Raw genomic sequence first — 57,671 nt, 5'->3', positions numbered from 1 at the left:
AGATGAAAGCTACCGGTGAGGTCATGGCTATTGGGCGTAATATCGAAGAAAGCTTGCTCAAAGCCTGTCGTTCTCTGGAAATTGGTGTTGATCATAATGAAATGCCAGAACTAAATCAAGTGGCAGATGATGATTTACTAGAAAAAGTCGTCAAAGCGCAAGATGATCGTCTTTTTTATATATCTGAAGCCATTCGCCGTGGCTATGATATTGAAGAAATTGCAAAGTTAACCAAGATTGATTTGTTCTTTCTGGATAAATTGCTTCACATTCATGAATTAGAGCAGAAGTTAATGACTCATATTGGAGATGCAAATCTGCTTAGACAGGCTAAGCAAAACGGCTTTGCAGATACTAAATTAGCTCGGCTTTGGAAAATGACAGCAGAAGAAATACGTCAATTTCGTAAAGAAGAGCGGATTCTTCCAGTCTATAAAATGGTTGACACCTGTGCAGCTGAGTTTGAATCAAGCACACCATATTTTTATTCTACTTATGCTTTTGAAAATGAATCAATCAAGTCAGAAAAAGAGTCTGTTCTAGTGTTGGGCTCTGGACCTATTCGAATTGGTCAAGGAGTAGAATTTGACTATGCTACTGTGCATTCTGTCAAGGCCATTCAAGCAGCTGGCTATGAAGCAATCATTATGAATAGTAATCCTGAAACGGTCTCAACAGATTTTTCGGTTTCTGACAAGCTTTACTTTGAACCCTTGACTTTTGAAGATGTCATGAATGTCATTGAACTGGAGCAGCCAAAGGGAGTCATCGTCCAATTTGGTGGACAAACCGCTATCAATCTAGCTGAGCCATTGTCAAAAGCTGGCGTGAAAATTTTAGGTACTCAGGTAGCTGACCTTGACCGTGCAGAAGACCGTGATTTGTTTGAACAGGCTCTTAAGGATTTGAATATTCCGCAGCCACCAGGTCAGACAGCGACGAATGAAGAAGAAGCGGTGGCAGCAGCCAGCAAGATTGGCTTCCCAGTCTTGGTGCGTCCTTCTTATGTTCTGGGCGGTCGTGCTATGGAGATTGTAGAGAACGAAGCAGACCTTCGCTCCTATATGCGGACTGCTGTCAAGGCTAGTCCCGATCATCCGGTGTTGGTAGACTCTTACATTGTTGGCAAGGAATGTGAGGTAGATGCCATTTCGGACGGTCATCAGGTCTTAATTCCAGGTATTATGGAACATATTGAACGGGCTGGAGTTCACTCAGGTGATTCTATGGCTGTTTATCCTCCGCAAACCTTATCTGCTCAAGTTCAGCGGACTATCGCCGATTATACTAAGAAATTGGCTATCGGACTTCACTGTATCGGTATGATGAACATTCAGTTTGTCATCAAAGATGAGAAGGTTTATGTCATTGAGGTCAATCCTCGTGCTAGCCGGACGGTGCCATTCTTGTCTAAAGTGACGGATATCCCTATGGCACAGGTGGCAACTCGGTTGATTCTCGGTCAAACTTTAGCGGAGCTAGGGTATGAAGATGGTCTTTATCCAGAAAGTCAAAATGTACATGTTAAAGCACCAGTCTTTTCCTTCACTAAGTTGGCCAAGGTAGATAGCCTTCTTGGTCCTGAAATGAAATCGACGGGTGAGGTTATGGGAACAGATGTAACTCTTGAAAAAGCTTTATACAAGGCTTTTGAAGCCTCTTATCTACATCTTCCAAACTTTGGCAATGTTGTCTTTACGATTGCGGACGAAAATAAGAAAGAAGCCCTCGCATTAGCGAAACGTTTTGCAGCGATTGGATACAGTATTTTAGCAACACAAGGTACAGCGAAATTCTTTGAAGAAAATGGTGTTTCGACACAATTGGTTGAAAAAATTGGTACAGCCGATAACAATGACATTCCTGCCTTTGTTCGCAAAGGCAAGGTTCAGGCGATTATCAATACAGTCGGAACGAAGCGAACGGCTGATAAGCACGGTCAGGCTATCCGTCAATCAGCCATTGAGCATGGAGTGCCGCTATTTACAGCACTTGATACAGCTGATGCCATGCTAAAGGTCTTAGAAAGTCGTAGCTTTATGACAGAAGCAATTTAGAGCAGTATTCTTTTTGTCATGATATTAAGTTCTTTTTTTAGTATGTGTCCCGAATTGGGAGAATTGAATAAAATAAGTTAAGAGAACGTAAATTCACGTTCTCTTTTGTTTTACTCAAAATACCTAAGGAGGGCTAATATGTCGCCTAAAGAGAAAGAAACACGAGAAGCCATTCTTTCATTCCTGATGAAAGAAACAGGTTTAACACGTCAAGAAACAATGATAAGTATTAAAGAACTTGAATCTTTTGGATTGATTGGTTTCAATTCAAAGGGTGATTTTAGATTGAAAGAGGCATAGGCATGGAAAGAATATCAATAAAACAGGTCAATAATAGCGAGAGATTCTTCCGAGTGCCAAAACAGTTCTTTGAGTCTCCACGCTATAAGAAAATGTCTGCTGACTCAAAATTGTTGTATGCAATTCTTAAAGATCGTTTTGAACTTTCTCTTAAAAATAATTGGGTAGATGAAGATGGAAATATTTACTTTATCTTTACCATTGAAGAGATTGGAGAGATGATGGGTTGTGGTAAAGATAAGGCAATTAAACTCAAAAAAGAGTTAGCAAAATATGAGTTGTTGGAAGAAGTTCGTCAAGGCGTGAACAAACCAAATCTAATTTATCTAGGTATTTTATCACCTGAAACATCAGCTAAACCCTTGGTACAAGCGGAAGTCGATTTTTCCGACTTCCGAAACTCTGAAAATCAGAAGTCCGGACTTCTGAAAAACCGAATTCAAGAAGTCGGAAAATCAGAACCTAATGATACTGATATTAGTGATACTAATAATAGTGATACTGGTTTTATTATAGAGGAGGATGAGGAGAGGCAGATTAAAAACTCTTATCAGGAAGAAAAAGAGGTCTTATCTCGAAAAGTTGATAAAGTAACCAAGTACGATAAGGAGTATATTTGGGAGTTGGTTCATGACCAGCTGCTGAAGGAGAATTTCTCAAAAACCACGAGCGAATTTATTCTGCTGAAATTTGATGATCGTTATCAGTATGCCCTAGAACATATGAGATTCGCCCGATCGTCTGAGAAACTTGCTGAATATGTCTTTAATGGACTACTAGCAGAATGGAATAACATTGTAAGAAAACGGGAGGGGATAAACTAATGGCACTTTTTGGAAATAATAGAGAATCACAAGGAATGGCTGCAATGCGAGAAACTCAAAAACCAGCAGAAGAGCTAGAGATGTTGATTGAGTATTATGATAAAACAACAGAAACGATTTCAGTTACACGCAACCTAGAAGAATTACAACAATTGGTTGGTAATTGCTTATCAACTGGAGCCAGTATGAATTTTCCAAGTGCACAATCCCCATTTGCCATCAATCCAAGATGGGTTAAAAAAGTGACTATTACAAAAAGGTAGTAGATTCAAGAGGGAAGTCTAGGGAACTGATTGCATATACTTTTTTAGAATCTAGACCCAAGCAAGTCATTAAACTACTTAAAGTTCTTTGACAACTGAATAGAACGACTGTCCCGATTAGTGTGGCTTGGTATAAAAAGAAGAAGCAGGGGCGGTGTAACGGGAGCTAGAAATGCATATCTAGTGCCTGCCACAGGAACGTAAAAGCATAGCAATCAATGCTATAAGCCAAAGGAGTTTGAGGTGAGCTAGACTATAAACCTTGCGTAAAAAACCACGGCGGAGGTGAGATACCCTCCCAAGATGGCTGCGTAATTCAGCCTTCCATATCACAAAGGAGAAATCAAAATGAATGGAATTAAAACACGAAAAGACACGGAAGTGACCGTGTCAGATTTAAAAACTTTAGGACGTCAGGGCGACGTGACAGCTCGACTAGATTCAGGCGAAATTATTGAATTGAAAGCAAAGTATGCGATAAGAAAACGCCTGGCAATTGTCGCAGGTCAAGAAACCGAAGCTGAAATGATTGTTTTCTACCCAGAAATTTACAAACAGATAAGAACAGTGAAACGAAGAAATATTCTTATCGCTAGAAAAGTTAAGCACAAGAGAGAAACAATCTTACAGCTCACTGGTAAAGGCTATCACAGGCCTAATAACGACTAGAAGGAGGTGTTGGTAATACACGAATTATTATTATACCAAAAAAATCGGTAAAACATGGTATAATGAAATTAAGAAAAGGGAATGGGGTGAGAAGATGACTGAACAAAAAGAATCGCTGGCAACTACTCAAGAAAAGCCCAAAGATAGGCTAGATCAGCTGGTTGATCAGTACAATGCTGCAGTTCGTAAGTATGAACAAGAAACTAGTCCTGAACAAAAGCGAAAAGATTTGAAAGAGTTCCGCAAGCAGCGGAGAAAAGCAAAGCGTCAGAACCGAGTTTATCCATGGACGGGTACATCTTTTTGGGATTTCTTGGTTGGGTTATTTAAGGTTCTTTTTTACAGCCCTATCTTTCTTGTTCTCTTTGCAATTAACTTGTTGAAAATGATTATTGGGGTTTTTATCACTTGGATAGTCGGTAAATTTGCTATTTTACTGATTATTGGTTTTGGAGGTATGCTTATAACAATTCCATTTCCTAACCTTGAACTTCCTATCGCAAATGTAATGACTTTATGTGGTAAATGGTTCTTTAACATGAATTTAGCCTCAAATACTATTTCATCTGAGGGAATGACCCTCTTCCCTGGAGGTATGATTGAAGTTTCTATCATGCTTTTGCTGGCGGTTATTGGCGCTGTTGGCGCTACAATTAACCCTGATTAACAATTATACTTACATAGACGTCCCAGCTATTAAGAGGCGTCTTTTTCATACTCAAAAGGAGAAAAAATTATGGACACTATCGTACGTATTATTACTGTTGTTGGAGCGATTATCACTGTTTTAGGTCTCACATGGGGCTTGACTGGAGCTTATGATTACTTTGGCGGTCGTCGCAGCCGTGACACTACCCGTCAAGATCAAGGATTGGAATCTATCATCTCGGGAGGTGCTATGGCAATCATTTCAGGCAGTCTGACAACAGCTATAGTGGCAGCTCTCAACGCTATTGCATTTTAAGGAGTCGCTTATGATTGATACGAATATTATCAATCAGTTGACCTCAAGTCTCAGTAAATATAACCCAACACTAAATACTCAGATAATGGCTATCAATCAGTCTTTGTTAGCTGTAGGTTATATTTTATTATCCTTCTTTTTTATGCTAGAAATGCTCTCTTTTTACCAACATTTACGCCTTTCAGGTGGAGGAATTACTGTAAGAACCTGGTTAGAGGTTGGAATTAAATACCTTTTTGCTTTTGTTTTAATCACCTATTCTAGCCAAATCTTTGATGCGATTCTATGGTTGACAAACGCAACTATTCATCTGGTCGCAACGAACAAGAATATTACCTATGAATTTGTAGAACCAACTAAAGGAAATATCATTGTTAAGACTGTTATTAGAGTAGTTGGATGGGGTACTGAATTTATTACAAAAGTTACAGTCAATATCCTTATTATGTTACGCTTTGTTGAAATGTATCTACTCAAAGCTATTGCACCTGTTATCGTGGCTTTCTTTATGTCAGATGCTTTTCGAGGCATTGCAAAAAATGTCATTATGACCTTTGCGTCGGTGGCGCTACAAGGATTGGTATTGATTGTGCTTTGTGCCATCTATCCCCTAGTGGTTCAGGATGATTTATTCAAAGTAAGTAGCAGCGGAGCTCTAGCAAATTTTGTGGCTTCCTTCGCTTCTATTGCCAAAGGAATTGTCTTTATTTTTCTTCTAATTGGAAGCAGCCGCAAAGCCAGGAGCTTATTAAACGTGATGGGTTAAGTTATTAGTCAGGACAGGAGTTCTGACTTTTTTCTTTCCCTGCATTATGGATAAAGGAGACCGTATGAATAAATTAGGCAGTGAATTTTTGAAAGAAGTCAAAGATTATGAACGGAGTATCATTGGCGGATTTACTTTTCGCCATATAGTCATGCTGACAGGTGTTGTTTTAGCGACTATTCTAGCAGCAGGAATCATTTTATTAGGCTTACCTGATATTTTGCATTATATTATCCTCCCTATTATTTTGATTCCCTTTATGATTTTTGGACTGAAACAAGAGGAACGATTGAAAGATATGTTGACTTTTAGGCTAACTATTCAAGAAAGAGCCTATCAAACTGAATTTGAAAGTGAGGAACCTTATGGTAAATTTACCATTTCTCAAGAAAAAGGGGTCAATGAGTTTGACCCCATCCCAACAGGAGAGGGGGAAGCGTCTCAAACGAACAATGAAGCCCTCAACACAAAATACAATTGATTATGAGCTACTCTTTGAGGATGGGCTTATGTATATTGATGGGAGTGAATATTCCCAGACTTTTCGGCTTGGTGATGTGAATTACATCACTGCAGGTGAGGAAGAAAAGGTTGATATTGTTGATTTTTACGCTGGAGCTTTAAATAGTCTCAACTCAGATAATGGCTATCAACTTCTTATCATCAACCGTCAAGTCGATAGTAACCTATTAACCAATATCACCTATGATGCCGAAGGAGATGGTTATGACGATTACCGAGAAGAATATAATGATTTGATTGAGCACCGCTTTGCTTATGACCAAAATAATTTTACAGTAGAAAAATTTATTACCGTCACAACGTCAGCCTTTGACCGTAAAATGGCTAAACGTCAACTGAAAGATGTGGAGACTAACTTACGCAATCAATTTCAAGGGGTTGAGGTTACACTAACTGCACAGACGGGCAGCGAACGACTCAATATCTTTTCTGACCTACTTCGTGGGAATCCTTATCTCAACTTGGATTACCAAGATTTGGTCATTTCAGGATTGAAGACAAAGTCTTTTGTAGCCCCTAATCGGATTCGATTTTTTGAAAACTATATGATGATTGATGATAAGTTTGCCAAAATTATGTTTATCCGTCAATATCCCTCATTCCTTAATGATGGAATCGTTAAATCTTTAACAGATACAGGAATTGAACTGGCCATCTCTATCAATGCTAAGCCTTATGATATTGGTGAAGCAGTGAAAGACATTAACACAGCAGAAAGCAATGTCAAGCTGGATATGATTAAATCAATGCGCCGAGGTTTCTCAGAAGGGATTCCTGAAGATTTTGCTATCGGTGGGGTTGCCAGTGAAACCAATGAGGCAGCTAAGCGTTGGCGTAAAGAAGTACAGGATAATGATCAGAAAATCTTTTCAGGTGTTATTTGTGTCTTTTTTAAGGCGGACAGTTTAGAACAACTGAATGAATATAGTAACCGTGTCAAAACAGCTGGCCGCAAACATGTGGTAGATTTTGAAGATATTTACTATCACCAAGAAGAGGCCTTAAACACGGTCTTACCTATCGGACGCTGTTTTTTAGACGTGAAAAAGTCCCTTATGCGTGATATGACCACTTCAAATATCGCAACCCAAGTACCTTTTACCAATGTAGATTTACAATCTACATCAAAAAGGGCGATATATTATGGTCAAAATCAACTATCCAATAATATTATAACAGTTGACCGTAAGCGAGACCTTAATACAGGCTCAGGCGTTGTGTTGGGATCTTCTGGTTCTGGTAAGTCTGTTACGGTTAAAGCAGGTGAGATTATTCCAACTATTTTAAAATATCCTGAAGACCGTGTGATTATTGTTGACCCAGAAGATGAATACTCTGATATTGGTCGTGAATTTGGCGCCCAACTCATTGATATTTATGTAGGGTCAAACACTCACCTGAACCTCATGGACTTACCAGATGAAGATAGTTTATCCTCAGATGATACAGACCCAATCGGGCAAAAATCTAACTTGATTATGGGATTGTTTGAAAACATCTTGACAGAAGTTACAGACGAGGAGTTCTCCATTATTGACCGTGTTACTCATCTTTGTTATGAGAAAATTACAGATAGAACGCCAACGCTTAAAGATTGGCATGTTATCCTGAAGCAACAGCCTGAGCAAGAAGCACAAAATCTTGCGCTTAAATCAGAATCCTATGCAACGGGATCTCAGGATATCTTCTCGTATGAGACAAACGTTGATATGGAGAGTCGCTTTGTTATTTTTAACCTGAAAAAACTCTCTGGAAAACTCAAACCATTTGCCCTCATGGTTATCCAAGACTATATCTGGAACCAGGTAGTCAATAACCAAGGAAAACTTACGACACATATTTATTTTGATGAAATGCAACTGCAGTTTACTACAGATAATCAGGCGCAGTTCTTTACAGAATTGTACTCACGTGTCCGTAAGTATGGAGCAATCCCAACAGGGATCACTCAAAATGTAGAAACTCTTATGTCACGTGAAGAAGGGCGTAAGCTGCTTTCAAATAGTGAATTTGTTATTCTGCTGAAGCAGAAGCCAACAGATTTGAAAGTTCTGGCTGAAACCATTCACTTAACACCTGCTCTTTTACGCTATGTAGCTAAACCAAAGGCTAAGGGGACAGGTTTAATTGTGGCTGGGTCAACAGTTGTACCATTTGAAAATCCTATTCCAAGAGGAACAAAACTTTTCAATTTGATTGCTACAGACGCTTAGAAAAGTGAGGTGGCAGATTGACGGAACATAAAAAAACACGTGGCTTTCGAGAACGTCGTCAGTCTGTCAAGGAAGCCACCCAAGAGGCATTAGATACTTATAATGTTAAAGAAGCTAAGTTTGCTATGAAGGACGCCTATAAAGAGGCTAAAGAGACTCAAAAAGCGGAAAAGAAATTCTATAAGTTGGTTAAAAAGCGCAAGCAACATTACGGTTTGAAAGTCTCTCCCAAAGATAAGGAAGCTTGGAAGCGTGCTAAGCAGGATAAACGGATTGCTAAAAAGGTTTATGTCAAAACAGCGGAAAAATCAGGTGGAACAGTAGGACAAAAGTTTCGACGTGGGACTTATCGGGCGTCTAAACAACTTGTTCGCTCAAACCTTGAGAACGCTGCTTCTCAAGATGAAACCCTAGGAGCAGTGGCAGAGGGCAGACGAAAAATTCGTAACTTTCATTACCAAAAAGATAGTGCCTCAAGGTCAGTTAAAGCAGGTGGAAATTTAGGAAAGTGGACGATACAGAAAAGCTATGGTCTTACTAATCGAGGCTATAATTTTGTCCGAGGTCGAGGTTTTACAAGGACACCGTTTCAGGAAAGCTGGCAAGGTAAATTGGCTAAACGTTATCGTAACTTTACAGTCAGATTTAAAGCCTCTAAGACTGGTAAAGTGACACGTGGAGCGGGTCGAGGGATTGACTTACTAACTAAGCCTCTTCGTACGGTTTTACATAATCCCTTATCTGCTAAGAGTTATATTATCATGTTCTTAGCAGCGGTCATCGTTGCCCTTGTCGGTGTTTTAGGTGGAAGCTCTACGGTTTCTCAAGATGAGTTTAAACTCAACCAAGCTTGGCTTTATTTCTCTCACCTGGATAGAGAAAACTCAAATTCTAGAGTTGATTATTGGTCAGACATTGATTCAGTCATGACTTATATGAATTATCGTTATGGTGATTATGATTTGAAAGGAAAATGGGATGATGGTATTAACTCTAATCAAGCTGGAGCAGACCATAACAAAACTTATGAGAATGCCTTAACCAGTCTTTGGAATGGTCTGAATCAGGATACAGACCATCTTAAAACAATGAAAGACTTGTATAGTAAGAAGTCAAAAATTGCTTGGGCTATCTTACCAAAAGATGACCGTGAAGATTATGAAGAACTATTGGAAAGTGCTCAAACAGATGGCTATTATACTTACCTGCAGGAATTAGACAATCCATTTTATACGGATAAAGATGAGGCACATTATAATAGCCCTTTACGTATTGTCAAACGTTTTGGCTATATCAGTAAAAGCAAGATTTATCAAGGTTCTGTTCTTCAGGCTAATACAGGGCAGCAGCTTTTGGCGGTCATGTCTGGGACGGTTAAGGTTTCAGGTACTGATGTCACGATTGAAACTAAGGAATCTAAATTCACTTACAAAGATGTATCAGGTATCCGTTTCAAGACAGGAGATACCGTTGAACAAGGTACGTTTATTGGAACTGTTAAGAGCAACACTGGTCAGGAAGTTTATTACCAGAAACAAGAAGAAAAGGCGACGAAAAAGCAAAAAGCTAAATGGACGTATGTAAACGTCGGTTTTTACTTCCAACTGGTGAACTATACACAAACTACTTCTGTCATGACAGACCTTGATATTTCTGGAGATTTAGCTCAACGCTCTAGAGCTGTACGGGATTTCATTAAAAAGAAAATTCCGAATGCAACGGATAATGGGATTGCGGCAATGTTAGGAAATTTTGCGACAGAAAGTAACATCAAGGCTAAACGAGCAGAAAGCGATTATTTAAGTCCCCCGATTGGGGCGACAGAAAGTTCCTGGGATGATGAAAATTGGCTCAATATGGGCTTTGCTCAAGGGGCAAGTATCGGCTCTTTAGTCGTTCACCGTGGCTTAGGATTGGGTATGTGGACGGATACTTCAGATGGAGCCATTCGGAATACACTTCTTAGAAACTATGCAAAATCAAAAGGAAAGAAGTGGTATGACCTGGAACTGCAGATTGATTTCATGCTAGAAGGAGATAATCCTTATTATATTCACATTTTAAAATCTATTTTAACGAGTAATGAGAATGTCGCGACCCTGACGCAGCGCTTTCTGGTACATTGGGAAGGGAATGCAGGCGATAAGCTCAAAGAACGTCAAAATAATGCAAAACAAATGCTGACGTATTTCAAGCAAACAATCAAAGGAAGTGGAACAAAGGCCTCTTCTTGGAATTTCCCAAGCGGTTGGGAAAGTAAATTGGCTTTTGGGAAGCCTTCAACAACTTCAATGACAACACAGCCAGGCAATAACTACCCAGTTGGTCAATGTACTTGGTATGTGGCGAACCGACTCGTGGAAACAGGAACGGTTGGCAATGCCCTTTCAAGTAATAACGGCAATGGTCAAGATTGGGTGAGGAATTTAGTTGCTAAAGGCTGGAGATTCAGTATAACTCCTACCCCTGGAGCTGTTTGTTCGACAGCTGGTGGATTTGACTTTACCACAGTGGCTTATGGGCACGTCGCTTTTGTTGAGGCTGTCAATGATGACGGAACCTTCTTAATTTCAGAATGTAATTATTTAGGAGTCCAAGACAAAGTTCATTATCGTGTTCTATCAAATCAGGCGTACTATACTTTTGCAACACCAAAATAAATGGAAAGGAGCAGCGGTAGACGAAAATCTACCGCTTTTCAATCATGTTAGATATTCAAAAAGTAAAATTTTTCAAAATTTTAGCTACTGTTCTGGGAATTGTGTTGATTTTCTTGATTGGTTTTGGTTTTGGAGCAAGAGGACAATCTCAAAGTTCTCCAAAGACTATAACCAAGAGATCAACTACAACTAAGAATAGTAAGACACAAGACGGTTCATTAACACAAAATTATGTAGAGGATTTTCTTATGGTTTACTATACTAAGAAAGATCTGGGAGAAAATCGCAATCGTTACAAAGAATACATGACAGATGCAATGTATAATCAGGCAGTTTCTCTAGAGAACGAACCAACTACACAAACATATAAGGGTTATGTGGTGGACTTTGAGTATCGAAGCTCTAAGATTTACTTGGATACAAAAGAGAATGTAGCGCTGGTTAGCGTGACTTATACCAATACGCTTTTAGCCAAGAAAAGCGACTACTCACAGTCTCAAAACACTACCAATACAGCTACTTTACGATTGAGTTTTTCTAAAATGAAGAACAAATTTTTAGTAAACCGTATGGAAAGTATTATTTTAGTGGATGCTAATAACAGTAATGACTATGCAAGCGTCAATACTCAAAAGACTTCTGATGATGCAACACCTCCATCAGAAAGTAATTCAGAAACAAAATAAAGGAGATTATAAAATGGCACAAAAAAACCTTAAAGACCGTTTGGCTGAAAAAGAAGAAGCATTGCAGAAAGCGGAAGAAAAGAAAAACTTCTATGCCAAGCGAGTAGCTAAACTCAAAGACGAAGTGAAAAACCTCAAGACGGAACGTACTCTGGCACTTCTTGCGGAACGTGATCTGGATTTGGATGACTTGGAACTGTTTGCAGATGAAATTAAATCACTTAAAAAGGCGTCTGAAACGTCTTCAGAACCTTCTTCCTCATACTAGGAGGTGAAGATAGATGACTTTTAAAATCATAGATGTCAACACCTTACATAGCCAATTGGTAACCAATCGTGACGAGTTGCTCAATCAATTGGAAATCAGAGAAAAACGCTGTAAAGCATTAGGTGAAACGGAAAGCTATTTGATTGAACATCTAGACCGTGATGATTCAGTGATGGAAAATCTTGAGTTTAGCCTACCATACGATGGAATAATTGATGACTTGCTGAAGGACTTTGGTTTCAAGCGTCCTAGCAAAACAAATCCTCTGAGTACATTAACTAAGACTTCAGGAAAATCACTGAAAAATGCCTCAGAATCGCCCTCTCAGCACCACCTATCTTCCTCACCTGGTTCAACAAGACAAAAACGGTCACTGCTTGTCCTGTTGAGTTTGCTTGTTGCGATTGTTAGCTTAATCTTTGCCAGTCTGTCCTTTAGTCAGATAACTAGCTTAAAGACGATGAATCAATCTCTAACTAAGCAGGTGAAAATGCTTCAAGCTTTTGAGAAGGAAAAAACTGCTATTGATGTATTTGACCGTTATTTCATACCTAGTTACTATGCGAATACTAGAAAAGCTGTTAGCGATTTTGTTACAGAAGATTTGAAAGAAACTATTAACGTTTCAGAGGGTACCCTCCAATCGGTGATTCTGGAAGGTATCACTAAAAAAGGTAATAGCTATACCGTTACCTATGTGTTAGTTGTTAAAGATAACAAGGAGAATCGAGCAAATGTCCGCTTGACCTATTCCCTTAAAAAATCTGTTAAAGCTCCTTATGGTTATCTTATAACGACACAACCGAAAACTCAAAAATATCCGAATAACTAATAGAAAAGGAAAAATTATCATGAAGAAAACATCATTTATTGCACTTGTTACACTATCTAGCTTGGTTCTTAGTCAGGCAGTTGCCTTTGCGGATGAAAGTACAGTTCCCGTTGATTCAACAGCCAGTGTTGTTGTCACACCTACACAACCTTCATCAACTCCTTCAGAGACTAACCCTACACCTACCATCCCACCCGTTGACAATACAGCAACACCCTCTATACCTGATACGTCGGCTAGTACAGACCCAACAACTCCAAGTACTACAGAACCAAGTAAAGATGATGCGGTATTACCAAAGGATTCTTCTTCAACTGTAGAACCTAGCACAGATAAGCAAGACCCAGCACCATCTCCATCTGAAGATACCACACCAAAACCATCTGACCAGCCAAGCCAACCAAGCCAAACCGATACGACAGATAAGCAGGAACCAACAACTACAGATAATAAGACAGTGACTGTTCCAACGGTTGATGGCGGAAAAACAACCTTAACCCCAAGTGTAGATGTACCGACTAATAACCCTAACGTATCTGCCCAAACAGCTGTCAATGCAGGGGCTAGTCAAGTTGGTACAACTTCACAAGTGACAGGTCAAATTGTTCAGAACGTGACTCCAGCTGCTCCAGTTTACACTAATACTGGTTATCAAATTGTCTCAACCGTGAATAGCCAGGTAGTTGTAGCTTATGCGGACGGTTCCAGAGCTACAGTCAGTCCAGAAGAAGTTGGAGGGACAGTTAATGCAGATAAAACAATCTCTGTTCAGACTGCTTCAGGGGAAATGAAGACCCTTCCATCAACAGGGGATGAGTTAGGGTTATTGACCAGTTTCAGCGGATTTGTTCTTCTGATTGGCGCTTGGCTGCTTCGCAAAAAGAACGGTGCAGATGAGGCTTAAAAGGAGGAGTAGAAATGCCAGATTTAAAGGGGCTTACCGAAAAGGAATTTAATCAGCTAAAGCCAAAAGCAATTTCTCTAACAGTAACAGAACATTTACAAGAAGAGCTGCTTTTTAAATGAATGAGACTAATTTATGGAAAGGAGACTAAATGGAACAGGACAGAGTAGTTTTTCAACTGTCTAATGCTTCTAAAGTGACAGGAGAAACTATTTTAAAAGCCCTTTGGTCTATAATTCAATATGCTCATGAAAAACATGAGTACAACAAAAATAATCAGAATTTTATTGGTGAGACGAACTATAATCAATTCATGGCGACTAACACTAATAAAGATATGCTGATACTGGAAAATAAAGATATTCACATAGGAAAACTGAAAGAATATCTTAATGAAAAGGGCATTGGATTTACTACCAAAGCAGGGGCAGAAAAAGGGACGACAACCTTATTATTTGACGTTAAAAATAAGATTTTGGTTGAAGGAACAGTAGACAAAGTAATCAAAGAATTGACTTCAAATCCACAAAAGGCTGCTGAAAAGTTAGGGAAAAAATTTCCTACTCGGACAGTTGCAGAAAAAATAGCGTACTTTAAAGAACACGTCAAATATGGAGGTATTGGAACACCACTTAAAGGAAAAGGTAAAAAGAAAGGAAGTGTGAAATGAGATGCCACGGAAAAGAAAGCATTTATTACCTTATATCATTTTAGGCTTGTTCTTCTTTTATGGTTTTCATTGGCTGGTCAAACTTTATCAGTCAGCTCCAGGAGTAACCGACCCCCTCAATCCGTTTTCTAAATATGCATGGGTTATCAATAATCTGGAGACCAAAAATTGGCTAGACCTTCAGTTTAATCAATTCTCACTTATTGGTGGGGCGCTTGGTTTTGTACTTCCTTTTTTCATCTACCTACGAGTGGGTGATAATGGGGTGTATCGCCACGGAGAAGAAAGAGGATCAGCTCGGTTTGCGACGGTAAAAGAGATTGCTACATTCAGAGATAAAGTCTTTGAGAACAATATGATTCTTACAAAGAATGGGTTTATTGGCCTATTTAATAAACTTTTACCATATGATAAACAACTGAACAAAAATACGCTGGTTGTGGGGCTTCCTGGAGACGGGAAAACACAAAATTATGTGAAACCTAATCTTATGCAGATGAACGGTAGTTATATTGTTACAGATCCCAAAGGCTTGCTGGTTCATGAAGTCGGAAGTCTGTTAGCTAAAAATGGTTATAAAATTAAAGTTTTTGACCTAGTTCACTTGGCTAATTCCAATACCTTTAACATCTTTAACTACATGAAATCGGAGTTAGATATTGATCGTGTGACTGAAGCCATTGTTGACGGGACAAAGAAAACAGATAATCAAGGAGAAAACTTTTGGTTGACTGCTGAACTCTTATTGACTCGTGCTTTGATTGGTTATCTGTATTTTGATAGTCAACTAGATGATTATACCCCTAATCTGTCTATGGTAGCGGATATGATGAGAAATATTAGACGAACAGACGAAGAGCAGCCTAGCCCTGTTGAACAAATGTTTGAAGAATTAGAGGAGCGTTTACCAGGCAACTATGCGTACAAGCAATGGGCGTTATTTAACTCTAACTTTGAAGCAGAGACACGTATGGGGGTTACTACTCAGGTGGCGACTCGTTATTCTATTTTTGACCATGCGGACGTGGCTAAAATGATTGCAGAAGACACTATGGATATTGACCGCTGGAATATTGAAAAGACGGCGGTCTTTATTGCCATTCCTGAAACTAATAAGTCCTTTAACTTCTTGGCTTCCCTTTTATTTGCGACAATCTTTGAAGAATTGACCCACGGTGCGGACGCTATTCTTCAAGGGGAACGTCCAGGTTTATCTGCAACTGACCTTTTGCACGTGCAAGTCATTATTGATGAGTTTGCGAATATCGGGAAAATTCCTAACTTTAACGAAGTTTTGGCGTCAGTTCGTAGCCGTGAAATTTCAATCAAAATTATTATTCAAGCAATCAATCAGCTTAAATCGCTTTATAATAAGGATTGGGAAACTATTTTTAATAACTGTGCTTGTCACCTGTTCTTGGGAACAAATGATAAGGATACCATGAATTACTATTCAACGCGTGCAGGAAAACAGACGATCAATCAGAAACAATATTCTGAATCACGAGGAAGAAATCGCTCCAGTTCCTTTAGCGAACAAACTCAACAACGTGAACTTATGACCCCTGATGAGGTAGCTCGCATTGGTGTGGATGAAGCCTTACTGTTTCTATCCAAGCAAAACGTTTTGAAAGATAAGAAGTTCTACGTTAAAGATCATAAAAACGCTCAACTCTTATCGAATAGTCCTCAAGACGACAACTGGTACACCTATGAGCGCCGTATGGATGGGACAGATGATTGGTATGAAAATGTGGATCAGACAGAATTTGTTGACCTTCAGATTGAGGAGAATGCGGCTTAATGTGGTATAATAGACTTATCTAAAAGAAAGTGAGGTATTGCTTCATGGCAAATGAACTGAATCAATTTTTTGAAATGGTGAGAGACCTTGAAACGGCTGACTTGTATCAGTTGTTTATCCAGGAGACAGACCCAGAAAAACAAGCCTTCTATAAGGCTATGTATGACTACAGTATGCAAGCTCATCAACGTGAAGTGATTGCCCGCCCTGATTTTGTGAGATAGGTATGAGACCACGCTATATTATTGTAGCTGGCGTCAACGGCGCTGGCAAAAGTACACTTTACAGCTCGCAGCCCTGGCTTTTTGAAGGAACAAGGCGAATCAATGCGGACGAATGGCTCAAAGCAAACGGAGGTGACTGGCGTAGCCCTGCAGATAATGTGAAAGCAATGAGGGCAGTTCTTAAAGATTTGAAACAGGCTCTTGAAAAAGGTGAATCTATTCATCAAGAAACCACTCTAGCAGGGACAGGCAAGCCTTTCTTAAACTTGATAGATAAGGCACATGCCAAAGGATACGAAGTCACTGTTTTATATGTTACTTTAGATAGTCCAGAAACAGCTATTGATCGGGTGGCAGATAGAGTTAAAAAGGGAGGTCACGGCGTTGATGAAGACCTCATTCGTAAGCGTTATGACCGCTCAAAAGAGAATCTCAAGGTGATTGCTGAGGCTGCGGACAATGTCTTGATGTTTGATAACTCTAAAGCCTTCACCCAAACTTATGAACGTCGAGGGAATCACATTCTCTATGATATTCGTAAAACACAAACGCAACCAACTAAAAATCAAAACCAACATAAAGATAATACACAATCAAAGCACTTGTAAGATTTACAAGCGCTTTTCTTATTGAGGAGAAAAAGTATGATGACAGAAATAACCTTATTAACTCCAGATCTTTATGGAATCGGCTGTTTTGAGGGGATAGAAGCCCTCTATCCAATTCATGTCTTAGCAGATGCTATTAAGAAATTGGTACTTACTAAAACCATTACAGAAGAAACCTCATCTGCAGAGATTAGAACTCAGTTAGCAGTGGAAGTGATGAAAGAGCTGACTTATCCTGATTTTAAATCTCTAAGAGGGTATCTATTTGCCTATCGACGTCATAAGCCATCTATTCGAGCAGAATCTTTAGCGCTGACTCCTGAACTTTTCCATCTGTTGCAGGAAAAACCAGAGGCTTACTTTAACTAGGGGGATAACCTTATGGCAGTAAATATTGATGAATTGAAACAACTTTCCATGATTGATGTAGCTGAATCTTTGGGAATGGAACTTAAACGCCAGTCTGGTCACACCTATTATTGGACTGAACACGATTCTTTGAAAATCCTTGCTAATACAAACCGTTTCCATTGGTTCAGTCGTGATGTTGGTGGAGATGTTATTCAACTGGTTCAATCTGTTAAGGATGTATCTTTTAAAGAAGCCGTTCGTTTCCTTCAGGAAGGAACATTTTCTCAAGTAGAAAATGAAATGATAGAACCAGTCAAACAAGAACCATTTAGTTATGTTCTTCAACCCTATGAACACCCTGATTTTGAACTCGGTAGAAACTATCTCAAAGAAGAAAGAGGATTAACAGATGACACAATTAACACTTTCTTAGCAGGTGGAAACTTAGCAGAAGCCACTCGGAAGAAAGGGGACTATTTTGAGCCTATAATCGTTTTTAAATACCGTGGACTAGATGGGAAAATTCAAGGAGCTAGCCTGCAGGGAATTGTAGAAAATAAAGTTCAATATCCAAAGCGTGGCCGTCTGAAACAAATTATGAACCATTCAGACGGGTTAGCTGGTTTTTCTTTCGATGTAGGAACTCCAAAACGACTGGTATTTTTTGAAGCACCTATCGATTTGATGAGTTATTATGAATTGAAAAAAGACACCTTACAAGATGTCCGATTAGTTTCTATGGATGGCTTGAAAAAGGGGGTAATCAGTCGCTATACAGCAGATTTATTGACGGATGGTAAGTTTTCCCAAGCAAACTCTTATACGTCTATTTTGAAGGCATTAGATAGCTTAAATAAGACAACAAAACTTATTACAGATGACTTAATCACAATAGCGGTTGATAATGATAAAGAAGCGCTGAAGTTTATTGAAAAACTGAAAGAAGATAACATTCCTTTTCAAATCGATCTTGCCCCAAAAAGTGATGGAGTAAAGAAAATGGACTGGAACGAGTATTTACAGAAAGAAAAAGCAGGAGAAAAAAAGATGCCAGGAGAAAAAACCTCTGAAGTAATTCAGAAGAAACAGGAGAAACTTCAGGAAGAAAGGAATCTTGAACGTACTAGAGATTCTGATGGAGATGGTCTAACTGATGAACTTGAAAAGTCAATTGGTACAAATCCCTATAACTCAGATACGGATGGAGATGGTTTGACAGACTCTCAAGAAGTTGCGATGGGGACGAACCCACTTGAACCTAACCCTCTTTCTAAGGAATTGACCACTGACCAGCTAACACAGTTGCCAACTCTTTCTGAGTTGATTCAGGCAAAAGATACTAAAGGACTTTCTAAAATTATGAAAGAGGGAATTAAAGATTACTTTAATTCCGATCAATACAAAAATTATCTGGAAGCAATTAGTAAACTTCCCTCATATTCAGCTAATAATGTGATGTTGTTATTAAGCCAAAATTCAGAAGTTTCTATGGTTGCTTCTTTTAAAAAGTGGCAGTCCGACTTTGAGCGCAGTGTAAAAAAAGGTCAAAAAGCTCTTTGGATTTTTGCCCCTTATGAATTTAAACTAAGGGATAATAACGGTCAATACAAGGTCAATGAAAATGGGGAGATTGAGAAAGGAATTGGTTTTAAATTAGTACCTGTCTTTGATGTCAGTCAAACCCAAGGAAAGGAGATTCCGCAAGCTGTTTACGAACTCACAGACGAAGGTAAAATCTTTGATTATGAAACACTTTATCGTGCGCTTAAAAGTGTTTCTGATGATAACAAAGTGGCTATGCACTTCCAAGAGATTGATTCAGGAGCCAGAGGTTTTTATAACCGTGAAACCAATGAAATTGCTATCAAGCGAGGTATGACAAAAGCACAGACGATTAAAACCATAATTCATGAAATGGCACATTCTGAATTGCACAATAATAAGATAGTGGCGGAAGCAGGTGAGAAACTCACACGAAGCACGAAATAGCTTCAAGCTGAGTCTGTCGCTTTTGTCGTTTCAAATCATTACGGTATTGATACCAGTGAATACTCTTTCGCTTACTTAGCTAATTGGGCTAAAGACAAAGAGAGTTTAACCGACCTTGAGGCACAGCTTTCAATCGTCCAAAAAGAAGCCAGTCAACTGATTAAAAAAGTGGATTTAAAACTTGAAAAAATCAAAACATTAAATTTGACAAAAGACAAAACGAAAGAGAGTGTTTTTCATGAAAAGCTCAATCGTTTCAAAGAAAAACAATCTATTCAAGAAAAAAACAAAGAGCCAAAAAAAGCAAAGGGAATCTCGATTTAGTGTCCAGTCGGGGTTCTCGTAAACTAGCATTAGGACAGATAGAATACGGAGGAAATGATGATGACGGAAACAACACAGGGAATTTTGCTGACTTACCTTTTTGATAGTTTTGAGGTAAGCAACTGTAAAGAAAATAACCAGCTTAAAAATGCCAGCCGTAAAAAAATGATGGCAGTCATTAACCGAGATATGGTAGATATAGAAGAACTCGAACTGGATATTTTTGAAGATTATCAAAGAGCCTATGATGAACTTTCTCACCTGACAGATGAAGCTTATGAACAGGAAAGAGAAGAGATTCTCGGTTGGGAACCAACAGAGGAAGTCATCTTCTAACCAAAGAGCGAAGCGGCAAAAAGGGGCTTGGGGATTTCCCCAAAACTTGACACAAAACAACAGCTGTTTCTTGCAGGAAGTGGCTGTTTAGTTTTTGTCAACTATCGCAAGTGGGTACCCACTTGCTACGCTTGCCAGATGAAAAGTAAATGAGATCTGTAGGTACACAACTCAAATTTTAATCAAGAAGGAATACGTTAATGGTTGAACATGTAAATAGACACAGACCGATTCAGAAAAAAGTCTGGTTAAATGCAGATGAAGAAAAATATATCAAACGGAAAATGACAAACGCAGGCGTTAAAAATTTCTCTACCTATGCTCGAAAAATGATGTTGCTTGGAGCAGTTGTCAAAGTTGATTTGTCAGAATTAGTTGGAATCAAACAAGAAATCAATCGAATTGGGGTGAATATCAACCAGATTACTAAGTATGTTAATATTACTGAAACAATTTCTTTAGAAGAGCTAGAAGCTATTAAACTTGAACTGAAAGGGATCACTCAATTATTATCCTCAAAACTAAAAGAAATTAAAGGGCTGGAAAAAGAAAATAAGGATAAAGATAAGGAGAAAATAGAAACATGGTTGTGATTAAAGTCGCACAAATTAAAAAGCTTGACCGACTAAAAAGAGCCCTTGATTATATCACTCAAGAGACCAAAACACTTAGGATGATTGATAAGTCTACTTCAGTTGGAGAGTTTGATATTCGCTTAGAAGAAGAAAGTGTTAGTTTGCAATTGGTATCAGGTCACAACATCATAACACCGACAAATGCTTTTGATGAGTTTGTAATGACTAAATACTTGGCAGAGTTACAATCTGAAAATAAGGAATTGTCCGACTTACACAATGAAAAAAGAGTATTGGCCCATCATCTCATTCAGTCGTTTTCGCCAGAGGACAATTTAACACCAGAGCAAGTTCATGAAATCGGACGTAAGACAGCTTTAGAATTTACAGGTGGTGATTATCAATTTGTGGTGGCTACTCACATGGATAGAGGACATCTACACAACCACATTATTTTTAACACGACTAATGAGGTGACTCTAAAGAAATTTCGCTGGCAAAAAAGGACACGAAACAACTTGAAAGAAATTTCAGATAAAATATCAGACTTGTACGGTGCTAAGATTATCCAGTCCAACATGAAAAATTCACACAAGAAATATACAGCTTGGCAACAAGCCAACACTTTCAAAGTGGAGATTAAGAATCGTTTGGAATTTTTGCTGAAGCATTCTACCAGTCTGGAGGATTTTAAAGCTAAAGCAAAAGCACTTGATCTTAATGTTGATTATTCTGGAAAGTTTGTTAAATATCGTCTAACCGTTCCGCTTGATGGAAAACTCCAAGAGCGGAACACACGTGATGATATTTTGTCTAAACGTCGCAAATATAGTTTAGAGAATATTCTTAAACGTTTAGATCAGAATCAAGTAACCTTTGATTTATTAGAAATTAAAAATCGTTATCAGAAAGAAGAACAGGAGCGGTCATCTGACTTTGAAATAAAATTGGAAGTGGAAGATTGGCAGGTAAAACAAGAAACGTCACGTGGAATTTACCTTGAAATGGAATTTGGAGTGAATCAAACGGGTACTATCTTAATACCCGCTCGTCAGGTAGATAAGTTGGAAAATGGTTCCTATGAAATTTACTTGAAGCAAAAAGATTTTTTCTATTTTATCAATCCTGACCAATCACAAGATAACCGTTTTATGAGAGGTTCAACAGTTATTAAACAGCTATCTAAGGATAGCGGCGAGATGATTATGCGCAAAAATCCAAATATTTCTCGTATGGAAATGCTTGTTAAAGAGTTTAACTTTTTAGCAGCCAACAATGTGACAAATGGCGATCAGTTTCAGGCACTTCAAGCCAGATTTGACCAACAGCTCAAAGAGACGCAAGAAGAATTGAATAATTTAGATCAACGAATTGGTAATGTGAACAGAATTATTTCAGCTCTAATAGTTTATCAGGAAAGAAAGCCAGAAGGTGTTACCGCTGAGAAAATTCTGGAACAATTCAAGATTGATAAGACCACTAATCCGAAGATCTTGAATAAAGAGTTACAAGAAATTCAGGTGGAAAGAGAAGCACTACGTGAACATCTTGACCTAGTGATTAAGAACTATACAGACTATAAGGAAATCAAGGAGAGAGTGGAACAGCGTGAAAGAAATGAAGAGAAAAACCAACACAAGACAATATAAAAAAATAGGTCAGTAGGGTATACTCTATTGTCCTGCTTGTGTCTTATTGATTTTAGTGGATTTGTAAGGCGGACAATAGAGTTCGGCAAAATAAGGAGGTAGAAAATGGCTAAAATTGGCTATGCTAGAATCAGCGCTTCAGGCCAAAACCTGGCTAGGCAGCTGGAGCAACTGAAGCATGTGGATAAACTGTTTCAGGAGGCTATCAGTGGAGCAAGCAAAGACCGTCCACAATTACAAGTTATGCTGGAGTATATCCGAGAAGGGGATATAGTGGTCGTGACTGAGCTGGAACGGCTAGGAAGGAATAATAAGGAGCTGACTGAGGTCATGAATGAAATTCAGATCAAAGGGGCAACTTTGGAAGTTCTCAACCTCCCAACCCTTCGAGGGATTGAAGATGATAACTTGAGACGGCTATTGAATAACTTGATTTTAGAACTCTACAAATACCAGGCACAAGCTGAAAGAGAACGGATAAAGGAGCGTCAAGCACAGGGAATTGTCATTGCCAAAAATCAAGGTAAATATCGAGGGCGTAAATCTCTCTTTGCTAAAGATGATAGCCGTTTACAACACGCCTTTGAACTGTACTTATCAGGAATGTCGGATAAAGATGTGTCAGGTCTTACAGGGATTAACGAACGCACCTTTAGGCGCTATCGTGAGAAGTGGAATGTCAAGCGATAATTAGAAAACCAGACAGTCATTAAAAAAAGTTTATAATGAAAATGAATCTATTATACATGGAAAGGAAATAGACCATGGCACAGATCAATATCAAATTGACAGACGAGCAGAAGGAAGAAATTAGCAGAATTGCAAAAGAGAAAGGAGTGAGCATAACACAATTAGTTATCAATTCTATACTCAATAAAGAACAATTCTATACAGATAATGAAGATATAGAACGTAAAGAAAATAGTATAGAAAATACAGAAAATAATCTAGATAATAGTAAAGAAAATCTTCTATACAAAGAGTTATGTGAAGTATTGCAAGGGCAGCTAGCCCAAAAGGATATACAAATAGATCAATTACATAAAATCATCTATAACAAAGATACCTTACTTATAGAACAAGACACAAGAAAGAAACATTGGTGGGAATTTTGGAAAACTAATGATAAAGATTGATTCTATACTCTTTATATAAATTTTCTATACTGTATATAAACTGTTTATAGCTTTTCTGAAAGGGAAGGCTTTTTTCTTTGCCTTGATTTGCGGTATAATATATTTTTATTCTAGTAGAAGAGGTGAGTAGATGGATTTAGCAGTCTTAGACGAAAGAGATTTTTTTACTGCTTTACAAGAGAACAATCGCCAAACGTTCCTCAAAATGATTGAAAAATATGAGAGCTATATCGCCCCGATCATGAGAACTCAGGGCTTCAAGAGAATCAATCAGAAAGAACGGACTGTTATCTTTTCTTTTGGGGAGATGACTTTTTCACGGAGTAGGTGGAAGAAAGGGGATGTTGTCAGGATACCTGTTGATGAAAAGTTAGGACTTAAACCACGTGCCAGGTTCTCACAAGAACTCCTTTATCAGCTAACCACACTCTCTAACTTTATGCCATATCGTAAAGTGGTATCGGTGATGGAATTGCTGAAGAATATTTATATCACAAAAAATAGCGTTCAACGAGCGCTAGAGACAGCAGGGGGTCTCCTGAAAGAGCGGGACGAGTACCGAGTATTAGCAGTTCCTGAAGAGAAAAAGAGAATCAAACCAGAGATTCTATACGTAGAAGGAGATGGTGTTTGGGTGAAACAATCTCATCCTGAAACGGAGACCAAGTCCGTTGAATTAAGTCATTTTGTCGTTCATACTGGTAGCAAGAGAGGAAAAAGGAATGTTTTAAAAAATAAGATGGAAGTGGTTTCGACACAATACTATAAGGCGAAAGACAAACTCATTGACTTAATCTATAATCACTTTGAGATTACACCTAAAACACTCATTATCACCAATTCAGATGGCGGTCATGGTTATTCACCACATATTTTTCAAGACCTAGCAAGTGCTTTTAAACCCAAAGCTCATTTTCATTTTTGGGATGCTTTTCATGTGCATCAGGCTTTGAAAATCAACTTAACTCCTTTATCAGCAGAATTGACAGAAGAGGCTTTTAAGGCTATTAAGAAACGAGATAAAAGTAGGCTAAAGACTGTTTTAGATACTGCAGAATCTTTGATTGATTCGGATAACAAATTTGAGACCTTTGGTCGTTTCAAGAGGCAGCTGCTTAGAAATTTTCAGTACACGGTTACACCTGAACAGATGGGATTGAGTTCCAGGGGTATTGGGATTATGGAAAGTCAACACCGTAAAATTGCCTATCGAATGAAGAATAGAGGGATGTATTGGAGTAAAAAGGGAGCAGATACAATGAGTCGTACGATTCTTTTGAACCATACTGGCGAGCTAAGAGATCTCTTCTTTGGCAATTGGCGGACGGAGTACGAGAAAATACAAGAGATAGATGACACACAAAGAGAGCGTCTTACCACTTTTAGAAAAGCCCATCATGCTTTGCCGGATGTTCGTCCTTCTCGAAGAATTAAGAGTTATTTGTATAAGAAGTAGATTATAAAAACACTAAATCCCTTAAGATTTAGCGCTTTTGTGTACAATTTTAACATGAAATGCTTGCATTATTTGTAGGATATGGTATAATACAGCTATAGAAAAACACGAAGAAAAGGCGCTGAGTGCGACAACACTCAAACGCCCACCGATTAAACAAGTAGGGCTTGTTAATCAGTTTAGAAATATTGTAACATCAAAAGAGCAATAAATCAAGACTGAAACAGGAAAAAAAGTCCAAACGTTTCGGTCTTGATTGTCGTTCTCTTGATGATTTTTCATTTTCTCCCAAAAACAGACACATTCCTTTTTTTAAAATCTCTTGACAAATCTTTCAATCTATTTTATACTTAATACAATTAAATACAACTTTAATCATGTCCCGTGAGGCATAAAAGTAATCGTTAAAATGGATTAGTGCGCTAATCTACTATTTTACTGTAAACTTTTGGCTCAGGACTTCCTGAGCTTTTTGATTTTTAGGCTGTATTCAATTAATAAATGTAGTCTGTGAGCTACGATTAAGGAGAATGTGAATGTCTTTAGACAAAAATAATAAGCGAGCATTAGTTGCTGCAATTGTTGCATCAGGAACAGACGACTTAAATGTCATGTTCTTAGCTTTTTCGATGTCGTCTATCATTTCAGAATTGGGCGTTACAGGAGCCCAAGGGGGCTGGATTGCGACGATTACCAATTTAGGAATGTTGGTTGGAGGTTTGCTTTTTGGCATACTGGCTGATCGCTATCACAAGTTCAAAGTCTTTAAATGGACGATTGTTATTTTTTCATTGGCGACAGGACTGATTTACTTTACACAAAATATTTATTATCTCTATCTCATGCGTTTTATTGCTGGGATAGGCGTTGGCGGCGAGTATGGAGTTGCCATTGCGATTATGGCAGGGATTGTCCCTGTTGGAAAAATGGGACGCATTTCCTCTCTGAACGGAATTGCAGGTCAGATTGGTTCTATCACTTCAGCGCTGTTAGCAGGTTGGCTGGCACCGGCACTTGGCTGGAAAGGCCTTTTCCTCTTTGGACTTGCGCCTATTGCCTTGGTTTTGTGGATGATATTAGCGATTGACGATGACCATATTCGAGATAATGGCAATGTGAAATCAACAGCAAAAGAACGCCAGTCCGTTAAAATGAGTGAATTGTTTAAAACACCAGCTTTAACAGCTCAGACGGTAGCACTGATGGTTATGACGACGGTACAAATTGCTGGGTATTTTGGAATGATGAACTGGCTTCCAACGATTATCCAAACAAGCCTGCATATTTCTGTAAAAGATTCCTCACTTTGGATGGTCTCAACGATTTTGGGAATGTGTCTGGGAATGCTCACCTTCGGTCAAATCCTTGATAAATGGGGACCAAGATTTGTTTATTCAATCTTTCTTTTAGCTTCTTCCATGTGTGTTTATCTCTTCCAATTTGCTAATTCAATGCCAGCCATGATTGTCGGTGGTGCGATTGTCGGCTTCTTTGTAAATGGTATGTTTGCTGGTTATGGCGCGATGATTACGAGATTGTATCCAGCTCACATTCGCTCCACGGCTAATAATGTCATCTTAAATGTCGGACGAGCAATTGGAGGCTTTTCATCTGTAATTATTGGGAAAATTTTAGATGTTTCAAGTGTCTCAATGGTCATGATTTTCCTAGCAAGCCTTTATTTGATTAGCTTTGCTGCCTTGTGGACGATTAAGAATTTAAAAGCAGAACGTTACTCACAATTAGGAGAAGAATTAGTCGTAAAAGAAGCGTAATATACCAAGTTTTAATGAAAGTCTGTTCATTTGAATGACAGGCTTTTTGCATTTCATGATATAATGAAATCAGGCAAGTATAGGAGGGAATGGGATGAATTTTAAACAGCTGTCTTATTTTCAGGATATTGTTCGTACAGGAGTTTTACAGAAGCAGCAGAAGAAAATTTTATTTCGCAATCGGCCATGTCCCAACAGATGAAGTCGCTGGAAGAGGAGCTTGGTGTGACCCTTTTTGAACGAAAAAATCGCGGATTTCATTTAACGAGAGCTGGGAAATTTTTTTATCAAAAAAGTCAACGGTTGCTAGAAGATTATAACGGTTTGGTAGCTGATACACAAGTTTTGACAGGGATACAACCAGTTTCTATGCGGATAGGTCTATTGTGGGGGATGACAGAGAGCGTACTGCCCCAGATTTTAGCTGAATTCAAAGAGCGTTTTCCAAGTGTTCAGTTGGAAATCACGGTAGGAAGTCACGAAGAAATTGGTACAGCACTGCGCCAGCAAAAGTTGGATATGACCATTAGCGACCAGCGAAAAGCATTTTCTGGCAATTATGCGAATATTTGCTTAACTTCTTTCCCGCTTTATATCAGAATTGGGCAAACTCACCCCTTATCACAATCAAATTATGTTCAGATGAAAGACTTGCAGGCTTATTCAGCTTTGTTATTAGCCGTGAAAGGCCAGGAAAAGATAGAATCTGATTATTATCGAGACAATCTTGGCTTTCAGTCGGAATTTAATTTTGCTTATTCTCCAGAAGAAGTAGCATTGCAACTCATGGTTTCTACTGCTTATTTTCCATTTGAAAAAATGACTACTAAAGCAACTTCAAACCTTTATCACGAATTTCCTCTTTTGCAGAATCAGCAACCGATAGAGCGAGACTATTTTCTTTTTTATCATTTGGAGCATGCTCATCCTTACACAGAAGATTTTTTAGAAATTGCTAAACGTTATTTCAGATAAGTTTTTCTTATCTGATTTTTCTTATAATTCAAATTGATTTGTCAAAAGCAAAGCGATACAATACTAAATATAAAGAAGAAAGTGAGGAAATGTCATGGATATTGATAATAAAGTCTCTTTTCCGGATTTGCTAGGCTTATCTGAAACGGATCTAGAATTTGTTGCACTCTTTAAACAATTCGCTTTTCAGGAAGTGCCGAAAGACCTCCCCTTCTCATTAGATGAAAGAAGATATTACCTAGCCACTTTAGCTGTTTTAGTTGGCAGTCAAGGGCTTGAAGCTTATAAAGAGATTCTTCCCGTTGCTTTGGATAATGGGGTGAAAGCCGTGGAAGTCAAAGAATTGCTGTATCAAGCAGTTGCTTATCTAGGTCTTAGTCGTGTTTATGCCTTTTTCGTACCGACGAATACGATTTTTACCAATCAAGGAATTTCTCTTCCTTTGGCTAGTCAAAAAAATACGAAAAATCAAACTCGCTTAGAAGCTGGAGAAGAAGCTCAGAATGCAATTTTTGGCGACCAGATGAAGGGTTTTGCGACAAAGGGAGAGCCGGATGTACGCCATATTAACAAATGGTTGGTAGATAATTGTTTTGGTGATTATTATACTCGCTCTAGTCTTGATTATGCTGAGCGTGAATTGCTGACATTTTGCTATCTTTATTCTCAAGGGGGCTGTGAACCGCAGCTAAAAGGGCACATTGCAGCCAATCTTCGCTTAGGAAATGATAAAACGTTGTTAATTGCAGTCATCTCTGCTTGTATCCCTTATATCGGTTATCCGCGTACTCTAAATGCACTTAGTTGTATCAACGAAGTTGTAAATGCACAACAGTAAATTTATCACAAAGGAAGTAGAAAAATGAAATATCAAACAAAAGAAGCCTTTGATAAGGCAAATCATTTCGGACTTGGTGCATCAAATGATGCTTATGCTCAATACTTTATCGGTCAATCGTATTTAAATTCCCTCGGTGCAACAAAAGATGGTGTAATCGCCCTTCATAATGTCATTTTTGAGCCTGGCTGTCGAAATAATTGGCATATTCACCACGCTAGCAAGGGCGGTGGACAAATTCTGATTTGTACGGCTGGTGAAGGTTGGTATCAAGAAGAAGGTAAAGAAGCAGTCAGCTTATCTGAAGGCTCTGTAGTGATTATCCCTGCGAATGTAAAGCACTGGCACGGTGCGAAAAAAGATTCTTGGTTCAGCCATATAGCGTTTGGTGTTCCTGGGGAAGACTTGTCAAACGAATGGTGTGAAGCCGTTTCAGACGAGGAATATAATCAATTAAAAGATTAGAAGAAACAATCATCTCAAGAGCAAGTATTGCGGATTTGATTGTTTGTATCATAAAAGAACCGTCTTTATACAACTATGCTAGTCTAGGTATTTCAAAGTCAGGAACAGACGGCGACAGACCTATGTATTAAAGAAAACAGCACAAACCTATCGTAAGAAAGTTTATGCTGTTTTTAATTGCGTAATTTTATTCTATTTTAAATGATAGGATAACAGTTTCTCGCTACACATAAAAATGAAAATGCTAGAAAAAACTCCCAACGCGATACAATAAAGGTATTCAAGCCTATTGTAAAGCGATGGGAGAAAATATAGCATAAAAATTTCGTTGTTTATCACACATAAGATGATTATGGTTTACTTATCAAATTGAACTTCTTCTAACAAGTATTCAATGAATTTATCACCCATTTTAGACAAACTAGCTTTTTCGTGTTTGATATAAACCAGCTCAATAGGGTCATCAATATCTAGCGGAATGGAAACAATATTGTCACCGTTGAGATTGCTGTTGAGAATACCAGTTGCGATAGTGTAACCGTCAAGACCGATTAAAAGATTGAAAAGGGTTGCTCGGTCACTGACAACGATGGATTTTTTATGGTGTTCTTGGGATAGGATTTCTTCTGAAAAGTAAAAGGAATTGTGGGTTCCTTGATCGTAACTGAGGTAAGGAAAATCTTCTAGATCAGCTAATTGCACCAGTTTTTTCTTTGCTAGAGGATTGCTCTTACTGACAAAGATATGGGGCTGTGCGGTAAAGAGATGAGTGGCAATCAAGTGATTGTCATCTAGCATTTTGGAGAGGACATCGCGGTTGTAGCTGTTGAGAAATAGAACACCAATTTCACTACGGAAATTTTTGACGTCATCAATGATTTCCCAAGTTCGGGTTTCCCGCAGGAAGAGCTCGTACTTTTCCATGTCACTCTTTTTGAGCAGAGATACGAAAGCATTGACCACAAAGGCGTAGTGTTGTGAGGAAACGCTGAAAAGTTCTCGGTTAGCAACGGGATTTTTATAACGTTCTTCCAGCAGCTGGGTTTGCTCTACTACCTGACGAGCATAGGAAAGAAATTCCATGCCGTCCTTAGTCAAGGTAATGCCCTTGGGATTGCGGATGAAAATCTCAATAGCCATTTCATTTTCCAAATCACGCACAGCATTAGACAGACTTGGCTGGGTGATGAATAATTGTTTGGCAGCTTCGTTCATACTGCCCGTTTCGACGATTTTGATAATATAATGTAATTGCTGAATTCTCATAAGCCTATTTTATCACATTAGCATTGACAAAACACTTGTTAAGTTGTAAAATATGTTAAATTTAACCTTTAAGAAAGTCCAGCGAGGCTTCCAAGGTTTCAGGTGAAGGAAGAGTGGGAACAAGTCTGCTCTCTATTTTCGTGAGACCTTGCGTGTGTATGCGAGGTCTTTTTTGGTAAAGAAATGAGGTAGAAATGGTAAGTAGTTCGTGTAAGAAAAGATTTGGAAAAATCATGTTGGAGAAGATGAACATTGTGCATCAAGAGGAAATTGCTCCGCGAATTTTTGCTATGGATTTACAAGGGGAAATGGTTAGCCAGATGAAGGCTGGGCAGTTTCTACATATTCGAGTCCCAGATGATACAAAGCTTCTACGGCGACCTATTTCAATTTCAGAGATTGATAAAGAGAGAAAAATTTGTCGGATTATTTACAGGATAGAAGGGGCAGGCACAGAAATTTTTTCTAAATTGCAGAAGGGTTTTCAGTTGGATGTCATGGGTCCTCAAGGAAATGGGTTTGATTTATCTGGTTTGGACATTGAAGATACAGCCTTAATCATAGGAGGCGGTATTGGTGTTCCGCCCTTGCTGCAAGTAGCAAAAGAATTACATATCAAAGGGGTCAAGGTCACTTCAGTTCTTGGATTTGCAACAAAAGCCACCGTTATTTTGGAAGAAGAGATGAAAAAATACGGTCGTGTCATCGTAACAACAGATGACGGTTCTTATGGTCGCAAAGGCTACGTTTCTTCTGTTGTGAATGAATTGCCAGAAAGTTTTACAGCGGTTTATGCTTGCGGAGCTCCCGGCATGCTCAAATATGTTGATGAAACATTTCGTAGTCATCCGCGAGCTTACATTTCTATGGAGTCACGAATGGCTTGTGGAATGGGGGCTTGCTATGCTTGCGTACTTCATGTGATTGGTGAGGATCAATCAGTCAATAAGCGTGTCTGTGAAGACGGTCCCGTTTTTGAGACTGGTACAGTTTTGGTGTAGGAGGTGAACATGTCGAAAAATCGTTTAGCAGTTTCTCTTCCGGGATTGGAACTGAAAAATCCAATTATTCCAGCTTCGGGTTGTTTTGGTTTTGGTCAGGAATATGCCAAATATTATGATCTGGATGTGCTTGGCTCAATCATGATTAAAGCAAGCACGCAGAATCCTCGTTTTGGCAATCCGACACCGCGTGTGGCGGAAACACCAGCTGGTATGCTCAATGCTATTGGTTTGCAAAATCCTGGTGTAGATGTGGTGTTAGCAGAAAAGCTTCCTTGGCTGAATCAACATTATCCTAATCTGCCAATTATTGCTAATGTTGCTGGATTTTCCAATGAAGAATATGCTTTTGTCGCAGGAAAAATTTCTCAAGCACCAAACGTTAAAGCAATTGAACTCAATATTTCCTGTCCTAATGTGGATCATGGCAATGGAGGATTATTGATTGGGCAGGTGCCAGATTTGGCTTACAATGCCACGAAAGCAGCAGTTGAAGCTTCTAGTGTGCCGGTATATGTCAAATTAACGCCAAGTGTAGCAGACATTACCGAAATTTCTAAAGCTGTAGAAGCTGCAGGAGCAACAGGATTTACCATGATTAACACCTTAGTTGGTATGCGATTTGATTTGAAAAGTAGAAAATCAATTCTCGCAAATGGAACGGGCGGTATGTCAGGTCCTGCTGTTTTTCCCGTTGCCTTGAAGTTAATTCGTCAGGTAGCCCAATCCAGCAGTTTGCCAATCATTGGTATGGGTGGAGTAGATTCAGCAGAAGCAGCCATTGAAATGTTTATTGCGGGAGCATCAGCTATTGGTGTTGGTACGGCAAATTTCACAGACCCTCATGCTTGTCCTAATATCATTGAGAACCTACCTAAAGTTATGGATAAGTATGGCATTGAAAGTTTGGAAAGTCTGCGAGCAGAAGTCAAGGAAAATTTGCTTGCTTAATTGATATTTTACTTGACAAGAGATAAAGTAAATTATAAAATAATTGAAATAAAACCTTTAAAGAAGTCCAGAGAGGCTCCAAGGTACATACGGTTTAAAATGGCAATAAAATGCTGATTTTCGTGTAACCTTGCTCTCAGGCAAGGTTTTTCTTTATGATTATTACCAGTAAAAATAAGGAGATTATCCCCCATGCGTGAAGAACGTCCTATTATTGCCCTTGATTTTCCGTCATTTGATGATGTCAAGGAGTTTTTGGAGCATTTTCCAGAAGACGAAAAGCTCTATGTCAAAATCGGTATGGAATTTTTCTATGCCATTGGTCCGGAAATTGTGCATTATCTGAAAGGTTTGGGACACAGCATTTTCCTAGATTTGAAATTGCACGACATTCCAAATACAGTTCGTTCAGCTATGTCAGTTTTGAGAACCTTTGGGATTGATATGGTGACGGTTCATGCGGCAGGTGGCGTGGAAATGATGCGAGAAGCCAAGAAGGTTTTAGGTGATCAGGCAAAGCTCGTAGCAGTGACCCAGCTGACTTCTACCAGTGAGGAAGATATGCGGGATTGCCAAAATATCCAAACAACTGTTTCAGAATCTGTTGTCAACTATGCCTGCAAAGCTAAGGAAGCTGGACTGGACGGAGTTGTTTGTTCGGCTCAGGAGGTTAAGCTGATTAAAGCCGCAACATCAGAAGATTTTCTGTGCGTCACTCCAGGTATTCGCCCAGCTGGTTCTGAAATCGGGGATCAAAAACGGGTTATGACGCCGCAAGAAGCTCATCAAATTGGTAGTGATTACATTGTGGTTGGGCGTCCCATCACACGAGCAACTGATCCAGTAGCTGCTTACCGAGCTATAAAGGCGGAATGGGTGAATGGTTAGAAAAATTTATCGAGCAATCATTGATAGACCCATCGGTTATCAAGATAGTTTTGGAAATCGTTATCCTATCAACTATGGTTATATTCCGGATTTATTTGCTGGAGACGGCGAAGAACAAGATGTTTATATCATTTCGGAAAAAATACGAGAACCTTTGGAATCTTTTGAAGGAGAATTGATTGCTGTTATTCACCGACAAGATGATGTGGAGGATAAGTGGGTGCTGACCTCTACAAATGAGAATATTACCATAGAAGATATTAAAGAAAAGACATATTTTTTGGAACAATTTTTTGCTTCCACTATTGAATTATTGTAAAGGAGAAATCATGACTTTAGCAAAAGATATTGCCCGTGACTTACTGAAAATTGAGGCTGTTTACTTGAAACCGGAAGAGCCTTTCACTTGGGCGAGCGGTATTAAGTCTCCAATCTACACAGACAATCGTGTGACCTTAGCCTATCCGGAAACGCGAACCTTGATTGAAAATGGTTTTGTAGAGAAAATCAAGGCTGAATTTCCAGAAGTAGAAGTCATTGCTGGAACAGCGACAGCAGGTATTCCTCACGGTGCTATTATTGCAGACAAGATGAATCTGCCCTTTGCCTATATTCGTAGCAAACCAAAAGACCACGGTGCTGGAAATCAGATTGAAGGTCGGGTAAAATCAGGTCAAAAAATGGTCGTGGTTGAGGATTTAATTTCAACTGGTGGTTCCGTTTTGGATGCCGTTGCAGCAGCGAAGCGAGAAGGTGCAGACGTCATTGGAGTAGTGGCTATTTTCACTTACGAATTGCCTCGAGCAGAAAAGAATTTTTCAGATGCAGGTGTGAAACTAGTGACCTTATCTAACTATACTGAATTGATTAATCTGGCGGAACAAGAAGGCTATGTTTCAGCAGAAGGATTGGCCCTACTTGAGAAATTTAAGCATGATCAAGAAAATTGGCAGGGATAAGAAAGATGAATCTAATAGAACTAAGTAGGAAGTATCCTCAGGCAGAAGTTTGGGCACATCCAGATAAATTTAATGAAGAAAACGGACGTAGCAAGTAATTAGACGTTAAGCAGCAATCTGACGATTGTTGTTTTTTTAAATAGCGAAACACTGTAGATTTTGTTATAATATCCCTATGCTAAAAATGTACTCTTTTTTCTTTGGAATCTTGCAAAAAATCATGTTACTGATTGGCTTGCATTGGTTTTTTACTGCGATTAGTCATCTAGGGACAATTTCTAGTCTGGCTTTGATTGGAGTGGCGATACTAGCGTTTCTGGCTTATCGTTATCTAGAAAATGTTAAAAAATGCTACCACTACCTGATGAAGCACAAAGTTGCTATTATGATAGCGGTGATTGTATTTCAGCTAGCCATGCTTTTATCTGCTCAGTTGTTGATTCGGCGAGATGCAGCAGTTGTTTTTAACGGCGCTTTTAAGTACTTAAAAGAATCTTCTATTTCCAGTTATTTGACACGCAATCCGAATAATCTGTTTCTCTTTTTGTATGAGCGCTTTTTTTATAATATCTTTGGAAGTTCAGCTTTATGGATTTTGCAAGGGTTAAATATATTTTATGCCGATATAACGGCTCTCATTTTGTATAAGGGAATGAAAAAATATGTGAGCAAGCCCGCTGCTGATGTGACATTTAGTTTGTATGTCTTACTAGTTGGTTTTTCACCTTATTTTTATTCGATGTACACGGATATATGGCCTCTTCCGCTCATCGCTTTACAAATATTCTTACTTTTTGATTTATTTGGGCTTCAATGGCAGGATAAAAGGGTACTCTTCATAAAGACAATCGGATTGGGCTTGATAAGCGGACTTGCATTTCTGATTCGACCAACTGTGTTGATTGTCATTATGGCAGGTTTTATGTTGCTGTTTTTCAAAAAGGAATGGAAGAAATTTATCCTAATCTTTGTCACCTTTCTTTTATCATTTAGTATGGTTTCCCTTGGTGGAAGCTATCTCAAAGCGCATCAAACAGAAGTGACATTGATGCAAGGGAAAGGATTGTCAAAAAGTCCTCTGCTCTTTATCGACTTAGGGTTGACTTTTATTGGACACGATCAAGAAGACGTGAAAGAGGGCTTGCTTCAATATATTGATGTTGATGAGCGAGATCGGTACAATAATGGAATGTTCAAGCAAGAAAATGTCAAAAAAGAAATCAAGCGGCGTTTAAAAGAATATTCGTTTTTAGGATTTCTCAGTCATCTTTACTATAAGCATTCATTAGCTGTTTCAGAGGGAACTCTAGGCTGGTTGTATCGAGATGTGGAATATGAGAAAACGCCCTATATTTCCCCTCTTTATCCTTATACAAAACAGAATCCTGTGGCGCAGTTTATCAGAACCTATTTTCTGAGTGTGGATAAGAGTGAGTATCGGTATTATGAGATTGTGAAGCAAGTTGTTTGGATTGTGGTGAGTCTGGGACTTGTTTTTGCCTTGTGGAAATATCGTGCAAATGATAAATTGAATTGTATCAGTCTTGCAGTTTTTGGAGGTTTGTTGTTTTTGCTCATTTTTGAAGGTGGAAAGACGCGGTATTTGATTCAATTTTTACCCCAAATCATCATATTGTCTGCATTAGGTTTGACTGAATATTTACCAGATTGGTTAAAAAGTAAGAAAGGAGAAAAGATAGAATGAGAAAATCGTTTTACACTTGGTTGATGACGGAGCGTAATCCCAAAAGCAAAGCGCCCAAGGCAATACTCGCCGATTTAGTTTTTCATGAACCGACTTTTCCTAAGCATACGGATGATTTTGATGAAGTTAGCCGCTATTTAGAAGAGCATGCTGACTTTTCCTTTAATCTTAGCGATTTTGATGCGATTTGGGAAGAATATCAGGATCATTAGTTCAGAGAAGTGATAGAATTTTCCGAGTTACTTTGCTATAATATAGTAAATAATGTGAAGAAAGAGGTTCTTTGTTTGCAAGAACATTCAGTAGAAATTACCTTACAGCATCCGGATGATGCTTTTCATCTTTTTGGTTCCAATGAACGTCACTTGCGTTTAATGGAACAGGAGTTACAGGTAACCATTCATGCAAGGACGGAGGTTGTCCAGATTATCGGTAGCGAAGCAGCTTGTGAGGAGACTCGCCAGGTGCTTCAAGCTCTGCTAGTTTTGGTGAATCGCGGGATGACGATTGGGACGCCAGATGTAGTGACGGCTATTACCATGGTTAAAAATGGTGAGATTGATAAGTTTGTGGCTCTGTATGAGGAAGAAATTATCAAAGATTCTTATGGCAAGCCCATTCGTGTCAAGACCCTAGGGCAGAAAGTGTATGTCGATAGCATTAAGAATCATGATGTTGTCTTTGGGATTGGACCAGCAGGGACAGGGAAGACCTTTCTTGCGGTGACCTTGGCGGTGACAGCTCTCAAACGCGGTCAGGTCAAGCGGATTATTTTGACTCGCCCGGCGGTTGAAGCAGGGGAAAGTCTTGGTTTCTTGCCAGGAGATCTAAAAGAAAAAGTAGATCCTTATCTGAGACCCGTTTACGATGCACTCTTCCAAATTCTTGGGAAAGAACAGACTACGCGCCTTATGGAGCGAGAAATCATTGAGATAGCCCCTTTAGCTTATATGCGTGGACGAACATTGGATGATGCCTTTGTCATCTTAGATGAAGCGCAAAATACGACCATTATGCAGATGAAGATGTTTTTGACCCGACTTGGTTTTAATTCCAAGATGATTGTCAATGGGGATATTAGTCAGATTGACTTGCCGAAGAACAGTAAATCAGGTCTCATTGATGCGACAGAGAAATTGAAAAATATCAAGCAAATTGATTTCGTTTACTTATCAGCCAAGGACGTTGTGCGTCATCCTGTGGTGGCAGAGATTATCCAAGCTTATGAACATTCTACTGAAATGGCGCATCATCATTTTTCTAAAGAAGAGAATTCAAGTTTAGCTAGCCACGAAATCGTCGGCGAGCCAGTCAAGGAATCAGAAGATAATGAAGGGATATCTCTTGACTAATCTGAACAAGTTGCACACGACTAATTTTGGGGAAGTACGCTTGCAAAAGAATCTGCTACGTGACTGATGGCTATCAATGCATCTTCCTATGTCATAATCACAGGACACAGAAAGTAAGAATTAAAAAATGATTGACCAACTATCTAAGTATTACAGCTGTAGAATACTAACTGAAAAGGATATTCCAAGTATTTTATCTTTATATGAAAGCAATCCTCTATATTTTCAGTATTGTCCACCAAAGCCAAATTTGGCAAGTGTAAAAGAGGACATGCTTCGTCTACCTGAAGGTAAAGCTAAGGCTGATAAGTTTTATGTTGGCTTTTGGGATAGCTCTAACCTTGTAGCTGTTATGGATTTTGTCTATGCCTATCCTGATGAGGAGACAGTTTTTATTGGTCTATTTATGGTTAATCAGACCTATCAAGGGAAAGGTATTGGCAGCCAGATTGTGACAGAAGCGCTAACCTATTTTGCTAAAAACTTTCGAAAAGCACGTTTGGCTTATATCAAGGGGAATCCACAATCTCAGCATTTTTGGAAAAAGCAGGGCTTCAAACCAATTGGAAGTGAGGTCAAGCAAGAACTCTATACGGGTGTTATCGTCGAACAGAGCTTAAGAGGTTAGAAATGGCATCAAGTAAAAACTATTTGGAATTTGTTTTGGAGCAATTATCGGGATTAGATGATGTGGCTTACCGTTCTATGATGGGAGAGTATATTCTTTACTTCCGTGGTAAGATTATTGGTGGTATTTATGATAATCGCTTTTTAGTTAAACCTGTGCAAGCAGTCTTAGATAAGATTGACCAACCTTCGTTTGAGTTTCCATACGAAGGTGCCAAAGAAATGATTTTAGTGGAAGACCTTGATAATAAGGTGTTTCTAGAAGATCTGATTTTAGCTATGTATGATCAACTGCCGCTACCTAAACCTAAAAAGAAAAAGCAAATGTGAACAAAGCAACAAAGAAGCCTGCTAAGGGCTTTTTTGTTATGGCTAAAAAAGGAAACCAATTTACCAGATATAGCTCCGAATTTAAATGATAGGTGGTGGAAGATTACCCCAGTGGATAAAACGTGGAAATGCATTTTTTATCTTATCAAAGTTTCAAAAGCTAAAAACATTTCGCTTGATGACTTTGAAGAGGTTGTTGCTAGTCTCTAGCTTAGCGTTGGGGTATGGGAGTTCAAGAACGATGTTAGTATTGTTTTGACCTTTCAGAAAGTTCATAATCTCCAGTGGACTTACTCGTTGTATGAATTTTATAGCACTTTTATTGTTTTGTTTCGTGAAATAGTCTTAATTACTTTATTCTTATCATAATAAAAATAAATCAAAGGGTGACAATCTGTCAAGAAAACTTCCTTAAAAGATATGTTTTTTTTAACTGATTTGAAGTATAATAGTAATTGTAGTATAGTATTGAAATTTATACTATTAGCTTATAAAAAATTAGAAAAAGGAGAAATTTATTATGAAGACAAAGAAGTGGATAATTTTCTTTTTATCTTTATTCACGGTCTTTACTGTTATAGGTTTCTGGAACGTCCAGCGGGTTTCTGCTGCTGACGTTACCAATAAAGCCCATTTCGAGGACTTGAAGATTACTATCGCATCTACAGGAAGTGAGACTGAAGGAATTCATGGTTCAAACGATACTTTGATGAAATTGAAATATTCAGGTAAATTCTCATTTCCCAATGTGGCAGCTAATGAAATCAAGAATGGTGATTACTTTATCGTAAAGGCTCCAGATAACTTGAGTTTGACAGATAGTAGTCTGGATCTCATCGATAAAAATTCAAATACAAAGATGGGGACTGTGAAGGTAGAAAGTGCCAACCATCGTCTTGTCTTTACTTTCAATGAAGCAGTTCAGGGGAAACAACATATCCGTGGGGACTTTGTTGCAGAAGCAACTGAAACGCTCCAAAAAGAAGGGAAAACGGTTACCTATGTTTTACCAGGTGGTAAAAAACAGACCATCACGTATAAAGTGAATAAATATGAAAAGACTGACGTGATTGGAGAAACTATTGCAAAGTACGGTTATAACGATGACAAGAAGGCGAGAGCACATTTTCAAATGAAAATTAATCGCGCTAAGCAAGATATGACCGGACATGTGGTGAAGATTACAGATGATGTCTCAAAGGGAGCCTTCGCTAGCTACATAGAAAGTACTTTCTCTCTGCATGAAGCGGAATTTGAGACGACGAATACGAATTCGTCTGCTCTTAAAAAAATGGGTAAGAGTTATGATATCACAACCGATCCGAATGTATACAAGGCTGACTCAGATAACAAAGCTTTACTAACCTTTGTCAATGGGAAACGTGGGTTTGAATTGCTCATGCCGAAAAATATGGGAACAAAGAGCTTTTTCTTAACGTATGATACGTCCTCACCAGCAGATACTTCAACGATAAGTAACTCAGCGCAGTACTTGATTGATAACCAACCACAACTTATTTGGAAACAATACGGAGGTAGTATTGGAACCAGAACAGAAGCAACGTTTAATGTAAAGACGGTTAAATCTGTAGGTGCAACTGTTACTGCTGATATTGCTGGAAAGATCAAAATCACAAAATTCGACGAAGCTGATGCAAATGTTAAGTTGAAAGATGTTGTTTTTGAAATTCGTGATAAAGCTACTAATCAATTAGTCGATACAGTTAGGACTGATGCGAATGGGATTGCCGTTTCAAATCATCTTAGTGATGGTGAGTATATTGTTAAAGAAAAAACTCCGAAACCAGGCTATCAGGTAAATAGTCAAGAGTTTGAAGTTGAGATGAAACAAGGAAAAGGTGTTCCGATCAACATCTCTAATAAACGTGTGACAGTTGATTTTAAAGCAACCAAGACTTGGGTAGGCGGAAAATCCGTAGATCATAAGAAAGTTAAGCTCGGCTTGTATGTCCACAAGAAAGGACAAACTGTTGCAGATTCAAAACCTGTCTCAGGGAACTATACTCCTGAGGTAACTGAGTCCAATGGTGTTTATACTTACGAGTGGAAAAATCAACTACCTAAGTACGATGTAGATGGAACCACAGAGTTAGTCTACTCTGTTCGTGAGCTTCAAGATACTACTGAACTCCCTTTGAAAGAAGGAGAGAAAGTCGCATCTAACGATCATAACTACGTCGTCTCTTACAATGCAGACAAGACACAAGTAACCAACACTTATGAGGTTCCAAAAACAAAAGTAACTGCTAATAAGGTCTGGACTGGTGGTAAGGCTGATGCCCGTCCAAAATTCTATTTCAAACTGTATCGTACATTAGAAGGTGAAACTGAGGAAGCTGTGGCTGATGCTGAGAAGAAAGAAGTTCCAAAGACAGATGGAACTGTTGAATGGACCAATCTTCCTGCGACAGATGCAAATGCTAAGAAGTACACTTATAGTGTTAAAGAAGTAGATGCTCAGGAAAAACCAGTCACTACCGTAGGCGGCTACACAGCCAATCAAACAGATGCTACGACTGTCACAAATACATATAAATTATTACCAACTAAAACTGATATCTTCGTTGATAAAGAATTGACTGGTAATCGTCCGACTCCTCTTCAAGCAGATGAATTTGAATTCATCTTGAAAGATGAGAAAGGAACCGAAGTTCAACGCGCTAAAAATGATGTCAATGGTCATGTTGTCTTCAAGGATATTCCTTTCGACAAGGAAGGACAGTACAAATTCACTATTGTTGAAGCTCATGCTGGTCAAACGATTAACGGTGTGACTCACGATTCAAGAAGTGTTCACGTCACCGTTTCTGTGTATGATCCTGGACAAGGTAAACTTGTTGCAACACCTCTTTATAACCAGATTTCTGCTTTAATGGCTCCTTTTGCGAATTTCGCAAGTTCTGACTCATTGCTTCCTCCTGGAGCCATTTCTGTCATTGATAATGGTGGAATTCAGAAATTCGTAAATACTTATAAAGCAACTAAAGTGAAAGTTCCTGTTGCTGCAACGAAAACGTTGATCAATAAGAACACAAATGAACCGATTCAGCTTCAAGGTGACGAGTTTGAATTCACTTTGACTGACTCAAACGGTGTGGTTCAAGATACTAAGAAGAATGACAAGGACGGAAAAGTTAAGTTTAAAGAGTTGACCTTCAATGAAGCAGGCACTTATACTTATAAGATTGCTGAGAAAGCGGGTAATGCTACAGGTATCAAGTACGATACTAAAACCATCACAGCCACAGTGACTGTAGCGGACAATGGTAAAGGTGTCCTTAAAGCAACTGTTGCTTACGACGATGAAAAAGCATTCGAGAATACCTACACTCCAGCAGGTACTACATCAGTTACTCTTGGAGCGAAGAAAGTTCTAAAAGATAAAGCGCTAGAAGCAGGTAAGTATAGTTTTGTTCTAAAAGAAGGTGACACAGTCCTTCAAACAGTCACTAATGAAGCAAATGGCGATATCTCATTTACCCCATTGACTTACGACGAAAATCAAGTTGGTACACATAAGTACACCGTTTCAGAAGTTTCTGGAAATGAAGCGGGAGTAACTTATGATTCAACGGTTTACGAAGTAGAAGTCAAGGTTGAAAAAGTCAGTGCTACTGAATTAAAAGCAACCGTTTCTAAACAAGCCAGTGACCTTGTCTTCACGAACAAATACACGCCAGCTAAAACACAAATTCCAGTGAAAAAAGTCTGGAATGATGCCGACAACCAAGATGGCAAACGCCCAGCTTCTATCACAGTAAAACTCCTCGCAGATGGCACGGATACTGGAAAAACACTTGAATTGTCAGAAGCAAATGGCTGGGCAGGTAGCTTCACAGATTTAGATGCAGATAAAGGCGGAACTCCGATTGATTATAAAGTAGTTGAAGTTAGCTCAGTAGCTGGTTATACAAGTGAAATCAGTGGAGATGCAGCAACTGGCTTTACAATCACGAACAAATATACTCCAGAAACGATTGACATTAAAGCCACAAAGAACTGGGATGATGCCAATAACCAAGATGGCAAACGTCCGAAATCGATTACGGTCAACCTCTTGGCCGACGGTGAAAAAGTGGCTTCCAAAGAAGTGAAAGCGGCAGCTGACGGCACTTGGTCTACAGTCTTTACAAAACTTCCTAAATTCAAAGCAGGCAAGGTGATTAAATATAGCCTGACCGAAGAAGTCGTTTCTGAATACACCAGCGAAATCAATGATTTCAATATTACCAACAAATACACACCAAAAATGATTGATTATCAAGTGACGAAGACTTGGAATGACAATAATAACCAAGATGGCAAACGTCCAGACCATATCACGGTTCACTTGATGAAGACAGTTGGCGGTGTGACTACCGAAGTTGAGAAATATGATATCAAAGTCGCAGAAGCAGATCCAGCGAATGGCAATGTTTGGAAACATACCTTTACTAATCTTCCAAAATACGAAACAGGTCAAGAAATTGTCTATTCTGTTAAGGAAGATGCCGTAGCAGGATATGAAACATCTATCAAGGGTCAAGAAATCACAAACACCCATGACCCAGAAACAATCGTCATTTCTGGTAAGAAAGTCTGGGAAGATGCTAACAACCAAGACGGCAAGCGAACAAAAACAGTCAAGGTTCAAATTCTGAAAGGCGGCACAATCGTTGATGAAGTTGAAACTTCAGAAGAAAAAGGTTGGGCATTTGAATCCAAACCATTACCGAAGTATGAAAACGGTAAAGAAATTGTCTATAAGGTTCAAGAAGTTGCCGTAGAATCTTACAAATCAGAAGTTGAACCATCTGGAAACAATCAATACACAATTACCAATAAGCATACTCCAGAAAAGGTAAACTTGACAGGTCAAAAGACTTGGAATGACAGTAATAACCAAGACAGAAAACGTCCTACTGAAATCAAAGTTCGTTTATTGGCAGATGGAAAAGACACAGGTAAAGTAGCAACAGCGAGCGAAGCAACTGATTGGAAATACAGCTTTAAGGATTTGGATGGTTACAAAGCTGGAAAAGAAATTGTTTATTCTGTTGAGGAAGTAGATGTACCAAAAGGCTATACCTCTAAAGCAAATGGCATGAATCTTGTCAACAGCTACACTCCAGCTACTACTTCAGTCAGCGGTCAAAAGATTTGGGACGATGATAATGACCAAGATGGTCTTCGTCCAAAAGAGATTCAAGTAAGATTGCTTGCAAATGGCAAAGATACGGGCAAAGTAGCGACAGCAAGCGAAGCAACTGGATGGAAATACAGCTTTGAAGGTTTGGATCGTTACAAAGCTGGAAAAGAAATTGTTTATTCTGTTGAGGAAGTAGATGTACCAAAAGGCTATACCTCTAAAGCAAATGGCATGAATCTTGTCAACAGCTACACTCCAGCTACTACTTCAGTCAGCGGTCAAAAGATTTGGGACGATGATAATGACCAAGATGGTCTTCGTCCAAAAGAGATTCAAGTAAGATTGCTTGCAAATGGCAAAGATACGGGCAAAGTAGCGACAGCAAGCGAAGCAACTGGATGGAAATACAGCTTTAAGGATTTGGATCGTTACAAAGCTGGAAAAGAAATTGTTTATTCTGTTGAGGAAGTAGATGTACCAAAAGGCTATACCTCTAAAGCAAATGGCATGAATCTTGTCAACAGCTACACTCCAGCTACTACTTCAGTCAACGGTCAAAAGACTTGGGAAGATGACAATGACAAAGACGGTCTTCGTCCAAAAGAGATTCAAGTAAGATTGCTTGCAAATGGCAAAGATACAGGCAAAGTAGCAACAGCAAGCGAAGCAACTGGATGGAAATATAGTTTTGAACAACTTGCCAAATATGAAGCAGGTAAGGAAATCACTTATACGGTGGAAGAAGTTGCGGTACCGAAAGGTTACACACCGAAGGTAGATGGTATGAATATCACGAATCGTCATACACCAGAGAAGCCACAAATTCCACAAACCCCACCAAGTACACCAGAGAAATCGAAGAAGAAAATTCTCCCTTCAACAGGTAGTCAAAATTCATTCTTTGCATTACTTGCAGGTCTGTTCACCTTAAGTGGAGCTGCTTACTTGTTAAAGAAGAAGGCGTAATTCTATCATCAGATAGAACAATGAAAGTCCATTAGAGAAATCTAGTGGGCTTTTTCAGGCTCATTGTCAACTGTAGTGGGTGACTAGATCTAAGATCGAGAGAGGGACAAAGTTCTCTCTTTTTGCTTGTTTTCACTCTGAAGCGACAGGGAGGCTACCAAGAGGGTCAGAAGGGAGCCAATAAAAGAAAGAATAGCGATTAGCAGTCCAAAGCTTCTTCGTTCATGATACTCTAAAGAGGTAAGAACAAGGAAGGAGAAGGAAATGGAGTTCAAGGAGTTGTATAGGAAGGTAAGGGGGATTGTTATAATAATGCTTTGTGTGAAAATTTCCTCTCACACTTCAAAAGTAAGTCCTTATGGTTACATCCACCGTTAGACAGAGAGGAACTGCTCAACCAAATCAAAAGTTAGACTGGTATAATAATGATAGACCATAAGAAAGATTAAAAGGTATGACTCCTAGGGAATATCAGGAGTCATACCTTTTAACAGTTACTTTTTTATCTGTCCATTTTAGATGGGGATTGACACCAAGAGTTTTTTATTATACAGACTCAATTTTTATATAAAAAGAGTCTAAGACACTATTTTTCTCAGACTCAAATTGTTCTTATAATAAAAGCAATGGTAGGTGATTATACAAAGCATTACTTTGAGGTGGTGGGTAGGACTTGGCGAAGCCATCCTTTTCGAAATTTATACTAATAAATTATTGATATCTGTGTAGTCACGATTAAGCCCTTCTGCAACGGGTTGGCTAGTGAGATAACCTTTATAAGTAGTAACTCCTTGTTGTAGACCCAAATCATCTGCAATAGCTTGTTCAAACCCTTTGTCCGCCAAAGCTTCAATGTAAGGAAGTGTTACATTTGTTAAAGCAAGAGTTGATGTGCGAGCAACAGCACCAGGTATGTTGGCAACTGCATAATGAAGCACGCCATGTTTTTCATAGACAGGTTCATCGTGAGTGGTTACACGATCAGCAGTTGCAACAACTCCACCTTGGTCAACGGCTACATCCACAATAACAGATCCAGGTCGCATTTTACTGACCATTTCATCAGTAACGAGCTTGGGAGCTTTGGCACCAGGGATTAATACTGCTCCAATCACTACATCGGCCTCTTTGACACTTTCAGCAATATTGAAAGAATTAGACATAAGGGTCTGGATTTGGTGGCCAAAAAGGTCTTCGAGTTCGGACAGGCGTTTAGCGCTGATATCAAGAATAGTGACCTGCGCTCCCAGTCCTAAAGCGATGCGAGCTGCGTGTGTTCCAACAACGCCCCCTCCAATGATAGTGACTTTTCCTTTAGGAACACCTGGCACACCGCCCAGTAGTACACCAGAACCACCTTCTTGTTTGGTTAGAAAGTGAGCTCCAATCTGTACAGCCATACGTCCTGCCACTTCACTCATGGGCACAAGCAAGGGGAGATGCCCCTCTTGGTCACGAACGGTTTCGTAAGCAATCCCTGTTGTCTTGCCCCCAATCATCGCATCGGCTAATTCAGGCGCAGCAGCCATGTGCAGATAGGTGAAAAGCAAGAGGTCATCACGTAAGAGGCCGTATTCAGCAGCTAAGGGTTCTTTGACTTTGACAACTAGATCAGCTGTCCAAGCTTCGGCTGCAGTTGTAACAATTGTCGCTCCCTGTGCTTTGTAGTCAGCGTCTGTAAATCCAGAACCAAGACCAGCTTTGGTTTCAACCAAAACCTGATGACCTTTTTGGACGAGACTGTGAACGCCAGCTGGTGTTAAAGCAACACGATTCTCATTGTTTTTAATTTCTTTTGGAATACCGATTAACATAGATTTACTCCTTTTTTGAGATGTTTTTATTGTATATGAAAACGTTTTAAAAATCAAGAAAAAATTAGAAAACATTGATTTCAGTGAGTATTTATGTTATGCTATGAGGCAACATAGGAGGTTCGTGCAAAATGGAAAGTATTTATCTAAAGCTAGCTGAAAACCGAACTTTGGAAACAGAGCGCCTGCTCCTACGACCTGTGACCTTAGATGGCGCTGAGGCTATGTTTGAATATTCTTCTGATGAAGAAAATACTCGCTGTACTTTTTTACCTAATAAAGATTTGGAAGAAACTAAAAATATTATTGCTCGTTTGTTTATGGGTCGACCACTTGGAAATTGGGGGATTGAGCTGAAGGAAAGTGGTAAACTAATTGGCAGCATTGACCTACACAAGCTGGATCCGATCCTCAAAAAGGCAGCTATCGGCTATGTGATTCATAAGAATTACTGGAATCAGGGCTTGGCAACGGAAGCATTGAAAGAAATAATTCGACTGGCTTTTGAACGTTTGGATATGAATATGTTAGTAGCTCTCCATGATGTTGAAAATCCAGCTTCAGGGCGAGTTATGGAAAAGGCTAGTATGAAGTTTTCCCATATTGCCCCATACGCAGCACTCGATGAGCACGAGGAAGGCCGAATTTCTCAGAGAGCTTATTATTGTTTGACAAAGGAAGATTATTTTAAAAAATATTGATGTGAACGTGATATTTATAGGAAATTTTAATGGTGATTAGGTTCTTTTTGGGACGTTCTAACAAAAAGTTCTTTCTCTTATGATGAAAACATTTTTCAAATCTATTGACAAGAATCTGTCTGCATGATATAGTAGATGGGTACTGCTGATTTAGCTCAGTTGGCAGAGCGCATCCATGGTAAGGATGAGGTCGCCGGTTCGATCCCGGCAATTAGCATGATGAACAGGAAAAAGCCCAATTTTAATGGGCTTTTTTGCATTGGTGACGATATTAAGACATCAAATTCACCAGCTATTATAGGTGATGGTATTCTCTTAGGTCAAAGCGTTGGTACAGACCTAGTCGGCTTGGACTTTTATCAAATAATGCTGGTATCTGACCCGATTACAGGCGCCTCCGGCTAACTTCATCATGGTCAATACTTAAGGAAAACGTTTTGTAGATGAGTACGGTAGTCGGGATAAATGAGTTCGGGCAGCAATTGACAATGGTGGTTTTTTCTATCTGATTGTAGACGATAATATGAAAGAAACAGCTAGTCAAGAAAAGATTGATGCACTGGTAGCACATGGAATGATTTACCGATCAGATAGTTTGAAAGAGTTGGCTTAACAGCAACAAATGGATCCACAGGTCTTTACCAAGACGATCACAGCTTATAATATTTATGTTGATGCAGGCTATGATCCTGAATTTGAAAAGGGAGCTTTCGACCTTAAGGTTGAAAAGGCGCCGTTTTATGCTACTCCTCGGAAACCAGCCGTGCACCATACTATGGGTGGTCTTAAGATTGATACGGAAATGCATGTTATCAATAAACAAGGACAAGTTATCCGAGGTCTCTATGTAGCTGGAGAAGTAGCTGGCGGACTGCATGCCGGAAACCGTTTAGGTGGCAATTCTCTTACTGATATTTTAACTTTTGGACGTATCGCAGCCGAAATTGCTATTACAAAGAATTGCTAATCTTGATTTTAAGGCAGAAAATTCATTCAGTTTTGGGAGGATTTTTTGTAAATATTCTTGACAAGCATTTCTTTTAATGTTAAAGTATTAACTAATTAAAAGTAGAAAGGAGAATGTATCATGAATAATGTAAAACAAAACAGTACTCAGGTATATCATACGACAGAACTCCTTTCTAGCACAGCACTGTAATTTATTTTTGATGAAAAAATAAATAAAACAAGTAAGCTCAGGACAGGTCTATTCTGTCTTGGGCTTTTTTGTGCGTTTCGGAAAGGATTAGGATGATTAAAAGTTTATTTGGATATATAAAAGAGCATAAATGGTTATATTTATCCATTGCTCTGGTTTTGCTATTGTATGATTTTACCATGCTGATTCCAACACAGGTGATTCAGCGTTTAGTAGATCATCTGTCGCATCATAGTTTGACACAGCAGAATTTAATTAGAGACGTTGGTTTGTTAGCTCTGGTGACAATTTGTAACTATCTTTCGGCTTACTATTGGCATTTAAAAATATTTCAGTCGTCTATTGACTATAAGTTTCTCATGCAAAGAAAAGCTTTTGAGAAATTGGCAGCTATGAGAACGCCTTTCTACGAAAAGTTTCGTTCTGGCGATATTTTAACGCGCTTTTCCACAGATGTTGAGGGGATGATGGAGATGGCTGGCTATGGGATTGTCATTCTCTTATATGCTGGAGGCATGATTGCCTTTGTCATTCCGACCATGTTTTTTATCTCATGGGAAATTAGCTTACTGGCTATGCTTCCGCTTATGATATTGATGATATGGATTTATTTTCTTGGAAAAAAACAAGATAAACTAGTCGAAAATAATCGTGAAGCAGTGGCATCTTTGAATGATGAGGTGCTGGAAACAATAGAGGGAGTCCGAGTTGCGCGTGCTTATAGCAAGAAGACAACTCAGAAAGAACAGTTCCAATTGCGCACAAAAGCTTTATCTAAGGTTGGTGATCAAATTGCCAGCATTCAATATCTTTACGCGCCTCTCTCCTCTGTCTTTATCGCTTTATCAACGATTATTGTACTTCTTATTGGGGCTATTTTTATAAAAATGGGACAGTTAACAATTGGGCAAGTGATCGCTCTTCAATTGTATATGATTAGCCTTATTGAACCTTTTTGGATGTTGTCGGACTTTATCTTGGTCTATCAAACAGGGAAAACGTCTTTTAAAAAGGTCACAGAATTGATTGAAACGACAGATGATATGAAAATGAGTGGCAAAGAGGAGTTAAAACATCTTATCTCTATTCGTTTTCAGAATTATCATTTCACTTATCCACAAACAAAAAGACCTAGCTTGCGTAACATAGCTTGGCAAATTGAAGCAGGAAAGACGTATGGTATTGTTGGAAAAACAGGATCTGGTAAAACAACCTTAGTTCGTCAGCTTCTTCAGCAATATCCTGTTGGACGAGGTACATTTCAGATAAATGGAAAATCCGTCAGTCACTATTCACGTCCATCGATTGAAGCAATGATTGGCTATGTCCCTCAGGAGCATATTTTGTTCTCAAAATCTGTCAAAGACAATATTGCCTTTGGTAAGAGAAATGCGACATTAAGCGATATTGAGAAAGCTATTAAAACAGCAGCATTTTCAGAAGATTTAAAACGAATGCCAGACGGACTGGAAACTCTTATTGGTGAGAGAGGAGTGTCAATATCTGGCGGTCAAAAACAAAGAATTTCTTTAGCACGCGCCTTTATTAGACAACCAGAAGTCCTCATTTTGGATGATTCTTTGTCAGCAGTTGACGCTCAAACAGAGCGTCGAATTATCAAAAATCTTCAGGATATGCGAGCTAATCAGACAACGATCATTGTGACACACCGTTTGTCAGCTATCCAACAGGCAGACTGGGTTCTTGTCTTAGAAGATGGACAAATTGTTGAAGAAGGGACACCGAACCAGTTGCTAAATAAAGGAGGCTGGTATGCCGAACAATATCAGCGGCAGCAACATCAGAAAGGAGGGAGCAAATGAGTATCATTAGTCGTTTATTAAAAGAACTAAGAGTTGTTCGAACTGCATTCTTTTTTGCGGTTGGAATTGCTGTTTTAGCAACGGTGACTAGCCAACTGTCTCCTCTCTGTTTGAGAAATATGATAGACGGACCGCTTACACAGATTGGAAGCGGAAAAGATCGTCAGGTTCAGCTTTTGCAATTAGCTGGATTATACATAATGGTTGTAGTTTTGGGGAGCATACTGACTTACTTAGGTGATCGCCTTTTAGCGCATTGTGGAAACAAAGTAGCCGAACATCTGAGAAATGAAGCTTATCAAGTCATGCAAAATTTGCCGATTTCTTACTTTGATGATAAGCCGGCAGGGAAGATTGCGACCAGAATTGTAAATGACACGGAAACCTTACGAAGACAATTTTATGCTAGTTTAGTTAGTGTTTTGATTCAAGTTCTTCGGATTGTTTTTACCTACGCTTTATTGTTTTACCTTAGTCCGCTTGCTGCCTCGGTACTTTTGCTATTGCTTCCTGCTTTTTATGGGATACAAGTATTTTATAAAAAACTAACGGACAAGCCGATGAAAGACTTTTATGATTCACGGAGTGACATCAATAATCAAGTGAATGAATTGATGCATGGAGCTAGTCTGATACAGCTATATCATCAGGAAAAAATAGTTCTTTCAGAATTTGATGCAACTGCCCGAAAAATGAGCCAAGCAGATAAACAAATTGTATGGGTAAGTGCTCTTTCGTCTTGGCCATTAACGGAATTTTTAAAAAATACAGTGCTTGCTGTCATTTTGACAATAGTTGGTCAGCAATTTTTAGGCGGTCATAGCGTTATTACCGCAGGTGTACTGTTTGTCTATCTCAATTATATTATTGATTTATTTGAGATGATGGGTTTTCTGGTTCGGCTTTTTCCGAATGTACAACGATCATTGGAAACAGGAAAACGAGTTTTAGAATTGCTAGATCAACCTCAGGAAGCGGATGAGAAAACGCAGTTAACAGTCAATAAAGGTGAGGTTGTGTTTGAACATGTGAGCTTTGCGTATGAGAAAGGCAAGACTATTCTGCATGATATTAGCTTTAAGGCAAAGCAAGGGGAGACGATTGCTTTGGTGGGACATACCGGCTCTGGAAAATCTTCTATCATGAACCTACTTTATCGTTTCTACGATCCTCAAAAAGGGAAAATATATATTGATCAACAAGACATCCAACAATATTCTCGGGAAAGTCTTCGTAGTCACATGGGAATTGTCTTGCAAGATCCTTATCTATTCACGGGAACGCTAGCAAGCAATGTAGCGATGACTCATTCAGGCATCAATCGTGAAAAAGTCCTGGAAGCTTTAGAAAAGGTCGGTGCAGGGGACTTGCTGGCTCGTTGTAAAAAAGGAATTGATGAACCTGTAAGGGATAAAGGGGCAGCATTTTCGAGCGGTGAACGGCAATTGATTTCATTTGCTCGAACTCTCTACGCTAATCCCAAAATTTTAATATTGGACGAAGCAACTTCTCATATTGATACAGAAACCGAAGAACTGATTCAAAAAGCAATGGCTGTGGTAAAGGAGGGGAGGACAACTTTTATCATTGCTCACCGTTTGTCCACCATTCAAGATGCAGACCAAATTTTGGTTATTTCTGAAGGAAAGATTGTGGAGCGAGGGCAACATGATACATTAGTAAAACAAAATGGCATTTATGCTCAAATGAGCCGTCTCCAGCAACAAGTATAAGTTTTGAAAGAAAAAATGTGAAGTAAAGAGCAGAACGAAATAGTAAATGATTAATAAATCAGGCACCCCTATCTGAAATATGGTATAATGAAGTGATACTAATAAAGTGGGTGTAATATGTATATAGAAATGGTCGATGAGACAGGACAAGTTTCGGAAGAAATCATCAAGCAAACACATGATATACTGGAATTTGCTGCTAAAAAGATTGGCAAGGAAGAAAAAGAAATGGCGGTGACATTTGTTACCAACGAGCGCAGCCATGAGCTGAATTTGGAATATCGAAATACAGATCGTCCGACAGATGTTATCAGCTTGGAGTACAAGCCTGAGCTGGACATTGCCATTGACGAGGAGGATTTACTAGAAAATCCTGAGTTGGCGGAAATGTTAGAGGACTTTGATGCTTATATAGGAGAACTTTTTATTTCCATAGATAAGGCGCGCGAGCAAGCAGAAGAGTATGGTCACAGTTTTGAGCGAGAGATGGGGTTTCTTGCAGTGCATGGTTTTTTGCATATTAATGGATACGATCACTATACGCCAGAAGAAGAGGCGGAAATGTTTGGCTTACAGGAAGAAATTTTGACTGCTTATGGACTTACAAGACAATAATACAAACAAACGCAAATGGAAAAATCGAGATGTGATTTCGAGTTTAGAATTTGCTCTGACAGGGATTTTTACAGCAATAAAAGAAGAGCGCAATATGCGCAACCATGCTGTTTCAGGAGTTGCGGTTGTGCTTGCAGGCGTCCTATTTCAGGTATCTGCGATAGAGTGGCTCTTTCTCTTTTTGAGTATTTTTCTAGTCATTTCTTTTGAGATTATGAATTCAGCTATTGAAAATGTGGTGGATTTAGCTAGTGATTATCACTTTTCCATGCGAGCTAAAAATGCCAAGGATATGGCAGCTGGAGCTGTTTTGGTTGTTTCCGGTTTTGCGGTTATAACAGGAGTGATTATTTTCGTTCCGAAAATTTGGAATTTACTTTTTTAACATGAAAATCGGAGAATCCTTTCCGATTTTCTTATATTAGACTAATAAGGAATAAACGAGGTGAAAAATGACCTTTAAATCAGGATTTGTTGCTATTTTAGGACGTCCAAATGTTGGAAAGTCTACTTTCTTAAATCACGTTATGGGGCAAAAGATTGCTATTATGAGTGATAAGGCTCAGACGACTCGTAACAAGATTATGGGAATTTACACGACAGACCAGGAGCAGATTGTCTTTATTGATACGCCAGGGATTCATAAGCCAAAGACTGCCTTGGGCGACTTTATGGTAGAAGCCGCTTACAGCACGTTGCGTGAAGTGGATACAGTTCTTTTCATGGTTCCTGCCGATGAAAAACGCGGTAAGGGTGATGATATGATTATGGAGCGTTTAAAATCAGCTAAGGTTCCTGTCATCTTGGTGGTCAATAAGATTGACAAGGTGCATCCTAATCAGCTGCTGAGTCAGATTGATGATTACCGCAAGCAGATGGACTTTAAGGAAGTTGTGCCGATTTCTGCTCTTCAAGGCAATAATGTTTCGCATCTGGTTGATATTTTAAGTGAAAATTTAGAGGAAGGCTACCAGTACTTCCCAGCTGACCAGATTACTGACCACCCTGAGCGTTTTTTAGTTTCTGAGATGATTCGGGAAAAGGTTTTATTGCTGACACGTGAAGAAATTCCGCATTCGGTGGCGGTGATCATTGACAGTATGAAGCGTGATGAGGAGACTGACAAGATTCATATCCGCGCTACCATTATGGTGGAAAGAGACAGTCAAAAGGGCATTATTATTGGCAAAGGCGGCTCTATGCTTAAGAAAATTGGCTCCATGGCTAGGCGGGATATTGAACTCATGCTAGGTGATAAGGTCTTTCTTGAAACTTGGGTTAAAGTCAAGAAAAACTGGCGGGATAAAAAGCTAGACTTGGCAGATTTTGGGTATAATGAGAAAGAATATTAGAGGCTGAGGAAGATAAGGTCATTATTTGTTGTAGAAAAAGGACAGCAAAATGATAAGAGTATTGTCTTTTTGCATGCGTCTGGTTCTAGCAGTCAGATGTGGGCACATCATATCGCTCAGTTAAAAAATGATTTTCACTGTATAACTGTTGATTTGCCTGAACATGGTTCTAGCCGCGACATTGGGTGGACAAATTTTAATGATGTTACAGAAATGATTGCTGATATCATCAAAAACAGGGCTCACGGCAAGCCGCACCTTGTTGGACTATCGTTGGGAGGCAGTCTCGTTCTTAAATTGTTGGAAAAACATGCTGATTTATTTGATAGAGCGATTGTTGATGGTGCTAGTCACCACCCTATAAAAGGCTACCGCAAAGTCATTGCCGTTGTCTACATCATGTCGCTGTTTAATAACACGAAAATAGTTGCTAATTTGATGACCAAGATGATGGCAGGATGATGGGGTCACTGAAGAGAGCTATCGTCGTTTTATAATGGATTTGCAAAGGGATTCTGCTAAATCATTTCGCCGAGCAATGTCACAGGCAAATCTGCTGAGGATTACTGCAAATTTCGACAATCCTGTTTTCTTTGTTTCGGGCGGTAAAGAATTTGAGACTATTCATGAATCTCATAAAGAATTTGCAAGAAAAAACAGACTGAGTGATTGTGCCTATTATCCAAATAAAGGGCATGCTTGGTTGTTTAGTGATATTGACACGCATATACAATTACTCCGTTACTTTTTTCAAGACGGATCATTTCCAGATAAATTGAAAGGTTTCTAAATATGGACTACATTTCTTATATTCGATCAAAGGTTGGGCATGACAAGGTTATTCTGACCTTTTCTGGCGGTATTTTAGCAGATGACGAGGGACGCGTGCTGTTACAACTACGCGGTGATAAGAAAACATGGGCTATTCCAGGCGGAGCAATGGAACTTGGTGAGTCCACTCTTGATACTGCTAAGCGTGAGTTTTTTGAAGAAACAGGCATTGAGGTAGAAGCTACTCGTTTTCTAAATGTTTACAGTAATTTCGAGGAAGTTTATCCGAATGGTGATGCGGTGCAGACGGTTGTTTTTATCTATGAGCTGACGGCTGTTTCACCAGTGAATATTGCAGATTTTCACAATGAAGAAACTCTACGCCTGCGTTTCTTTTCTAAGGAAGAAATTGAGAAATTAGAATCTGTGAGTAGTAAGCATCGCCTGATGTTAGCTGAGTATTTTGATGACAACTTTGCGATGGGACATTGAGTTGAGATTGACATAATCAGTGCTTGATTTATTTTTTAAGGAGGTAGAGCAATGGAATTTGTAAATCTTTTAGTAGAAAACGTGGAACGAGTCGAGGAGCGTTTTTTATCGGTGCTGGATAATTTATCTGTGGAAGAAGTAAATGCTTTTCCGGTTGCAAATACAGTTCCGTCCATTAAGTCTGTGACTTGGTTGACTTGGCATACGGCGCGGGAGCTGGATTTTCAGATTGCTGATTTAGCTAAGACCGAGCCAGTCTGGTTCTCTAAAGGTTGGAAGAAAAAGTTTGCCTTGGATTTGCTAGATGATACGGAAGATTGGCACCATACTCCTCAAGAAGCGCATAAAGTTGTGGTGACAGATATTGAGTTGCTCAAAGGCTATCTGTCTGATGCGGTTGCGGCAACAATTGCTTATTTATCAGAGGTGAATGAAGACAGTTTGGACGATGTTGTTGATGAGAATTGGACTCCAGCAGTTAAGCGTGGGAATCGTTTAGTATCTATCATCGACGATGCTGCTATGCATTCAGGTCAGGCAATCTATGCTCGCCGCCTGCTAGGAAGAGAAGATTGAAAAAGGTAATGGTAGGGGAAGTTCGAGCGGTCGAAAAATCTCATCTAGCTGATTGGGCTTACTTTGCTCATTTAGTTTGGAAAACAGAGAAAAAGAAATTACTAGCAGCATTTTCTGAAGGAAAATTTCCTAATGAATTTTTGTACTACTTAGAGGGAGAAGCCGTTGCTTGGATCAGCTTATCTATGCGTTCGGAGTATGTGGAAGGAGCAGAGCAACTTCCTATCGCATATATTGAAGGCATAGCGGTAGCACCTGCTTTTCAAAGAAATGGCATCGCTCATCAACTTCTAGAGTTTGCACAGTCGTGGGCGACAGAAAAAGGAGTGTACCAGCTAGCTTCAGATTGTGATATGGACAATGCAGTCAGTCAAGCTTTTCACAAGAGTGCGGGATTTGAAGAAATAAGTCGAACTGTTCATTATATGTTACATTTGGATAAGAAAGGATAAAGATTTTATGCCCGAATTACCAGAAGTAGAAACGGTACGCCGTGGTTTAGAGCGGCTGGTTAAAGGAAAAGAGATTGAAAAGGTAGATGTCCGTTATGCCAAGATGATTGGAACGGGGGCAGATCCTTTTGTCTTAGAATTACCGGGGCAAAGCATTGATGCTGTTGGGCGTCGGGGCAAGTATCTGATTTTTTATTTGACGAATTGGGTGCTGATTTCGCATTTGCGCATGGAAGGAAAGTATCTTTTCTATCCTGAAGAGGTCCAGTTGACGAAGCATTCTCATGTAATTTTTCATTTTACAGATGGCAGCAGCCTCGTTTATCAGGATGTTCGGAAATTTGGCACGATGGAGTTGTTGAGAAAAGAACAAATAACATCCTATTTTACTGAGCGAAAGCTAGGACCAGAACCGACTGAATCAGATTTTCATTTACTGCCATTTGAAACCGCTCTGAAAAAATCTAAGAAATTGATTAAACCTTACCTGCTGGATCAAACCTTAGTCGCGGGTCTTGGTAATATCTATGTGGATGAAGTATTATGGCGGGCGCAGATTCATCCAGCAAGAGCAGCTCAAAGTTTGACCGCTGAAGAAGCAGAGGAATTACGCAAGCAGATTATTGCAGTCTTGCAGTTTGCTATCAAAAAAGGCGGTTCAACCATTCGCACCTACCGAAATGCGTTGGGAGAAGACGGAACCATGCAGGATTTCCTGCAAGTCTATGGAAAAACAGGTCAACCTTGTACTAGATGCGGTCACGAAATTGAAAAAATCAAACTGGCTGGTCGTGGAACTCACCTTTGTCCACATTGTCAAAAAATGAGGTAGGACATGGCAAAAATAATCGGAATTACAGGCGGTATTGCTTCTGGCAAATCGACAGTCACAAATTGTCTCAGGCAAAAGGGCTATCAGGTCATTGATGCGGATCAGGTGGTTCATGAATTGCAGGCGAAAGGCGGTAAACTCTATCAAGCATTGGTCAGCTGGCTAGGGTCTGCTATCTTGAACGAAGCAGGTGAGCTTGATCGTCCAAAACTATCTCAGCTCATTTTTTCTAGCCAAGAAAATTTAGCGAAATCTTCCCAGCTACAAAATGATATCATTCGGCAAGAGTTAGCCAATCGACGCGACCAACTGGCTAAGACTGAGGAGACTTTCTTTATGGATATTCCGCTCTTATTTGAGCAGGATTATGCAGACTGGTTTGATGAGGTTTGGCTGGTTTACGTGAATCCAGAGACACAAATCAAGCGGTTGAAGGCACGAAATGGCTATTCACAAGAAGAAGCGCAGCAACGCCTTGCCAGTCAGATGAAGCTGGAGGATAAAGTTCCTTATGCAGATTTTGTAATCAAAAATGATGGCAATTTAAAAGGGCTGATAGAACAGATTGATAAGAATCTTAGGAGATTAAGAAATGATGAAAGCAATGGTTTATAGAGGAGGCGATTTGGGGAATGCTTTTGAAGTACAAGAGAGAAAACGCCCAATTCCTAAGGAACACCAGATTCTAGTGAAAGTAAACTATTCTTCTCTCAATAATGTTGATTATGAGCGCTTTAAAAGGGAGAAACTGTCTCTGTTTGCTCGAGCAACCCTTCTTTTTGGAGGTAAAGGAAAAATTTTGGGAGGTGAAGTTTCAGGGCAGGTCGAAGCAGTTGGAGAACAAGTTCAAAACTTTAAAAAAGGAGATGAGGTCTTTGGTCAAACATTAGGTTTCATGGCTTTCGGAGCTTGGGCTGAATATGCTTTACTGGAAGAAAAGCAGACTGTACTTAAACCAAGCTACCTCTCATATGAAGAAGCAGCTGTTTTAGCTAGTGCCTCTAAGACAGCCATAGGCGCTTTATGTACAGGGCAATTGCAGTCTGGTCAGAGT

At 39.1% G+C, this 57,671-nt stretch carries 56 protein-coding genes, 1 tRNA gene and 2 pseudogenes (2 of these 59 only partly in view); 57 read left to right on the top strand and 2 right to left on the bottom strand.

Going from position 1 to position 57,671, the window contains the following annotated elements:
- From carB to RG565_RS02620, 31 genes are all read left to right on the top strand, one after another.
- Window positions 1-2,057, top strand: the 3' portion of a protein-coding gene (carB, locus tag RG565_RS02770) for a carbamoyl-phosphate synthase large subunit (RefSeq protein ID WP_247936670.1). 1,123 nt of this gene lie to the left of the window's left edge; only the last 2,057 of its 3,180 coding nucleotides appear in the window; the start codon falls outside the window, past its left edge; its stop codon occupies window positions 2,055-2,057.
- A gap of 138 nt (window positions 2,058-2,195) precedes the next feature.
- Window positions 2,196-2,357: a hypothetical protein gene (locus tag RG565_RS02765; RefSeq protein ID WP_049534230.1), complete on the top strand. Its 162-nt coding sequence runs from the start codon at window positions 2,196-2,198 to the stop codon at window positions 2,355-2,357.
- Window positions 2,358-2,359: 2 nt separating this feature from the next.
- Window positions 2,360-3,181: a replication initiator protein A gene (locus tag RG565_RS02760; RefSeq protein ID WP_247936669.1), complete on the top strand. Its 822-nt coding sequence runs from the start codon at window positions 2,360-2,362 to the stop codon at window positions 3,179-3,181.
- A complete protein-coding gene (locus tag RG565_RS02755; protein WP_049534234.1) occupies window positions 3,181-3,444 on the top strand; it encodes a thiopurine S-methyltransferase in 264 nt (87 codons plus the stop codon). Before RG565_RS02760 ends, RG565_RS02755 begins: the two co-directional genes overlap by 1 nt.
- A gap of 348 nt (window positions 3,445-3,792) precedes the next feature.
- Entirely contained in the window at window positions 3,793-4,113 is a 321-nt protein-coding gene (locus tag RG565_RS02750; protein WP_049534237.1) for a hypothetical protein, read from the top strand.
- A gap of 94 nt (window positions 4,114-4,207) precedes the next feature.
- Window positions 4,208-4,780 (top strand): hypothetical protein, encoded by a 573-nt coding sequence (locus tag RG565_RS02745; protein WP_247936668.1) that lies wholly within the window; start codon window positions 4,208-4,210, stop codon window positions 4,778-4,780.
- 69 nt (window positions 4,781-4,849) lie between these two features.
- Complete coding sequence (locus tag RG565_RS02740; protein ID WP_049512516.1) at window positions 4,850-5,077, top strand: hypothetical protein; 228 nt, start codon at window positions 4,850-4,852, stop codon at window positions 5,075-5,077.
- A 10-nt stretch (window positions 5,078-5,087) separates the two neighbouring features.
- Window positions 5,088-5,843 (top strand): hypothetical protein, encoded by a 756-nt coding sequence (locus tag RG565_RS02735; RefSeq protein WP_049534242.1) that lies wholly within the window; start codon window positions 5,088-5,090, stop codon window positions 5,841-5,843.
- A 64-nt stretch (window positions 5,844-5,907) separates the two neighbouring features.
- Complete coding sequence (locus RG565_RS02730) at window positions 5,908-6,324, top strand: PrgI family mobile element protein (RefSeq protein WP_080977800.1); 417 nt, start codon at window positions 5,908-5,910, stop codon at window positions 6,322-6,324.
- Window positions 6,245-8,578: a VirB4-like conjugal transfer ATPase, CD1110 family gene (locus RG565_RS02725; RefSeq protein WP_374989843.1), complete on the top strand. Its 2,334-nt coding sequence runs from the start codon at window positions 6,245-6,247 to the stop codon at window positions 8,576-8,578. Before RG565_RS02730 ends, RG565_RS02725 begins: the two co-directional genes overlap by 80 nt.
- 17 nt (window positions 8,579-8,595) lie before the next feature.
- Window positions 8,596-11,238, top strand: a complete 2,643-nt coding sequence (locus tag RG565_RS02720; protein ID WP_308937443.1) for a phage tail tip lysozyme — start codon at window positions 8,596-8,598, stop codon at window positions 11,236-11,238.
- A gap of 248 nt (window positions 11,239-11,486) precedes the next feature.
- Complete coding sequence (locus RG565_RS02715; protein WP_308937442.1) at window positions 11,487-11,924, top strand: hypothetical protein; 438 nt, start codon at window positions 11,487-11,489, stop codon at window positions 11,922-11,924.
- Window positions 11,925-11,937: 13 nt separating this feature from the next.
- Window positions 11,938-12,192: a hypothetical protein gene (locus RG565_RS02710; RefSeq protein WP_049534255.1), complete on the top strand. Its 255-nt coding sequence runs from the start codon at window positions 11,938-11,940 to the stop codon at window positions 12,190-12,192.
- A gap of 13 nt (window positions 12,193-12,205) precedes the next feature.
- Window positions 12,206-13,024, top strand: coding sequence for a hypothetical protein (locus RG565_RS02705; RefSeq protein WP_084741130.1), 819 nt, complete (start codon window positions 12,206-12,208; stop codon window positions 13,022-13,024).
- 19 nt (window positions 13,025-13,043) lie between these two features.
- Window positions 13,044-13,928: an LPXTG cell wall anchor domain-containing protein gene (locus tag RG565_RS02700; protein WP_247936664.1), complete on the top strand. Its 885-nt coding sequence runs from the start codon at window positions 13,044-13,046 to the stop codon at window positions 13,926-13,928.
- A gap of 151 nt (window positions 13,929-14,079) precedes the next feature.
- The gene (locus RG565_RS02695; protein WP_084741124.1) at window positions 14,080-14,598 is read left to right on the top strand and encodes a hypothetical protein; all 519 of its coding nucleotides are present in this window, start codon (window positions 14,080-14,082) and stop codon (window positions 14,596-14,598) included.
- Window position 14,599: 1 nt separating this feature from the next.
- Complete coding sequence (locus RG565_RS02690; protein ID WP_084741121.1) at window positions 14,600-16,402, top strand: VirD4-like conjugal transfer protein, CD1115 family; 1,803 nt, start codon at window positions 14,600-14,602, stop codon at window positions 16,400-16,402.
- 44 nt (window positions 16,403-16,446) lie between these two features.
- Entirely contained in the window at window positions 16,447-16,626 is a 180-nt protein-coding gene (locus tag RG565_RS02685; RefSeq protein ID WP_084741118.1) for a hypothetical protein, read from the top strand.
- A 2-nt stretch (window positions 16,627-16,628) separates the two neighbouring features.
- Entirely contained in the window at window positions 16,629-17,234 is a 606-nt protein-coding gene (locus RG565_RS02680) for a zeta toxin family protein (RefSeq protein WP_247936663.1), read from the top strand.
- A gap of 36 nt (window positions 17,235-17,270) precedes the next feature.
- Window positions 17,271-17,603, top strand: a complete 333-nt coding sequence (locus RG565_RS02675; protein ID WP_247936662.1) for a hypothetical protein — start codon at window positions 17,271-17,273, stop codon at window positions 17,601-17,603.
- Between the two features lie 12 nt (window positions 17,604-17,615).
- Window positions 17,616-19,574: a DUF6782 family putative metallopeptidase gene (locus tag RG565_RS02670; RefSeq protein WP_247936661.1), complete on the top strand. Its 1,959-nt coding sequence runs from the start codon at window positions 17,616-17,618 to the stop codon at window positions 19,572-19,574.
- 378 nt (window positions 19,575-19,952) lie between these two features.
- Window positions 19,953-20,234 (top strand): hypothetical protein, encoded by a 282-nt coding sequence (locus RG565_RS02665; RefSeq protein WP_148131513.1) that lies wholly within the window; start codon window positions 19,953-19,955, stop codon window positions 20,232-20,234.
- Between the two features lie 200 nt (window positions 20,235-20,434).
- The gene (gene mobC, locus RG565_RS02660) at window positions 20,435-20,827 is read left to right on the top strand and encodes a plasmid mobilization relaxosome protein MobC (RefSeq protein ID WP_247936660.1); all 393 of its coding nucleotides are present in this window, start codon (window positions 20,435-20,437) and stop codon (window positions 20,825-20,827) included.
- Window positions 20,818-22,458, top strand: a complete 1,641-nt coding sequence (locus tag RG565_RS02655; protein ID WP_247936659.1) for a relaxase/mobilization nuclease domain-containing protein — start codon at window positions 20,818-20,820, stop codon at window positions 22,456-22,458. The genes mobC and RG565_RS02655 overlap by 10 nt, the downstream gene beginning before the upstream one ends.
- A gap of 105 nt (window positions 22,459-22,563) precedes the next feature.
- Window positions 22,564-23,148, top strand: coding sequence for a recombinase family protein (locus RG565_RS02650; RefSeq protein ID WP_150889205.1), 585 nt, complete (start codon window positions 22,564-22,566; stop codon window positions 23,146-23,148).
- A 74-nt stretch (window positions 23,149-23,222) separates the two neighbouring features.
- Entirely contained in the window at window positions 23,223-23,594 is a 372-nt protein-coding gene (locus tag RG565_RS02645) for a hypothetical protein (RefSeq protein WP_150889207.1), read from the top strand.
- Between the two features lie 130 nt (window positions 23,595-23,724).
- Window positions 23,725-25,050, top strand: coding sequence for an ISLre2 family transposase (locus RG565_RS02640; RefSeq protein WP_247936658.1), 1,326 nt, complete (start codon window positions 23,725-23,727; stop codon window positions 25,048-25,050).
- Between the two features lie 536 nt (window positions 25,051-25,586).
- Window positions 25,587-26,825, top strand: coding sequence for an MFS transporter (locus RG565_RS02635; RefSeq protein WP_247936657.1), 1,239 nt, complete (start codon window positions 25,587-25,589; stop codon window positions 26,823-26,825).
- A 186-nt stretch (window positions 26,826-27,011) separates the two neighbouring features.
- Window positions 27,012-27,800, top strand: coding sequence for a LysR family transcriptional regulator (locus RG565_RS02630; RefSeq protein WP_247936656.1), 789 nt, complete (start codon window positions 27,012-27,014; stop codon window positions 27,798-27,800).
- A gap of 94 nt (window positions 27,801-27,894) precedes the next feature.
- Window positions 27,895-28,638: a carboxymuconolactone decarboxylase family protein gene (locus tag RG565_RS02625; protein WP_247936655.1), complete on the top strand. Its 744-nt coding sequence runs from the start codon at window positions 27,895-27,897 to the stop codon at window positions 28,636-28,638.
- Window positions 28,639-28,662: 24 nt separating this feature from the next.
- Window positions 28,663-29,103, top strand: a complete 441-nt coding sequence (locus RG565_RS02620) for a cupin domain-containing protein (RefSeq protein ID WP_247936654.1) — start codon at window positions 28,663-28,665, stop codon at window positions 29,101-29,103.
- A 357-nt stretch (window positions 29,104-29,460) separates the two neighbouring features.
- On the opposite strand, the gene RG565_RS02615 is transcribed toward RG565_RS02620, so the two are convergent.
- A complete protein-coding gene (locus tag RG565_RS02615) occupies window positions 29,461-30,369 on the bottom strand; it encodes a LysR family transcriptional regulator (RefSeq protein WP_247936653.1) in 909 nt (302 codons plus the stop codon).
- A gap of 194 nt (window positions 30,370-30,563) precedes the next feature.
- On the opposite strand from RG565_RS02615, the gene RG565_RS02610 reads away from it, so the two are divergent.
- The 11 genes from RG565_RS02610 to RG565_RS02560 all read left to right on the top strand — a co-directional run bounded on the left by RG565_RS02610 (window position 30,564) and on the right by RG565_RS02560 (window position 44,297).
- Window positions 30,564-31,370, top strand: coding sequence for a dihydroorotate dehydrogenase electron transfer subunit (locus tag RG565_RS02610; RefSeq protein WP_195323098.1), 807 nt, complete (start codon window positions 30,564-30,566; stop codon window positions 31,368-31,370).
- Window positions 31,371-31,379: 9 nt separating this feature from the next.
- On the top strand, window positions 31,380-32,321 hold the full coding sequence (locus RG565_RS02605; RefSeq protein ID WP_247936652.1) for a dihydroorotate dehydrogenase: 942 nt from the start codon (window positions 31,380-31,382) through the stop codon (window positions 32,319-32,321).
- 192 nt (window positions 32,322-32,513) lie between these two features.
- Window positions 32,514-33,209, top strand: coding sequence for an orotidine-5'-phosphate decarboxylase (gene pyrF, locus RG565_RS02600; RefSeq protein WP_003035645.1), 696 nt, complete (start codon window positions 32,514-32,516; stop codon window positions 33,207-33,209).
- Complete coding sequence (locus RG565_RS02595) at window positions 33,202-33,528, top strand: inorganic diphosphatase (protein WP_247936651.1); 327 nt, start codon at window positions 33,202-33,204, stop codon at window positions 33,526-33,528. Before pyrF ends, RG565_RS02595 begins: the two co-directional genes overlap by 8 nt.
- A gap of 10 nt (window positions 33,529-33,538) precedes the next feature.
- Window positions 33,539-34,168 carry an orotate phosphoribosyltransferase gene (pyrE, locus tag RG565_RS02590; protein WP_003035668.1) on the top strand — a complete coding sequence of 210 codons (630 nt, stop codon included), beginning with the start codon at window positions 33,539-33,541 and terminating at the stop codon, window positions 34,166-34,168.
- 175 nt (window positions 34,169-34,343) lie between these two features.
- Window positions 34,344-35,873 (top strand): glycosyltransferase family 39 protein, encoded by a 1,530-nt coding sequence (locus RG565_RS02585; RefSeq protein WP_247936650.1) that lies wholly within the window; start codon window positions 34,344-34,346, stop codon window positions 35,871-35,873.
- Window positions 35,870-36,085 carry a YozE family protein gene (locus tag RG565_RS02580; RefSeq protein WP_106083644.1) on the top strand — a complete coding sequence of 72 codons (216 nt, stop codon included), beginning with the start codon at window positions 35,870-35,872 and terminating at the stop codon, window positions 36,083-36,085. Before RG565_RS02585 ends, RG565_RS02580 begins: the two co-directional genes overlap by 4 nt.
- A 75-nt stretch (window positions 36,086-36,160) precedes the next feature.
- Complete coding sequence (locus RG565_RS02575; RefSeq protein WP_247936649.1) at window positions 36,161-37,225, top strand: PhoH family protein; 1,065 nt, start codon at window positions 36,161-36,163, stop codon at window positions 37,223-37,225.
- Window positions 37,226-37,352: 127 nt separating this feature from the next.
- Window positions 37,353-37,853, top strand: coding sequence for a GNAT family N-acetyltransferase (locus RG565_RS02570; protein ID WP_247936648.1), 501 nt, complete (start codon window positions 37,353-37,355; stop codon window positions 37,851-37,853).
- 2 nt (window positions 37,854-37,855) lie between these two features.
- Entirely contained in the window at window positions 37,856-38,182 is a 327-nt protein-coding gene (locus tag RG565_RS02565; RefSeq protein WP_247936647.1) for a TfoX/Sxy family protein, read from the top strand.
- Window positions 38,183-38,702: 520 nt separating this feature from the next.
- Window positions 38,703-44,297 (top strand): Cna B-type domain-containing protein, encoded by a 5,595-nt coding sequence (locus RG565_RS02560; RefSeq protein WP_308937441.1) that lies wholly within the window; start codon window positions 38,703-38,705, stop codon window positions 44,295-44,297.
- A gap of 698 nt (window positions 44,298-44,995) precedes the next feature.
- On the opposite strand, the gene ald is transcribed toward RG565_RS02560, so the two are convergent.
- Window positions 44,996-46,111: an alanine dehydrogenase gene (gene ald, locus RG565_RS02555; protein ID WP_247936644.1), complete on the bottom strand. Its 1,116-nt coding sequence runs from the start codon at window positions 46,109-46,111 to the stop codon at window positions 44,996-44,998.
- A 131-nt stretch (window positions 46,112-46,242) separates the two neighbouring features.
- Between ald and RG565_RS02550 the strand changes: the two genes are divergently transcribed.
- The 15 genes and pseudogenes from RG565_RS02550 to RG565_RS02480 form a co-directional block, all read left to right on the top strand.
- Window positions 46,243-46,812, top strand: coding sequence for a GNAT family N-acetyltransferase (locus tag RG565_RS02550; protein ID WP_247936643.1), 570 nt, complete (start codon window positions 46,243-46,245; stop codon window positions 46,810-46,812).
- Window positions 46,813-46,956: 144 nt separating this feature from the next.
- Window positions 46,957-47,029, top strand: a tRNA-Thr gene (locus RG565_RS02545).
- Between the two features lie 41 nt (window positions 47,030-47,070).
- A pseudogene (locus tag RG565_RS02540) lies at window positions 47,071-47,779 on the top strand (FAD-binding protein); the annotation flags it as partial.
- A 284-nt stretch (window positions 47,780-48,063) separates the two neighbouring features.
- The gene (locus RG565_RS02535; protein WP_247936642.1) at window positions 48,064-49,794 is read left to right on the top strand and encodes an ABC transporter ATP-binding protein; all 1,731 of its coding nucleotides are present in this window, start codon (window positions 48,064-48,066) and stop codon (window positions 49,792-49,794) included.
- On the top strand, window positions 49,791-51,527 hold the full coding sequence (locus tag RG565_RS02530; RefSeq protein ID WP_247936641.1) for an ABC transporter ATP-binding protein: 1,737 nt from the start codon (window positions 49,791-49,793) through the stop codon (window positions 51,525-51,527). Before RG565_RS02535 ends, RG565_RS02530 begins: the two co-directional genes overlap by 4 nt.
- Before the next feature lie 117 nt (window positions 51,528-51,644).
- Entirely contained in the window at window positions 51,645-52,142 is a 498-nt protein-coding gene (ybeY, locus tag RG565_RS02525; protein WP_003024775.1) for an rRNA maturation RNase YbeY, read from the top strand.
- Window positions 52,123-52,527, top strand: a complete 405-nt coding sequence (locus RG565_RS02520) for a diacylglycerol kinase family protein (RefSeq protein WP_049512775.1) — start codon at window positions 52,123-52,125, stop codon at window positions 52,525-52,527. The genes ybeY and RG565_RS02520 overlap by 20 nt, the downstream gene beginning before the upstream one ends.
- 67 nt (window positions 52,528-52,594) lie before the next feature.
- Complete coding sequence (gene era / locus RG565_RS02515; RefSeq protein ID WP_247936640.1) at window positions 52,595-53,494, top strand: GTPase Era; 900 nt, start codon at window positions 52,595-52,597, stop codon at window positions 53,492-53,494.
- A 12-nt stretch (window positions 53,495-53,506) separates the two neighbouring features.
- Window positions 53,507-54,284, top strand: a pseudogene (locus RG565_RS02510) (alpha/beta fold hydrolase).
- 2 nt (window positions 54,285-54,286) lie between these two features.
- Window positions 54,287-54,757: an NUDIX hydrolase gene (locus RG565_RS02505; RefSeq protein ID WP_049533934.1), complete on the top strand. Its 471-nt coding sequence runs from the start codon at window positions 54,287-54,289 to the stop codon at window positions 54,755-54,757.
- A 51-nt stretch (window positions 54,758-54,808) separates the two neighbouring features.
- Complete coding sequence (locus RG565_RS02500; RefSeq protein WP_049512780.1) at window positions 54,809-55,333, top strand: DUF664 domain-containing protein; 525 nt, start codon at window positions 54,809-54,811, stop codon at window positions 55,331-55,333.
- A gap of 8 nt (window positions 55,334-55,341) precedes the next feature.
- The gene (locus tag RG565_RS02495) at window positions 55,342-55,785 is read left to right on the top strand and encodes a GNAT family N-acetyltransferase (protein WP_308937446.1); all 444 of its coding nucleotides are present in this window, start codon (window positions 55,342-55,344) and stop codon (window positions 55,783-55,785) included.
- A 7-nt stretch (window positions 55,786-55,792) separates the two neighbouring features.
- On the top strand, window positions 55,793-56,617 hold the full coding sequence (gene mutM, locus RG565_RS02490) for a DNA-formamidopyrimidine glycosylase (RefSeq protein WP_247936638.1): 825 nt from the start codon (window positions 55,793-55,795) through the stop codon (window positions 56,615-56,617).
- Window positions 56,618-56,620: 3 nt separating this feature from the next.
- The gene (gene coaE / locus RG565_RS02485; protein WP_247936637.1) at window positions 56,621-57,232 is read left to right on the top strand and encodes a dephospho-CoA kinase; all 612 of its coding nucleotides are present in this window, start codon (window positions 56,621-56,623) and stop codon (window positions 57,230-57,232) included.
- Window positions 57,210-57,671: the 5' portion of an NAD(P)-dependent alcohol dehydrogenase gene (locus RG565_RS02480; RefSeq protein WP_247936636.1), read on the top strand. 504 nt of this gene lie beyond the right edge of the window; only the first 462 of its 966 coding nucleotides appear in the window; the start codon lies at window positions 57,210-57,212; its stop codon lies off the right edge, out of view. The genes coaE and RG565_RS02480 overlap by 23 nt, the downstream gene beginning before the upstream one ends.

This window comes from Streptococcus sp. IsoGale021 (assembly GCF_031142795.1).
Taxonomy (GTDB): domain Bacteria; phylum Bacillota; class Bacilli; order Lactobacillales; family Streptococcaceae; genus Streptococcus; species Streptococcus hominis.
The sequence above is the reverse complement of the archived record's forward strand: the minus strand, read 5'-3'. Positions and strand labels throughout refer to the sequence as shown.

Coding starts and splice junctions, on each gene's coding strand:
- RG565_RS02520 (WP_049512775.1), top strand. CDS start 52,123: ATGGACTTACAAGACAATAATACAAACAAACGCAAATGGAAAAATCGA.
- RG565_RS02645 (WP_150889207.1), top strand. CDS start 23,223: ATGGCACAGATCAATATCAAATTGACAGACGAGCAGAAGGAAGAAATT.
- RG565_RS02670 (WP_247936661.1), top strand. CDS start 17,616: ATGGCAGTAAATATTGATGAATTGAAACAACTTTCCATGATTGATGTA.
- RG565_RS02570 (WP_247936648.1), top strand. CDS start 37,353: ATGATTGACCAACTATCTAAGTATTACAGCTGTAGAATACTAACTGAA.
- RG565_RS02765 (WP_049534230.1), top strand. CDS start 2,196: ATGTCGCCTAAAGAGAAAGAAACACGAGAAGCCATTCTTTCATTCCTG.
- RG565_RS02750 (WP_049534237.1), top strand. CDS start 3,793: ATGAATGGAATTAAAACACGAAAAGACACGGAAGTGACCGTGTCAGAT.
- RG565_RS02735 (WP_049534242.1), top strand. CDS start 5,088: ATGATTGATACGAATATTATCAATCAGTTGACCTCAAGTCTCAGTAAA.
- RG565_RS02705 (WP_084741130.1), top strand. CDS start 12,206: ATGACTTTTAAAATCATAGATGTCAACACCTTACATAGCCAATTGGTA.
- RG565_RS02675 (WP_247936662.1), top strand. CDS start 17,271: ATGATGACAGAAATAACCTTATTAACTCCAGATCTTTATGGAATCGGC.
- RG565_RS02530 (WP_247936641.1), top strand. CDS start 49,791: ATGAGTATCATTAGTCGTTTATTAAAAGAACTAAGAGTTGTTCGAACT.
- RG565_RS02715 (WP_308937442.1), top strand. CDS start 11,487: ATGGTTTACTATACTAAGAAAGATCTGGGAGAAAATCGCAATCGTTAC.
- RG565_RS02625 (WP_247936655.1), top strand. CDS start 27,895: ATGGATATTGATAATAAAGTCTCTTTTCCGGATTTGCTAGGCTTATCT.
- RG565_RS02655 (WP_247936659.1), top strand. CDS start 20,818: ATGGTTGTGATTAAAGTCGCACAAATTAAAAAGCTTGACCGACTAAAA.
- RG565_RS02700 (WP_247936664.1), top strand. CDS start 13,044: ATGAAGAAAACATCATTTATTGCACTTGTTACACTATCTAGCTTGGTT.
- RG565_RS02565 (WP_247936647.1), top strand. CDS start 37,856: ATGGCATCAAGTAAAAACTATTTGGAATTTGTTTTGGAGCAATTATCG.
- RG565_RS02710 (WP_049534255.1), top strand. CDS start 11,938: ATGGCACAAAAAAACCTTAAAGACCGTTTGGCTGAAAAAGAAGAAGCA.
- RG565_RS02650 (WP_150889205.1), top strand. CDS start 22,564: ATGGCTAAAATTGGCTATGCTAGAATCAGCGCTTCAGGCCAAAACCTG.
- mobC (WP_247936660.1), top strand. CDS start 20,435: ATGGTTGAACATGTAAATAGACACAGACCGATTCAGAAAAAAGTCTGG.
- RG565_RS02630 (WP_247936656.1), top strand. CDS start 27,012: ATGTCCCAACAGATGAAGTCGCTGGAAGAGGAGCTTGGTGTGACCCTT.
- RG565_RS02745 (WP_247936668.1), top strand. CDS start 4,208: ATGACTGAACAAAAAGAATCGCTGGCAACTACTCAAGAAAAGCCCAAA.
- pyrE (WP_003035668.1), top strand. CDS start 33,539: ATGACTTTAGCAAAAGATATTGCCCGTGACTTACTGAAAATTGAGGCT.
- RG565_RS02550 (WP_247936643.1), top strand. CDS start 46,243: ATGGAAAGTATTTATCTAAAGCTAGCTGAAAACCGAACTTTGGAAACA.
- RG565_RS02760 (WP_247936669.1), top strand. CDS start 2,360: ATGGAAAGAATATCAATAAAACAGGTCAATAATAGCGAGAGATTCTTC.
- RG565_RS02615 (WP_247936653.1), bottom strand. CDS start 30,369: ATGAGAATTCAGCAATTACATTATATTATCAAAATCGTCGAAACGGGC.
- RG565_RS02725 (WP_374989843.1), top strand. CDS start 6,245: ATGAGTTTGACCCCATCCCAACAGGAGAGGGGGAAGCGTCTCAAACGA.
- RG565_RS02665 (WP_148131513.1), top strand. CDS start 19,953: ATGATGATGACGGAAACAACACAGGGAATTTTGCTGACTTACCTTTTT.
- RG565_RS02695 (WP_084741124.1), top strand. CDS start 14,080: ATGGAACAGGACAGAGTAGTTTTTCAACTGTCTAATGCTTCTAAAGTG.
- RG565_RS02595 (WP_247936651.1), top strand. CDS start 33,202: ATGGTTAGAAAAATTTATCGAGCAATCATTGATAGACCCATCGGTTAT.
- RG565_RS02685 (WP_084741118.1), top strand. CDS start 16,447: ATGGCAAATGAACTGAATCAATTTTTTGAAATGGTGAGAGACCTTGAA.
- RG565_RS02560 (WP_308937441.1), top strand. CDS start 38,703: ATGAAGACAAAGAAGTGGATAATTTTCTTTTTATCTTTATTCACGGTC.
- RG565_RS02505 (WP_049533934.1), top strand. CDS start 54,287: ATGGACTACATTTCTTATATTCGATCAAAGGTTGGGCATGACAAGGTT.
- RG565_RS02740 (WP_049512516.1), top strand. CDS start 4,850: ATGGACACTATCGTACGTATTATTACTGTTGTTGGAGCGATTATCACT.
- coaE (WP_247936637.1), top strand. CDS start 56,621: ATGGCAAAAATAATCGGAATTACAGGCGGTATTGCTTCTGGCAAATCG.
- RG565_RS02580 (WP_106083644.1), top strand. CDS start 35,870: ATGAGAAAATCGTTTTACACTTGGTTGATGACGGAGCGTAATCCCAAA.
- era (WP_247936640.1), top strand. CDS start 52,595: ATGACCTTTAAATCAGGATTTGTTGCTATTTTAGGACGTCCAAATGTT.
- RG565_RS02680 (WP_247936663.1), top strand. CDS start 16,629: ATGAGACCACGCTATATTATTGTAGCTGGCGTCAACGGCGCTGGCAAA.
- RG565_RS02605 (WP_247936652.1), top strand. CDS start 31,380: ATGTCGAAAAATCGTTTAGCAGTTTCTCTTCCGGGATTGGAACTGAAA.
- RG565_RS02755 (WP_049534234.1), top strand. CDS start 3,181: ATGGCACTTTTTGGAAATAATAGAGAATCACAAGGAATGGCTGCAATG.
- RG565_RS02495 (WP_308937446.1), top strand. CDS start 55,342: ATGGTAGGGGAAGTTCGAGCGGTCGAAAAATCTCATCTAGCTGATTGG.
- ybeY (WP_003024775.1), top strand. CDS start 51,645: ATGTATATAGAAATGGTCGATGAGACAGGACAAGTTTCGGAAGAAATC.
- RG565_RS02730 (WP_080977800.1), top strand. CDS start 5,908: ATGAATAAATTAGGCAGTGAATTTTTGAAAGAAGTCAAAGATTATGAA.
- RG565_RS02635 (WP_247936657.1), top strand. CDS start 25,587: ATGTCTTTAGACAAAAATAATAAGCGAGCATTAGTTGCTGCAATTGTT.
- ald (WP_247936644.1), bottom strand. CDS start 46,111: ATGTTAATCGGTATTCCAAAAGAAATTAAAAACAATGAGAATCGTGTT.
- RG565_RS02500 (WP_049512780.1), top strand. CDS start 54,809: ATGGAATTTGTAAATCTTTTAGTAGAAAACGTGGAACGAGTCGAGGAG.
- RG565_RS02690 (WP_084741121.1), top strand. CDS start 14,600: ATGCCACGGAAAAGAAAGCATTTATTACCTTATATCATTTTAGGCTTG.
- pyrF (WP_003035645.1), top strand. CDS start 32,514: ATGCGTGAAGAACGTCCTATTATTGCCCTTGATTTTCCGTCATTTGAT.
- RG565_RS02620 (WP_247936654.1), top strand. CDS start 28,663: ATGAAATATCAAACAAAAGAAGCCTTTGATAAGGCAAATCATTTCGGA.
- RG565_RS02585 (WP_247936650.1), top strand. CDS start 34,344: ATGCTAAAAATGTACTCTTTTTTCTTTGGAATCTTGCAAAAAATCATG.
- RG565_RS02535 (WP_247936642.1), top strand. CDS start 48,064: ATGATTAAAAGTTTATTTGGATATATAAAAGAGCATAAATGGTTATAT.
- mutM (WP_247936638.1), top strand. CDS start 55,793: ATGCCCGAATTACCAGAAGTAGAAACGGTACGCCGTGGTTTAGAGCGG.
- RG565_RS02640 (WP_247936658.1), top strand. CDS start 23,725: ATGGATTTAGCAGTCTTAGACGAAAGAGATTTTTTTACTGCTTTACAA.
- RG565_RS02610 (WP_195323098.1), top strand. CDS start 30,564: ATGGTAAGTAGTTCGTGTAAGAAAAGATTTGGAAAAATCATGTTGGAG.